This is a genomic window from Nesterenkonia sphaerica, from assembly GCF_005771565.1.
Classification (GTDB): domain Bacteria; phylum Actinomycetota; class Actinomycetes; order Actinomycetales; family Micrococcaceae; genus Nesterenkonia; species Nesterenkonia sphaerica.
Genome location: NZ_VAWA01000001.1, coordinates 1 through 55817, shown reverse-complemented (window position 1 = coordinate 55817; position 55817 = coordinate 1). Strand labels below are relative to the sequence as shown.

Below are 55817 nucleotides of genomic sequence, written 5' to 3'. Positions count from 1 at the left end.
CGGCGAAGCATCTGTGCGGCGCGGCCGAGAAACCTGTGGAGCTCGCCCTGGACCGCGGCGGTCAGAGGCGACGCGCCGTGGTTCTCCCGCTGGCCGATGAGGCCACGCTGCGGTACCAGGATTGGGTGCGCTCGCGCCGGGAGTACGTGGCGGAGAAGACCGAGGGCAGGTTGGGCTACCTCCATGTCCCGGACATGGTGGCCACCGGCTGGGCTCAGCTGCACCGTGACCTGCGGCTGGCCGCCCGTGCGGAGGGACTGATTGCCGATGTGCGGTACAACGGTGGGGGCCACACCTCCCAGCTGGTCATCGCGCGGTTGGCTCAACGGGTGGTGGCCTGGGCTCGGGCACGGCATCAGGATCAGGCCATGGCCTATCCTGACGGCGCCCCACGAGGACCGGTGGTACTGGTCGCCAATGAGAACTCCGGCTCCGACGGCGACATCGTCAATGCGGTCGCCCAGGCCATGGAGCTGGGCCCCGTGGTCGGCACGCGGACCTGGGGCGGAGTTATCGGCATCGACGGGCGGTTCAACCTGATTGACGGCACCGCGGTGACCCAGCCCAAGTACTCCTTCTGGATCGAAGGCAAGGGCTGGGGCGTGGAGAACTACGGTGTGGACCCGGACATCGAGGTGGTGCATCCACCCGGCCAGCTCTTCCGTGAGGAGGATCCGCAGTTGGATCGGGCTATCGAAGAGGCCTTTGCTCTCTTGCAGCACACTCCGGCCGCGGCACCGCCGGAGCTGCCCGCACCGAGGGTGAGAAGCTGAGAGTCACCGCCAGCGCATGGTCATGAAGAACCCGACCATGGCGATGGAGAACCCGATGATGATGTTCCAGCCTCCGGCGGCGCTGATCGGCAGAGCCCCGGAGGTGACGTACCATGTCATCAGCCACAACAGGCCCACAATCATCAGGCCGAACATCGTCACCCGGTACCACGCCGGAAGCGACTCATCCTCGCTGTCGAGACCGTCCACACTGAACTGCTGGGCACCGCTCAGCGGAGATTTCGGATCGTTCGACTGAGAATCGCCGGCATTGCGGTTCTTCCGGCGTCGGGACTCGGGCACGGGTCACTCCTGAATAATTCGGTACTCTGTCAGCGTCTGACTTCCTCCGCGCTATTCTACGCAAAGCGAGCAACTGCCCCCGATGACTCAGTCAGCAACCCGACGCCGGCCGGCGCTGCCGCCGCAGAGCCCACCGCCCGGGACGCGTCGTCGTTCGGTGGGCTCGAAGGTTCTTGGTGGGCTGGGGGAGCTCTTCATCACGCTGGGTGTGGTGGGTCTGCTCTATGTGGCCTGGGAGCTGTGGTGGACCGGACTTGAGGCGGAGTCGGACCGGCAGCAGACCTTGGAAGAGTTCCACTCTGACATGCCCATCCCTGCTGAGACAGCAGCCGCAGCGGGCGACGAGTCGGTTCCGGCCGACTTCGAGGTCTGCTTCACGCTGGCGGACGGCACCGAGATCGGTTGTGCTGCCCACATGCGCAGCCGCACGGGACCGGAGGACATCATGGGCACTGTCTATGCTCCCCGCTTGGGGGATACGTGGGCTGCACCGATTCGCCACGGCACAGGCGCTGAACAGATCGACCGGGGCGGGGTGGGGCACTATACGCAGACTCAGCTGCCGGATGAACCAGGGAACTTCGCCCTGGCCGGACACCGCAATACCAATGCCTCCATGCTGGGCGACCAGGACCGGCTGGAGCCGGGTGACCCCATCTATGTGGTCTCATATGACGGGATGTATGTCTACGAGGTCCGGGAGCGTCACGTGGTGGCGCCCGAGGAAGTGGAAGTGCTCACCCCGGCCCCGCGCTCGCGCGGCGGGGAGACAGAGGCCGCCATCCTGACCCTGACCACCTGCCATCCGCGGTATTCCAACCGGCAGCGACTCATCCATCACGCTGAGCTGGTGGACTTCGTACCTCCTGGTGGTGCAGCGCCCGAGGGGCTGCACCACCATGCACCTGTAGTGGAGATGTTCGACGTCGGCGGAGGAACGGGCTGATGTACGCCTGGCTCTTCCGGCGAGTGCTGCCCGGACCACTCTGGTTCCGAATCCTCACCAGCGTGGTGCTCCTCGCGGCGGCGGTCTACGGTCTGATGCAGTTTGTCTTCCCTGTGCTCAGCGAATACAGCCCATTGGGCGAAGTGACTCTCGATGGCGGATAATTGAGCGTTATGACTCGCATTCTGGTCGTCGACAATTACGACAGCTTTGTCTACACACTCGTGGGGTACCTGCGCGAGCTCGGCGCGGAGACCACGGTCATCCGCAATGACGACCTCACCCTGGAGGAGGTCACCGCACTGGCCGCCGAGCACGACGGCGTGCTCATCTCCCCGGGTCCCGGAACCCCTGCCGATGCAGGGTGGACGGTGGAGCTCATCCGCTGGTGCGGCCAGACGCGGTCACCCATGCTTGGAGTCTGCTTGGGCCACCAAGGCCTCGGTGAGGCGTTCGGCGCGACCGTGACCCACGCGGATCAGCTGATGCACGGCAAGACCTCGCCGGTGACACACACCGGCCACGTGTCCTTCTCCGGCCTGCCCCAGACTTTTGAGGCGACCCGCTATCACTCCCTGGTAGTGCACCCGGACACCGTTCCGGAGGACCTCGAGGTCACCGCCACCACCTCCGACGGCGTCATTATGGCCTTCGCGCACCGCAGCGCCCCGCTGTGGGGGATGCAGTACCACCCGGAGTCAGTGCTGACGGAGGGAGGCTACCGGATGCTGGGCAATTGGCTGGAGTCGCTGGGACTGCACGGTGCCGCGCAGAAAGCCGCTGAGCTGAACCCGATCCGCTGAGCTGAATCCCGCTGACAAGGGAGCCCCCGCGCTGCGGCCTGCGATGCTCAGCGTGGCCGGGACGACGCCGTCTGGCGGGCCAATTCCGTCAGCCTCGGCAGCGACTCCGGCGCTGACTGCGGTGCCTGCAGGGCACCGAGGGTCTGCCCGAACTTCCGCTGCACTGCGGTGCTGATCAGGAAGTCTGCAATAGCCGGGTTCTTCGGCAGCAGCGCACCATGGAGGTAACTGCCGAGCACGTTGCGGTACCTGGCGCCCTCGTGGTTGTCACGCTCATTGTTGCCCTGACCGACCACCACCTCAGCCAGAGCTTTCGCCGTGGGTCCGAGGTACGTCTGTCCGGAATGGTTCTCGTAGCCGATGATCTGGCCGAAGTCCGGTGACTCGGAGACCACATTCCCAATCAGCCGGTTGTCCGTTCCGTAGGTTTCGACGTCCAACACCCCAATGCCGGAGATACGCGAGCCGCCCCGGGTTTCAAAGAAATGCCCGAAGAGCTGATAGAGCCCGCAGACCATCAGCATCGGTGTCCCCGCCTCAGCCAGCCCGCGCAGGCGTTCACCGAGCCCCAGCAGGTCCTGCTGGATGCGGTCCTGCCCTGAGTCCTGTCCGCCTCCGCCGATCACGATGTCCGGCGCCTCGGGGAACGGGTCGCCCGGGTTGTAGGTGAGCATCACCGGGGTGAACCCGTACCACTGGATCCGCCGCATGAGTACCAGAGCATTGCCGTAGTCGCCGTAGATATTCATATCCCGCGGATAGAGCTGCAGCAGGCGGATCTGTTTGTCCTCAGATGAATGTGGTCTCATCAGTTGAAGGCCTCCACCTCGGTGTAGGTGCTCAGGTGTTGGCGCAGGTCGAGCATGGCCGTGTAGGTGCAGAAAATCCGCTTCGGTTTCTGTGGATGCGCAGCGAGGAACGCCTCCAGCGCGGTGCCGAGATCCGGCTCCACGGCGGCGATGTCCACGCGGTCATAACTCAGCCGCAGCGCCATGTCATAGCTGCGGACCCCTGAGACCATTGCCACGCCGCCCTCGGCCAAGGAGTCGAATCCCACGTCCCACAGCCAGCTCATATCGCGGCCGTCGGCATAATTATCATTGATGGCGATCATGGTCGCCACGCCCGCAGCGGAGAAGCTCGACAGCCCCAGACGGAACCCTGCAGGGTTCTTCACCAGCACCAGGTCCAGTGGTTGGCCCCCCACGGTCAGAGACTCCCCGCGGCCGAAGGCGGGGGAGGCTCGGCGCAGCGAGTCCAGCAGGGCCTCCTGGTCGATGGTGTCGCCGAGGACCAGCCTGACCAGGGCCAATGCGGCGGCAGCGTTGTAGGTGTTGTAGGCACCATTGACAGTCAGGTCAGTGGTGATCTCCTCGTCACCGAGACGGAATGTACCCTGCTGCGTGCCCAGGCCGGTCAGCAGCACATCCGCCTCCGGCAGCGCGCCAGCGGCAGCGGGCTCCGCACCGTGGAGCTCGTCATCTGAGGGGAAATGGGTCCGCAGCGCAGGTGCTAATCCGAAGTAGCGCACCTCCTGGGTGGTGAGCGCATCTGCGATCCTCGCGATCCGGGAGTCTTCACGATTAAGCACCACCCCTTGCGAGGTGTGCTCGGCGATCGTGCGCAACAGCGCGGCGGTGGAGTCAATCTCTCCGAAGCGGTCCAGCTGATCGCGCATCACGTTCAGCAGCAGGGAATACTGGGGGTTGACCGCCCGGACAAAGTGCACCGCGTGAGCCTCGTCCAGTTCCAACACCGCAATGTCTGCTTTGAGCCTGCCCATGGGGCTGATCTCCCCGAGCATAGAGGCCACCACGCCGCGGGTGAAGTTGGAGCCGGAGCGGTTGGTGAACACCCGCAGGCCCTGGCCGCGCAGAAGTTCGACCACCATCTTGGTGGTGGTCGTCTTACCGTTGGTGCCAGAGATGACCACGACGCCGCGCGGCAGCTGGGCGAGCACCGCGGCGAGAAAACCCGGATCGATGCGCTCTGTGACCAGTCCGGGAAAGGCAGAGCCCGAGCCGCCGCGCAGCCTGGTCAGGGCGCGTGCGGCCTTGCCGAGGGCGATCGTGAAGGGCCGGGGAAGGCGCATCCGCTTCATCGGCAAAGGTTACTCCTCCTCCTCTTCCTCTTCATCCTCGTCACGGTTATTGCCGTTGCCGTTCCCATTGCCATTGTTTCCACCGTTGCCGTTGCCCGGGGAGTCGTCCTCATCCTCTTCTTCTTCATCGTCGTCCTCCTCTTCCTCCTCCTCTTCCTCGTCGTCCTCCTCGTCATCGTCATCGTCCTCATCGGGCTCCGGTGCTGGTTCCGGCTGAGGCGGAGGGGCCGGCAGGGTTCCGGCGATGATCTGGATGACAGCGTCGTTGGGAATGGAATCCCCTCCGGAGACCTGCTGACCATTGACCTCATAACCCAGCAGCTCACCGCTGCCGCTGATGTCACTGGTTTCGACCCAACGGGGCTCCGGGGTCAGCTGGAATCCTTCGGAGGTGAGGTACTGCTCGCCGAGGCTGCGGTGCTGCCCCCTGTAGTTCTCGACCGCCCCGGGAAGCTCGACCTCGCCCGTGGAGACAGTCAGGTCCACCGTGGAGCCGGTCTCCACTGAGGTGCCAGATTCAGGATCGGTGCTGATCACATCACCTTCGGGTGCCTCTGGGTGGTTCTCCTCCGAGACGGTGCCAACCTCGAGCCCGGCTTCTTCGAGCATGTCGCGGGCGGTCTCTTCGGGCTGGCCGACCAGACCGTCAGGCACTTCGGTCTCCCCGGCGCCTTCGGAGATGTAGAGCATCACGTCACTGCCATTCTCCACCTCGGTCCCCTCCTCGGGGTCCGTCCTGATGGCAAGGTCAGCCTCGATCTCGGAACTGGTCTCGGTGACCGTTTCCGGGCTGAGTCCGGCATCGGTGAGTTCGGCGACAGCTTCGGCCTCCGGCATGCCCTCGACCGCAGGGATGGCGACCAGGTCTTCGTCCGCACCGGCGTTGAGCATCTGGGAGAGCACGAAAGTGACTCCCGCCAGCAGGGCCAGAGCGAGCAGCACGAGCAGCACATAGAATCCGGCGCGGTTGGGTCGGCGCCGGGGTTGGCCGTACTCCTGATAGTCCTCATAGTCAGGATCCTCAGGTGTGCGGGCGGAGAGCGGAACGGCTCCCGCCGGTGAGACGACGTCGTCGAACCCTGCGGCACCCACGGCTGCCATTTGCGTGGTGGCGACCTCGTCCACGGGAATGCCGTGCAGAGCACGGCCCAGTGCCTCATTGAATTCGTCTGCGGTTTGGAAGCGCAGCGCCGGATCCTTGATCAGTGCTTTGGTCACGACTGATTCCATGGCCGGGGAGACGTGGGGGTTGAAGTCAGAGACCGCAGGGGGCTGCTCTCGGACATGCTGATACGCCACCGAGACTGGAGACTCACCGGTGAAGGGGGGCCTGTTGGTCAGCAGTTCGAACAGGACGCAGCCTGCCGAGTAGAGATCACTGCGGTGATCGACGACCTCACCGCGGGCCTGTTCGGGAGACAGGTATTGGGCAGTGCCCACCACCGCGGAGGTCTGGGTCATCGTCTGGGCAGAATCGGCCAGCGCACGGGCGATGCCGAAGTCCATTACTTTGACGTCCCCGTTATGGGAGACCATCACATTGGAGGGCTTGATGTCCCGATGCACGATCCCCTTGGTGTGCGAGTAGCTCAGCGCCTCCAGGATCCCCGACATGTACCGGGCCGCCTCCTGGTCGCTCAGGGGACGGTTCAGAGCAGTGTCGATCTTGTTGATCAGCGGCTCGTTGATGGGGGAGACCACCTGGGTGGCATCCGGATCTGTGACGCCCAGGACATCAGAATCGGTGCGGGTGACTCCGCCTGTGGATTCCGCGGCGCTGGGAGGCGGTGGCGGGCCGTCGGCGTCGTCCTGCGCCGCCGAGTCCCGGCTGCCGTGGAGGATATGCCGCAGGGTGACCCCTTTGACGAACTCCATCACAATGTAGGGGGTCTTGGTGTCGCCGCCGTTCTCGGAAACTTGCGTGGATCCGGTGTCATAGACCCCGACGATGTTCGGATGGTTCAGTGACGCCGAGGACTGGGCCTCACGCTTGAACCGGCTCTGGAACATCGGGTCGCGGGCCAGATCAGGTCGCAGCATCTTCACCGCCACATCCCGCTCCAGGGAGAGGTCGTAGCTGCGGTAGACATCAGCCATCCCGCCGCGGCCGATCAGCCCCTCAATCCGGTAGCGGCCGTTGAGTACTCGCTCGGTCATCGATCGTCTCCTGACGCGAAGTGGGTGAGCTGCGACGACCGGTGCGCACTGGAGGTCGGGTGGGAGGCGGCCGTATGGCTTGTGCGCGCCACGCCGGAGCTGGATTCCGGAGTCGGTGCCTGTCCAGGTTCAGTGGGAGACTCAGTGGGAGACTCCGGTGTCCCGGCGGCGTCGGTGTCAGTCTCTGTGGGTTCCTGCTCAGGCTCTGGGCTGGGAGTGGGTTCCGGCTCGGGAACAGGCTCAGGTTCCGGCTCAGGCGTCGGGGTCTCGCGCGGGGTCTCGGGTGGGGGGGTGGTCGGGCTGGGGGACGGAGGCGGGGACGCCTCGGTGGTCTCCGGCGGCGGCGCCGGCGCCTCAGTGGTGGCCGGCGGCGGAGGTGGACCAGCTGAATAGAACAGCGTGACGGTGGTGCCGAGGGGGAGGCTTCCGGCGGGTGTCACCCCGGTGACAGTGCGTGCGGGCTGGTCTGACATGACCTGTTCGGCGTCCACTTGAAGTCCGCTGTCTTCCAGAAGTGCCTGCACGTCATCCACATGGCGACCGATCAGATCTTCTTCGTCCACCTCGACCATTTCCGCCTGTGCGGTCGCTGTTTCGGTGGCGTTCTCAGTCACGTAGTGGGTAGGGGAGGGTTCGGAGGCGTCTCCTTCCGCATCACTGTTCGACGCCATCATCGGCAGCACCCAGGCGCCGAAGACTGCCAGCAGCACCAGAATGATCAGTGTCAATGTCGGCCAGCGCCAGCGCGAGGCGAGAGTCGAGCGTTTGTCCGAAGTGTCGTTGTGCTTCTCCTGGGGGGAGTGCGGCAGGCCGGCGGCTTGTGCCTGCGCAGTAACCGGGAGGAACGTCCGCGCCTCTGCGGGCTCCTCTGGGGTGGCAGCTGAGAGGACGGCGGTGGACTGTCGCCGGTGGGCCTCGGTGTCTCCGCCGGCGCCAGCGGCAGCGGCGGGCAGCAACTGGGTGTCGTCGTCGTCACCGGCGTGCTGCAGGTGGTTGCCCAGCGCAGGCACAGCGGCCAGGGCTGCGGCAGTGTCGTGGCGCAGAAGTGCCTCGGCGGCGTCGGCCATCTTGCTGGCGTTGGGGGGTCGCTGATCCGTGTCCTTGGACAGCATGCACATGATCAGTGCGCGCACCTGCGCAGGGATGTGATCGGGCAGCGGCGGGGGTGGATCGTTGACCTGTTTCAGCGCGATCGCGATCTGGGACTCCCCGGTGAACGGACGGTGGCCCACCAGAGCTTCGTAGCCGATCACCCCGAGGGCGTAGATGTCCGAAGAGCCGGTGGCGTGTTGGCCTGTGGCCTGTTCGGGGGAGAGGTACTGGACGGTGCCCATCACCTGACCCGTCGCGGTCAGCGGCACCTGGTCTGCCAGGCGGGCAATTCCGAAGTCGGTGATCTTGACCCTACGGGTGGGAGTGACCAGTAGGTTTCCAGGTTTCACATCACGGTGGACCAGGCCTTGGTCATGGGCGACCTGAAGTGCCCGGCCGGTCTGGGCCATGATGGAGAGCACTTTCTCCCAGGGGAGAACCTTCTCCTTCTCCAGGATGACGCTCAGCGGACGTCCGGGCACCAGCTCCATGACCAGGTAACCCGACCCGGCCTGCTCTCCGTAGTCATAGATATCGGCGATGCCGGGGTGGTTCAGCAGTGCGGTATGGCGGGCCTCAGCGCGGAACCTGCGGAGGAACGCCTCATCCCCGGTGTACTCCTCTTTGAGGATTTTGATCGCGACTGTTCGGCCGAGGACAGTGTCATCGGCCTTCCACACCTCTCCCATACCGCCGATGGCAATACGTTCGGTGAGTTTGTAGCGGTCACCCATGGTGAGCCCGACCCCGGGTCTCATTCGTCAATCACCGCCTCCAGCATAGTAAGCATCTGAGGTCCGGTGAGCTCCGGTCCGGCGTTGAAGTCAATCTCCTCGTAGACCACGGTGACCGCGTACTGGGGGTTCTCGGCAGGGGCGAATCCTGTGATCCAGGAATTGTAGGTCTCAGGGCTGGTGCCGCGTTCTGCGGTTCCGGTCTTGGCCGCCACCTGGAAGCGGGACGAATCTGCACGCCAGCCGGTGCCCTCTTCGACCACTGAGACCATCATCTCATTGAGATCATCGGCGATCGCCTCGTCCATGACCTCATTGAGCACCTCGGGCTCGGGGTTGGACAGTATCTGCAGGTCCGAGCCCCGGACGGTCTCCACGAGCTGAGGCTTCATCATCGTGCCGCCGTTGCCTATGGCCGCAGCGGCCATGTTCATCTGGAGCGGGGTGGCGGTGACACTGGCCTGCCCGATCGAGGCGTAGGCCAGCTCGGCGTCGGAGGAGACGTCGGGGAAGCGGGAGGACTGGACGTAGACGGGGATGCGCATCGCCTCATTCCAGCCGTAGGCTTCGGCTGCCTCCAGCAGCGCATCGCCACCGAGCTCCATTGCCGCTTCGGCGAAAGGCGTATTGCAGGACTGAGCGAATATCCAGTTCAACTCCGCCTCATTGCGCTGTGCACAGTTGCCGGCGGCGAAGTTGGGCAGCGTGCGGTCGGACTGCGGCAGGTCCAACCGGGGCGGGTTGTCGAGATCGGTGTCGGTGTCGTAGTCACCAGACTCCAGCATCGCCATGGCGGTGACCAGTTTGAACGCTGAGCCCGGGAAGATCGGCCGGTTCACTGCGACGTTGTAGTTCACGTGCAGTCCGGGCTGCTCATCGAGCCGTTCCATGTTTTCTTGGTACTCGGTTCCGGAGTGGACCGCCAGTTCATTGGTGTCATAGCTGGGTTTGGACATCATCGCTTTGACCTCGCCATTGCGGACGTCGCTGACAATGATGGTCCCGCGCTGATCATCGGGGATGAGGTCGTAGGCCAGGCGCTGCAGCTCTGGGTCCACGGTGAGCTCGACCTGCGCGCCCATGACGGTGTCTCCAGTGAGCAGGGCGGTGATTCGGTCGAAGAACTGCGAGTCTGAATGTCCGGAGATGTAGTCGTTGAGGGCACCCTCGATGCCCGACTGGGATGGACCGCCCTGGACCACGGAGAAGTAGCCTGTCAGGTGACTGTAAAGCTCTGGGTCGTGATAGACCCGCTGGTAGTCATACTGGCTGCTGTCGCTGGGCACCGATTCGGCAATCGGGCTGCCGGCTACCGTAATCGGTCCCCGCGGGGCACCAGCGTCTGCGATGAACTGGCGTGAGTTCCGGTCGTCGGAGCCGAGATCGTCGGCAAAGACCACCTGCACCAGGGACAGGGCGGCAAACAGCGAAATGAAAAGGACCACGGAGACGACCCAGGTGTGACGGATAGCGTTGTTCACCGGCCCTCTCCTTCCTTGAGTGCCGGGCCGCCTGAGGGATGATGGGCGCTGGGAGCCTCGGTGACCGGACGCTGCTCACCAGTGGGCCGCCCCCTGAGTGGATCCTCGGTGCCGGAGGCCCCCTCGCCGGTGGTGTTGAGCATCGGGCCCACCACGATCGGACGGCGCGCGGCGTGGCTGATCAGCAGCACGATCGCCACGATGAGCCAGTTGGCCAACAGCGCAGAGCCTCCTGCGGCGAGGAACGGGCTGACCAGCCCGGACATGGGAATCACACGGGTGATGCCACCGACGACGACGAAGACCTGCAGTACCAGGACCATCGCCAGACCCACAGCCAGCAGCTTCCCGAAGTGGTCGCGGGTGCCGAGTCCAGCGCGCATATAGCGGGAGAAGAGAATCAGGTACAGCACCAGCATGGCGGAGAGCCCCAGGAACCCCAGCTCCTCTCCGAAGGCCACAATAATCATGTCCGAATTCGCCAGCGCGACAATCTGCGGGGACCCGGAGCCGAGGCCGGTGCCGGTGAGGCCTCCGTGGGCCAGCCCGAACAAACCCTGCACGAGTTGGTGGGAGCCGTAGAGCTGGTCGTAGATCTCTTGGTCAAAAGCATTGAGCCAGATGTCGAACCGATTCCTGGCATGCCAAACGAACTGGTAGGCCAGCACCGCACCGACTGCCACAAAGGCCACACCGATAGCCACCCAGGAGATGCGGGAGGTTGCCACATAGATGACCGCGACGAACAGGCCGAAGAACATCAGGGCGTTGCCCAGGTCGTTCTGGACAATGAGCACGCCCATGGCGATCAGCCAGGCCAGGAACAAGGGCCCCAGATCCTGCAGGCGGGGGAAGGTCAAAGGCCCCACTTTGCGCCCAGCCAGCAGGATGAGATCGCGGTTGTTGGCCAGGAAGCCAGCGAAGAAGATCCCCAGGGTGATCTTGGCAAGCTCCCCAGGCTGGAAGCTCATGCCACCAATGGTGATCCACACCTGGGCGCCCTGAATGTCCTGACCCAGACCTGGCACGATCGGCAGGAACAGCAGCAGGACGCTGACCGCCAACGAGATGTAGGTCAGCTGCCGGAGTTTGCGGTGGTCCTTGAGCAGTACCAGCAGTGCAATCGCCGCCACCATGGAGATCGCTGTCCACATTAGCTGCCGGTCAGCGACCCCGTCGTACCGGCTGGTGAAGTCCAGCCGGTGAATCATGGCAATACCCAGCCCGTTGAGGGTGACCACTATCGGCAGGATGAAGGGGTCGGCGTACTTGGCCTTCAGGCGCAGGGCAATGTGGAACGCCAGGGCCAAGCCGACTTGCAGGCCGCCCTCCAACCAATAGCGCTGATCAATTTCGTCTTCCAGGTTCAGCCCGACCAGCACTTGGGCGCCGATACCGATGGTCAGGGCGATCAGCAGCAGCAGGAGTTCGATGGTGCGCCGCGGCTTGGGGTGCCCGTCCGGGTTCTTCGACTTCACTGCTCACCCCCGATGCCCTGTTCCAGGTTGTCCACAATCTGCTCGGCGTGGCCCCGGTTCTCGGCGAAAATCCCGGACTCCACCCGGTTGCGGTCATAGCGGGGGAGGTCTTCGACGCTGATGTCGGTGTGCTCGTCCACTTCGGCCAAGGAGATCGGGCCCAAGGACTGAGAGACACCGGTGAAAATGGCTACTTGACCGTCGTCTTCACCGACGAAGTACTGCGTCTGGGTCCACACGTACCCCAGGAAGGTGACGATGCCGATCAGCACGACCAGCAGGGCCACAAACGTGGGCAGGAACCAGCGGCGTGGCCGCCTCGCGGCGCGGACGGCGGCGAGCTCGTCGTCGTCGAGAACGTACTCGGGGTCCTCTTCCTCCTCAGCGGTGCGCTGGGCCGGCTCCTGTTCCGGTGCAGCTGACTCGGTCTGCCCGGGAGAGTGCTCAGGGGGCCGGTCTGCAGGGGTGTCGCCGAGCATCTCGGAATAGGTGTGGCGCACTGGTTTCAGCGGCTGTCCGGTCAGCAGCGCCGCCATGGGGTGTTCGTCCACATTGCGCGGCACCACAGGGATGGTTCCGGTCTCAGCGGCAGCCACGGCGGCGCCCACCAACGTGTGCGGACGCACCCCCAGGGTGCGTTCCACCATCGCTGCAGACAGGGGAGAAAGCTCCCCCTCCTTCGGGGAAAGACCCTCGAGCGCATCGCGGTTCACCACCGGAATGACATCCAGTTCCATAGTGTGCTGGCCGGCTTCATCACCGAACCGGCCGGCGGATGCCACCGCCTGTTCGCTCAGCGGGACGGCGTCCGAGCTGGCCAGATGCTCCTCCTCGGCCTGGACCACGTCCAGGGCAACCACCGTCACGTTATCCGGTGCGCCCCCTTCCAAGGTCAGGTCCACCAGATCGTCGACGATCTTCTCCAACGAATCGGAGCTGCGCATCTTCTGTTCGATCAGCCGGTCGGAGACCACTGCGTTGAGCCCGTCGGAGCACAGCAGCCAGCGCTCACCTGCCTCCAGCGGGAAACTGGTGATGTCCAGCTCAGGTGAGGCGTCGACGTCGCCGAGCACACGCATCAGCACGTTCTTGTGCGGATGATATTCGGCGGCTTCGGGGTCCAACCGGCCTTCATCGACCAGGCGCTGTACGAAGGTGTGGTCGTGGCTGACCTGGCGGAACCGGCGCTTTTTCAGCCGGTAGGCCCGCGAGTCACCGATATGGGCGAACTGCAGCTTGTCCCCGGTGATCAGGCACGCGGTGATGGTGGTGCCCATCCCGGCGAGCTTCGGGTTCGTCTTCACCAGCTTGTTCAGGAACGCGTTGGCGGTCTGGATTTCATCTGGGAGCACTGTGTCAGGCTCAGCGAAGCCGCGGGTGTCCAGATGGGCGAGGTCCAGCACTGTGGAGGCTGAGGCGACATCTCCGCCGGCGTGTCCGCCCATCCCGTCGGCGACCACGGCGAAGTACCGTCCGGCGTATCCGGAGTCGTCATTCTTGCTGCGGACGACCCCGGCGTCGGAGCGGGCTGCGAAACGGAAGACCAGGCTCATCGCGGTCTCAGGTCCTCAGTTCCAGGACGGTCTTGCCGATGCGGATGCGGTCCCCGGGCTCCACGGTGGTGGCGCGGGTGAGCTGCTCGTCACCGAGCCATGTGCCATTGGTGGACCCGAGGTCTTCCAAAAACCAACGTGAGCCCTGCGGGAACAGCCGGGCGTGCTTGCCGGAGGAGTAGTCGTCGTCGAGCACCACCGTGCATTCCTGGGCCCTGCCAAGCATGATGGGGATGGAGCCGAGCTCGATCTCGGTGCCTACCAACGGGCCTTCGGAGATGACCAGTCGTTTGGGCCGCGGCCGGGGCATTTGACCTGAATGATGGACCGTGGCGGGGGTGCCCTCCCCGTCACCAGCGGTGCTGGGAGCGTCATTGTTGCGCGGCGGGCGGGTGCGCGAACGCTTGGAGACCATCATGTCGCGGCCCTGGGCGGCGATGATGGAAAGAATCAGGATCCAGAGCAGCAGCAGCAGGCCGAACTGGAGGACTGTGATCGCGAGTTCGCTCATATGTGGTGGGGTCCTCAGCCGAGCCGGAAGCGCATGCGGGCATTGCCGAGGGTAATCACTGCCCCGTCGAACAGCTCAGCTTCAGTGCTGCGCAGCTCCTGGCCGTCCACGTACGCCCCGTTGGTGGAACCCAGGTCACGGGCGGTCCAGCGACTGCCGCTCTTGGCAACTTCCAAGTGCTTCCGGGAGACCCCGGTGTCGGAGATGGTGATGTCCGCCGAGGAAGAACGGCCGATCACCGTGGACGGGTCCTCCAGCGTGTAGGTGCGGCCATCGTGCTCCAACGTGGCCAGCCCGCTGCGGGCCTCCATGGTGTTGCGCGCCATTTGAGCGGGAAGCGCGGCGGTGGCTGCCGGGCCAGAGGACGGTGCCTGCGGGGGCCGCGGAACTCCTGCCTGGTGGGAGGGGGTGGATCTGCCGCTGCGCTCAGTCTGGGTCTCGATGCTCATTTGGCCGCGCCGCAGCTCGGTGTTCTTCACGAACGTCGCTTTGACCGGGCCCAGCAGGGTGTACCCCTGAGACTCTGCATAGCGAATGATCTCGTCGCAGAGCTCCTCGGCCAGGGCGGTGCCGTACTTCTTCGCCTCCGCGAAGTCGTGCTCTGCGAGGCGGATCTTATAGAGGTTAGGTACCAACGCGGCGCCGTGCTCAGCGGTCGACGACTCGCGGTCCATGTGGCGGCGTACTGCAGTAGCGATCTCCACGGGGCCGACGCTCCCTCCGCGTCCGGAGAAGGCACTCCGGACGACTTTCTCGATGCTGCGTTCCAACGTGTCGAGCAGTCCCACGGGCACCTCCTTCAGCGTCTTGGTCTTCAGGTGCGTCCAGCACATTGCAGGTGGACACACGATGGGCAGTCTCGCGCAGATTCTACTGTCTCACCCTGGGGAAGCCGCACCCAAACCCTCAAGCCCACAGAGAACGTCGGTCCTCGCGGCACCTTCTGCGGCTCTGCAGCCCTCTGCGGGGCTCGGGGGTCCACGGCGTCGGCGACGCCGCCTTTCCCGCTGCCCCTGATGTCGCCCTCACCTCGGCGTTCCCTGCCCTCGGGGGGACGGCGGCCCCTGGCTGGCCTCGCACCTCTCCGGGGAACACCTTGCGCCCCTCCGGGGAACACAGCGTCTCCGGATGTGGGAAATGGCGGCACATTTGCCCTCATTTCCCACATCTAGAGACGCGCTGCGGGTGGACCGGGGCCGCCGCAGGCAGTCCAGCGCTCTCCTCCCATCGGGAGACCAACATGTGAACACCACTCGAGGTTTTTCAATTTTGAAATAAATCTGAGGTATGGTCCGTTGTGTCTGATCGAACCGCGGGCCAACCTGCGGAGAACTGCACCCCAGCAGTCGACACCCCCATCACCTCTGCAAAAAAGGAGAAACACCCATGGCAACCACTCTGACCCCCGGCACCTGGACTTTGGACGGCTCCCACTCCGAGATCGGCATGAGCGTCCGGCACGCCGGCGTTTCCCGCGTCCGGGCCGTGTTCGAGGACTCCACCGGCACCGTGAAGGTCGGCGAAGACGGCACCGCTGACGTCAACGCCGTGGTGCGGGCGGATTCCTTCAACTCCAAGGCGCAGGACCGTGACGCCCATGTCAAGGGTGAGGACTTCCTCAACGCTGAGAAGTACCCCGAGCTGACGTTCGTCACCAATTCGGTCAAGCCCAACGGAGAAGTCTTCGACCTCACCGGTGAACTGACCATCCGCGGGGTCACCAAGACCGTGACCTTTGAGACGGAGTTCGGTGGCCAGGCGGTGGATCCATTCGGCATGACCCGGGCCGGTTTCTCGGCCACCACCACCATTTCGCGGAAGGATTTCGGTCTGACCTGGAACGCTGCTCTGGAGGCCGGCGGGGTACTGGTCAGCGACAAGGTCAAGATCGACCTGGACGTCGCCTTCGTCCACCAGGGCGAGTAGTCACGTTGGACTCCGCCGCCGGCTCATAGCGAGCTGCGAGCATCACAGAACGCCCCTTGCGCATTGCCACTCGCGCAGGGGGCGTTCCAGTGCTGCGCTGCCGGACCCGGTACAGAACGGAAGGTTTGACCAGTCCGTGCGGGGGTTACTCCTCCGGGGCCTCTTCCTGGGGCGCTGGCTGTTCTTCATGCTGGGGCTCCTCGACTGGGGCCGGGTCCTCTTCCTGCGGGGCCTCGGGCACCGGGGCGTCCTCTTCGATGAGCTCCTGCTCAGCCGGTGGCAGGTCACCGGGGCCGTCATCTTCAACGGCCGGCTCCTCTGCTTCGCCGCCGGGACTGCCTGCCCCACCGAAAAACGTGGTGCCGCTACTGTCCTCATTTCGCACAATGTCAGACAGAGGCTGACCCACGGATAACTCGATCACCGTCACCGTCCCGGCCAAGAGCACGAAGACCAATGCGATCGAGCCGAATATCTTCTTCGGGCCGTAACGATCCATCATCGTCTTCCAGGCCTCGCGCACGCCGCCAGGTGATGCGTGTGCGGGGCTTTCAGGATGGTCAGGTGCGGGTTCGTGGCGCATCGATGCAGCCGCCTCAGAGTCACCGCCCCCGGACCCAAAGGATTCAGTGGTGTCGTCCTCGGTCTCAGCGCGAGCGTCAGAGGTATGTGCTTCCCGGCTCATGCGGGCAGGCAGCACCTCGGGCCGAGGCCCGCGACGCTTGGCCATCGGCTGGGCACGCTTGACCTTCACTCTGGCGCTGTAGATTGCTGAGGAGTACATAAAATTCCCAAGAACGGTGAGGATGCTCACCAAGCCCACGCCGATAACAGTGCCAGCGACCCCAAGGAAAGACATGAAATAGGTGACGCTGATCGCGGTCAACGTCCCCGCCAGAGTCTGCGGCACCGAAGGGCGCGGAGGCTTTTCCGGATCAGACTCAGGGGAGTGGTGACGAACTTCCTCCTCGCCACCGCGGGCACCATTACGGAACGCACTCACAGGTGCCGACTATACGGGCGTTGGGGCGCCGCCGCGAGCCGGATGACCTCCCGGCGACGTACCTGAAATCCTCTGCCTCGGCCCGATGCGGGCAGAGATCGCGCTCAGGGCTCCGCGTGCATACAGTGAGGTTCAAGAACGAGCCGCTCCGGCTCGACGGGCAGAGCAGAGGGAGAGCACCATGAGCGCGGAGTACACCATCCGGCATCCCCGGCTGCATGAGGCGGAACGGCTCGCCGAGGTGCACATCGCCTCGTGGAAGGAAGCCTATGAGGGGATCCTGCCTGACCAGTTCTGGAACGACGACGCCTACCAGCGGCGACTGGACTCCTGGCGACAGATGCTCGCCGATCCAGCCCACCGGGCTCGCACCCGCGTCACCGAAGTCCACGGCACCGTGGTCGGAATGGCCCAGATCGGCCCTCCGCGGGAGGATGACGTGGACGTGGAGCATGAGCTGTACATGATCTATCTCCTGGCCGACCACCAGGGCAATGGGGCCTCCTCCGCCATGCTCGAAGAGCTGCTCCACCACAAGTCCGCCTCGCTGTGGGTGCTGAAGACCAACGCACGGGCGCTCGCGTTCTACCGCAAACATGGATTCACCCCCGACGGGGCCGAAAAAGACCTCGGCGAAGATGCCGGGGCCGAGGCCCTAGCCGGCATCGTGGAAATCCGCATGGTCCGTGAACCCCAATAGGCTGACGCGCACCAGACGCGCCGCCGCGGAGGGTCTGGCAGACTGTGTTGCTATGCCTGAACTGCCGGAGGTCGAGGTGGTCCGCCGCGGAGTGCACCAATGGGCCACCGGCCGCACTGTGCGTAGCGTCACCGTCCACGATGACCGCAGTCTCCGGCGTCACCCCGCTGGCCCGGATGCATTCCGGCGCCACCTGACCGGCCTGCGCTTAGGTGAACCCCAGCGGCGCGGGAAATTCCTCTGGATACCCCTGCTCACCCCCCGCGCGCACGAGCCATCCAGCGCCCTGGTCATCCATCTGGGCATGAGCGGGCAGGTGCTCATGGAGCGCGACGACGCCCCCGCTGAAAAGCACCTCAAGATCACCCTGGATCTGGGCACCGGTCATGGCGTTCAGAACACGGCCGCGCAGTCGAGCACACCGAATCAGCTCCGGTTCGTCGACCAGCGCATTTTCGGAGGCATGCACATAGCGGCCTTAGTCCCGGATGTGACGGTCGCTGGTTCGTCCAGGCTGATCCCGCAGTCGGCCACACATATCGCTCCAGACCCACTGGAGCCGGCGGTCACCGCAGAGTGGTTCTTCCAGGCGCTGAGGCGTCGTCGTACGGGCCTGAAACGGGCGCTGCTGGATCAGACCGTCCTGTCCGGGGTGGGAAACATCTACGCAGATGAAGCGCTCTGGCGGGCCCAGCTGCACTATGCCCGGCGGACCGACACGATCACCCGAGCCGCAGCAGCCCGGCTGCTGACCGGACTCCGGGAGGTGATGGAGGCTGCACTGGAGGCCGGCGGCACCAGCTTCGATGCCCTTTACGTCAACGTCAACGGGGCCTCGGGCTACTTCGACCGATCGCTGGAAGCCTACGGTCAGGCCGGAAGGGAGTGCTCTCGCTGTGCCGCGGTAGCAGTTGAGGGCAGTTCAGGTCCACCAACTGTGATTATGCGAGCCAAGTTCATGGGACGCTCTTCCTACTGGTGCCCGAGCTGTCAGCCCCGCCCTCGAAACGGCCACTGGTGAGCGATGATGCGTGGATGAGCATGGTGGATGCGCCGCGTGGATGAGCATCGTGGATGACCCCGGGTGCGGAACCCAGTCTGGTCGGTGGAGCTCGCCGTGCTCCGCCCGGGCCGCGCTAGGCTGAAGTGATGACAGTGGTTCGGACAGGGTTCAGTGTGCCGAAGCTGCCGGGGGAGTGCGCTGCCATAGCCGTGCTGCGCCAGCGATCGCACCGTTCAGGGGAGGACGAGTGATCAGCGTTGCTGACGCTCAGGAGAAAGTGGGGCGGGCCTATGACCGGCTGTTCCCCGAATGGGCCCTCCGTGGTGCCGAGCCGCCGGTGGTCGACATCCCGCTGTATCCGCCGACCCAGCAAGCGGCTCTCGAGGCCCCCAGGGAAGTGCAGGACTGGATCCAGAATTGGCGGATTCAGGAGCGCAACTTCGGCCCCGGAGCGCGCCTGAACTGGGAGTCTCGGCAGGGGGGAAGCGTCGGCAGCCAGCGCGTGCCCACCGGGCTTGTGCTGCAGACCCCGGACCAGGCTGCGGCTTTCCTTGACCGCAGCGCGCACTGGAAGGCGGCCCAGAACCGGTGCGCTGAACTGCGGAGCCTGCTGGAGGGCCACGCACGAGCCCCGGAGTCGGCCGCGGTGGAAACCGTGCCGGATGTGCTGCGCCGACGGATGAAGAAGCTCACTGATCTCGACCGCACCGAATACCTCCGGCTGTGGGACGCGCTGAGCTGGCTGCTGGAGAACCCCACGTCCGGTGTCTACCCGCGGCAGATGCCCATACGTGGGGTGGACAGCACGTGGTGGGAGCAGCACGCCTCCCTGGTGGAGCCGCTCTACGCCGCCGCCACCGGGTCCACCTCAGTGGGGCTGTTGGTAGCTCCTCGGCTGGTGCGGATCCGAGCACTGGATCCGGTCCTCGCGCCAGGCGGGGTGGGTGACTTCGCCGCACCGGTTGACGAGATCAGCCGATGGAACGTCACCCCGGCGGTGGTGCTGATGGTGGAGAACCTGCAGACCTTCCTGGCGCTGCCGGAGCTGGAGGGAACGCTGGCTGTGCACAGCAGTGCGTACGCCGCACGGAACCTGGCGCGGATCCCGTGGCTGTCTGAGACGCGCATCATCTACTGGGGAGACCTTGATGTGGACGGGTTCCGGATCCTCAGCATGGTCCGCTCCGTGCTGGGTCACACTGAATCCGCCTTGATGGACCGCGCGACGCTCACCGCCCATTGGGATCTTGCCGGGCCGGACCGCAAGGACGCCCCCCGAGGCCTGCCGGAGCATCTCACCGCCGCCGAGCGCGACGCCTTCGCCGCCCTGGGCGAGCACGGCCAACTGCGCCTGGAGCAGGAACGAATCCCGTGGGACTACGCAGTAGGCAGGCTGCACCGAATGCTCAATCGCAGATAGGGCTGCGATCAGTCGAAAGCGCAGCGCACCCGGTGCTGCAGCTGCCGCCACTGCCGGGCGGGATCCAACTCGGCGGCCAGCGTGTGCAGCTCCACCATGACCGGCTCTGCGGTGTGCCTGTCCGCAGTCACCTGCGCGGTGACGCCGTCGCGGTCAGTGGTCCGCTGAATCATGGACCCGGGCATCAGGTTCATCAGCACCATCGCCACCTGCCGAGCGTGACCTTCCGGGAGATCGATGGGCGCGGTCACCACCGCCGGGTCGATGCGCACCGGACGCCGCAGCGCACGCCGCGCCACATCCACGCCGCCGCGCACCGACTGGCCCCCGAACCACAGGCCGAGCACCGCGGAGAACCAGAGCCGCCGCGGCCAACGCCGCACCCGGACCGGTCCGCGCGGGGGCAGGAGCCACAGGCTCAGGGCAGTGCAGCTCGCCACCGAGAACAGCCCGTACACTGCGTAATCCGGCGATGCTGCCGTGAAGCCCAGCCACACACCAGCCAGCACTGCCGCGCGCGACGACGCCGCCACCACCCAGATCATGACCATCCGAACATTCACCTCACACCTCCTCCCCACACCACCACTGCCACGACCGCTGTAGCTGTCAGAACTAGGATGACCACGCCCGAACCCTCCCAGCTGTCCACGGTGCTCTCTGCCCGGGCGATGCCGCGGCGCGATCGGGCGGCAGCCCCGCGTGCTGCCGCCGCGCCCCCCTGCAGCACCGCTGCGGAGCCCCGGTGGGCGAGCTCAACACCTCTCGAGGTGCGCTTCCAAGCGCCGGTGAGCAGCGATTCCTCGGCCACCACGAGGTCACCGGGCTGAACCGTGGTGCCGTCCGCGCGCAGCCACGCCGGCGCCAGCCTGCGCCGGGCAGCCCACCAGGCCACGGCTCCCGCAGCCAGCCCCAGCAGAATCGGCCAGGAGGCATCCCACAGCGCGGTGGCGGTCCAGCTGAATTCACCGGCGGCGGGGAGCCACCACAAGCCTGCCGCCCACGGCACCGTCACTCCGGCGGCGCAGACCGCCAGCCAGGACAGTAGTTCGCCGTCGGGCGGACGGGGAGCTGCTCGATCCGCACGGCTGATCACCCACCCAAAACGCATCAGCAGCAGGGTCGAACCGACAGCCACCAGGGGCAGCAGCTCGGCCAGCCCGAGACCCATCACACTGATGCCTTCCACCGCTTCCTTGGATACGTACTTGCCGTAGGCACCGGAGGTCAGCGGGGCACCGGCCACAGCGAGTGCGGCCCCCACCATCCCGACTGTGACCAACACTCCGGTGCGGCCGCTGCCGTAGTGCTTGACCACCGGCACACCGAGGAAGAGTGCTCCCTTGGCCAGTCCGTGGTGCACCGCATACAACACAGCGGCGGCACTCGCCGCCCCGGCGGCGGAAGGGTTCAGCATTGCCACGGCCACCAGGCAGGTCATGAAACCCATTTGCGAGATCGTCGAATAGGCCAGCACCACTTTGGGGTCCTGCTGCAGCACGCCGATCACGACTGCAGCGAATGCCCCGAGCAGGGCCAGCGCCAGGAGCACGTGTCCTGCAGGTACGTCCCCTGGCCCCTGACCCAGCGGCAGAAACCTGATCCACCCCACCAAGCCAGCTTTGACCATCGCCCCCGAGAGCACCGCGGAGGCGGCCGGCGGTGCCGCCGGGTGCGCCAGGGGTAACCACACGTGCAGAGGCACCGTCCCAGCCTTGACCCCGAAACCGATCAGCAGTAACACCACGATCAGGCCCGTGTGATCGGAGGAGGCGACCGCCGCAGGGGCTTCCGCCACCAGGTAGCCACCGGCACCAGCGGTGAGAAGCAGACCTGCCAGGATCGCGGTTTCGCTGAACACCGACATCACCAGGTAGATCCTGGTGGCCCGGCGCGCACGCTGGTGACGGTAATGGATCACCAAACCGGCGGCGGAGAAGCTCATCACTGCGAACGTCAGGTAGAAGCTCACTACGTCCGCCGCCCAATAGGTGCCGATGTTGCCGGTGAAGCACACCAGAAGGAATCCGCTCAGCGCACCCGAGCCGCGCTCGGCATCCTTGGTCTTGAGCCAGCCGACCGCCACCAGAGCGCCACCGTAGAGCAGCGCGGCGATAAGTGTCAGTGCTCGCGCGGCCGGGTCCAGCGAGAACACTGTGCCGAACAGCAGCCAGGGCGCCTGCCACTCCGCGTCCGGACTCAGCAGCGTCAGCGCCGCAGCGGGCACCACGGTCACCGGTGACAGTACGGTCGCGCCGCGGCGCAGCCGGAGCGCACCCTGCGGGGACAGCAGGCCCGCCAAAGCGATGATCGCGGCGAGCACCACAGGGGCAGCCAGCCCTACAGCCATGAGCATCTCAGCTGAACACCCCCTCGGCAATGAGCCGGGAGATCTCCAGGGGTGAGAACGGCAGCGAGGCCCCCAGCCCGACTATCAGCGTGAACCCTGCGGTGCACAGAGCCGGGACCAGAAGCAGCCGGGGTTCGTGGCCGGAGGTGAAGGCGGCGTCGTGCTGATCACCGAACCAGAGGGTGTAGACCACAGGCAGGAAATAGGCAGCGTTGAGCAGTGAGGAGACCACCAGCACCACCAGGACCCACGGGTGCGGAGATTCGAGGGCGCCAAGCCCCAGCTGCCACTTTGAGATGAAGCCGGCGGTGGGCGGCAGTCCGATCATTCCGAATGCACCGACGGTGAACGCCGCTGAGGTCCACGGCATGCGCTGCCCCGCTCCTCGGAGATCGGAGATCTTGTGCGCACCCATGGACTCGGCGAAGAGCCCTGCGCAGAAGAACAGGGTGATCTTCATGATTCCCTGGTGCACCAGGTGCGCCACTCCGCCTGCGGTGCCAGCCATCGAGAACATGGTCACCCCCAGCACCACATAGCTCACCTGGGAGACCGTGGAGAAGGCCAGTCGCCGCTTGATCTCAGTCTGCCGCAGAGCCTGATAGGACCCATAGATCACCGTCACGCTGGCCACCACCAACAGCGGGGTCAGGACCCCCAGGTCCCAGGCGACCTCAATGCCGTAGACATCATCCACCACGCGCACGATGCCGAATACTCCAGCTTTGACTACGGCCACCGCGTGCAGCAGCGCTGAGACTGGGGCGGGGGCCACCATGGCCGCTGGCAGCCAGGAGTGCAGCGGCACCAGCGCGGATTTCACCCCCAGACCGCCGACCAGCAGCGCGAAGATGATCACTGCCGCGGTGGGGGAGTGGGACGCGAACTCCGCGACATCGGCAGCACCACCCTCCGCGAAGTCAGCTGGCCCGGCCTCCATGGTCAGCCATACCACCCCGACCAGCACCGCGACGCCGCCGCCGAGGGCGTAACGCATATACAGGCGGGCCGCCTTCAGGGACTTCTCATCGCCCCAGTGCGCCACCAGCGGATAGGTGACCAGGGTCAGCAGCTCGTAGAAGACGAGAAAGGTGATGAGGTTCCCCGAGAAGCTGATGCCCACTGTGGCAGCGACGCACAGGCTGAAGAACCCGAAGAACCGGCTCTGGTAGGCGGTGCCCCTCAGATAGCCGATGGCGTACACAGTGGTGAGCAGCCACAGCACCGCGGAAAGCCCGGCGAAGAACAGCGCCAGCGGATCCACCCTGAGCACCAGGGAGATGGGGTCTCCGGTGCCGGTGGGCAGAAAGGGAACGGCGAACTCCGGGCGGGCGCCCTCAGTGACCACCGGAGGCACCAGCAGTACCACCAGTGCCAGTTTGACCACCGCGCCTGCGAGATTCACCGCGCTGCGCAGCCGGTTCAGTCGCTGGGGCAGCGGGAAGATGATGGCCGCCACCGTGACAGACAGCAGCACCACTGCCAGCGGGATTACGTCATTCACCACCATGCGCCGACCTCCAGCAGGTCGCCCAGCCAGGCCCCCAGCAGCCCGGTGCCGATGGTCGCGACCCCGAAGATCAGCACCGCGATCTCACCGAGGCGCTCGCGGCCACGCACCGGTCCTGCTGCCGGGGCGTTCTCCGGCACTTCTGCTTGGAGCAGCAATGGGGCAATGCCGCGCAGCAGATATGCCGCAGACAGCAGCGTACCGGCGGCCACCACCAGGAGCACCCACCACTGTTCGGCGCCGACCGCCGCGGTGGCCAACTGCCATTTGCCGGTGAACCCCAGGCTGATCGGCAGACCCAGCAGACCCACCGCGCACATCCCCATCGCGAGGATCAACACCGGGTGGTGGGCACCCGCCCCCCGCAGCGCAGACATCTTGTCAGTGCCGCAGCGGTCTTTGAGGAAACCTGCGGCAGTAAAAAGCCCTGCTTTGGCGATAGCGTGTCCGGCAGCCAGGGCAACGAGCCCGTTGTAGGCACCCGAGCCCAGCGGGGCGCCGTCGTGCTCACCGTGCAGCAGCAGCGGAAACGCTACGAACCAGTACCCGATCTGCGCCACCGTCGAATATGCCACCAGCGGTTTCAGCCGATCCTGGCGCAGGGCGAGCACGGAGCCCACCAGGACGGCTGCCACACCGAGCCCGCCAAGCAGCCACGCCAGCCACTGCATGCCCGGCACTGCCGGCAGCGCCCACAGCCAGCAGCGCAGCAGAACCACCAGCGCAGCCTTGATCACCACGCCGGAGAGGATGGGGGAGACGGCGCTGGGCGCTGCGGAATGGGCCGGGACCAACCACCGGTGCATCGGCAGCAGTGCCACCTTCATGGCCAGTCCCACCGTGATCAGAGTCAGCGCCAGCAGCGGCAGCGTCGGGTCCTCCAGCTCGTCGAGTTGGCTGCGGGTCTGATGCAGATCCAGTGTCCCGGTCACCGCAGCGAGCAGCCCCACGCCGGCCAGGAACATCAGCGATCCCAGCACCGCGATGAACAGGTAGCGCAGCGCTGGCTCCCAGGCGGACTGTCCGCCCACGGCCACTAATGCCACTGCCGTCAGGCCCACCAGCTCCAGACTGACATAGAGGTTGAACAGGTCCCCGGAGAGGTACACGGCATTGAGCCCTGACCAGCAGCCCAGCCACAGCGGCCAGAACCCCGGGTGGCTGGTCACCCAGGAGGTGGCGCTGAGGTGGGCGCCGGTGGACTTCGGCAGCACTGCGGCATACCCGGTCACCACTACCCCCACCAGCGAGGTCACCCCTAGGAAGACGGCGGCCAGGCCATCGCCGCGCAGGTGAATGCCCAGGGGGGCGTCGAAGCCGCCCAGCACCAGTTCCGTAAGTTCGCCGGAAGTGACGCTGCCCAGCACAGGCGCCGTGAACCCGGCCACCAGAAGCGCGACCAACACCCCCAGCGCTCGCCGGACTGGGTGGGGCAGGAGCATTGTCAGGGCGGCAGCCAGCAGGGGCAATAGCGCTAATGCTCCGAGGCTGAACTGAGTGAAGGTCACGACCGATCGCCTCCGCCGCCGTCCTCACGCAGCCCCTCGATGCGGCGGATCAGCACTGCGCCGAGCCCGGTGAAAGCCACTGCGATGACCAGACCAGTGATGACCAGGGCTTGGAGCACCGGATCAGAGGATTCAGAGCGCGCCGCCAGCGCCACAAGTGCCAGCAGCACCCCGATACCAGTGACGTCGAGTGCGATCAGCCGGGCTAAGAGGTCCCGGACCAGCAGCAGACGGACCGTGCCGAAGATGATCATCACAGTGCTGACCAGCAGGTACCAGCTGATGGTGTCCACACTCACCATCAGCGCACCCCCTCCGGGTTCTCCAGAGCCAAGAACAAGGCGTAGAGTCCCGCGGTGATTCCCGCCGTCAGCAGCACCTCCACCACCAGGACCGCGGCAAAGGCCCATTCCGGCTCCCAGGACAGCCACGGCAGACCCAGCAGCGGGCCCACCAGGCCGGCCAGAACAAACACGACGACGCCGCCCACCAGCAGTGGTCGCAGCCAGCGGGCCTGAAAGACGCGGAGATCCACTTGCGCGCAGTGCAGCAGGATCAGCGCTGCGGCCAGCACCGCGCCGGACTGGAATGCTCCCCCGGAGTCGGTGGACCCGGCGAACAGCAGCCACAGGCCCAGCAGGACCAGGGCAGGGGTGAGCATGCGCGCGGCCCAGCTCAAAGTGGCGGGCACCGGTGGCAAAGCCGCAGATGCTTGGTGGATGCTCAACTGATGCGTGCTCCCGGCGGAGAGGCCGCCACGGCGGGAGAGTGCGAGGACAGCCGCCGCAGTCAGCATCAGGATCCCGGACTCCAGCAGAGTGTCGTAGGCGCGGAAGGCCAGCAACACCCCGGTGATGGGATGTTCCACCCCAGTGTCGGGAAGCTGTGCCTGGGCCGGTTCCCCCCATGCCGGCAGCCGGTGGTCAGCCCGGACCCACACCGCAGCAGTCACGACGGTCAGCACAGTGCCGGCCACCAGACCGACGGCGGGGCGCAGCCACCGCAGCCGATGGCTGGTCTCCATTCTCCCCGCACCTGGGGGAAGGGGACTGCGTACGGCCAGCCAGACCAGCAGCGCTGAGAGCAGTCCGGTGCCGATAGCCGCTTCCGCCAGGGCAACGTCGAGAGAACTGAGGCGAAGCCAGACAATGGCCACCAGGACCCCCAGCACCAAGAAGCTCATACTCATCACCAGTCGGGATCGCGCCAACAGGCTCAGCCCGGTGACAATGAGCACTGCCACTCCTAGCCCGAGATCCAGCACAGTGCTCATGACTCCTGCTCCGGATCCGGCACCTGGGCCGTGGCGGCGTCGTCGGCGGGGGTGGGAGGTTCCCCGGCGTGGTGGACGGGCTCGCGCTGCTCAGCGTGGTCGGTCTCCAGGGCCGCAATCACGTGAGCCGAGGCGGAGGAGCCGGCCAGGGCGAACAGCCAGCACAGCAGCATCAACCCAGCCACGGACCAGTCGCCCAACCACAGCGCTGCGCCGCCCAGAATCAGTCCCAGACCCAAATTGTCGGCCTTGGTCAGCCCGTGCAGCCGGGAACGCACATCGGGGAAACGGATCAGCCCCAACGTTCCTACGGAGAAGAAGAAGGCTCCCCCGAGCATCAGAGCTGCAGCCGCAATATCCAGAATCACGGCCGCTCCTCGCGAGGGGTGATTGATCCGCTGGAGTCGTGCCCGGCGCGCGCATCCTCCGGTGTGCGGGCTCCCGCCGCCGCACGGACAGCCGCAGTCAGTGCAGCGGTACCGGTGAGGATGACCGCTACGTCCACCAGGCGCAACGGCGGCTCCGGCGAGCCGGAGACTAGGGGCACCAGGACAATGACCAGCACGACCACCGCTGCCCCGGTGGTTCCACTGAGCAGCACCACCAGAAGCCAATCCTCATTGAAGCCCCGCCGGAGAAACGCCAACAGTGCGGCGACGATATTCACCACCAGCACAACGAGACACGTGGTGCCGATGAGGATCATCAGCTGGTCCATGAATGCCATCCTCCCCCACGCCATGCCAATTGAGGGCACTCGAGGCCCACGTCCCTATCGACAACTTTCCACCCGCGCCTGCACATTCCCCTGAGGAAAGGCCCATTGCAGGTACGATATGTGCAGTACAAGAGCTGTGCTGCGGGTCACAGGCTGGGTTCACCTGTGGTTCATCCGGAATATACCGGCGAGTCAATGGGGACGCGCACCATGGCGTGCGGGCGCAGCCCGTTGAAGCCATCACGAGGGGGATGAGTGTGACGACCACCGACTCGCGTTCTGCGCAGACCGCGCAGGACCGGCCCGAGGCGTCGCCTCCTCCGGAGCAGGACGCTGGTCAGCTCCAAGCCGCCCGGAAGAGGGCGCACCGACGCAGAAGCTCCAAGAACTGGTCGCTGTTCCTACTGTTTGCCGGGCCCAATATTCTTCTGATTCTGGCCTTCATCTACTACCCCCTCGCCATGAATCTGTACTTCTCGAGTCTGGACTGGCGGCTCGGCGCTCCACGTGCGGAACCGGTGGGGTTTGCGAATTATCAGCGGTTTTTCACCTCGCCCTCCGGGTTGGAAGTGTGGCGGGTCACCGGCATCTTTACTGCCGGGGCTGTCCTGGGGTCCATGATTCTGGGTCTGCTGATCGCTTTGGTGCTGAACAAGAAGATCCCGGGCCGCACCTTTGCCCGCACCGCGATCTTCAGCCCCTACGTCCTTTCCGGAGTAGGCGTGGCACTGGTGTGGATGTTCATCTTTGATCCGCAGCGCGGAGCTCTGATGTTCATTCTGGATCGGTTCGGCATCGACTCCCCGCAGTGGTTCCTGGACCCGGATGCAAACCTGCTGATGGTCATCGTGGTGTATGTGTGGAAGAACCTGGGGTACTGCGCGGTGGTCTTTCTCGCGGGCCTGCAGTCGATTCCCCGAGACCTCATTGAGTCGGCCACCATCGACCGGGCGGGGCCCATCCGCCGCTTCTTCTCCGTGGTGCTGCCCCTGCTGACGCCCACCGTGTTCTTCCTCCTGGTCACCAACATCATCTTCTCCATGACCAACGCGTTCGACATTCTGCGGGTGATGACTCCCACCGGCAACGGCACCAACACCATCATCTTTGAGATCTACCTTCAGTCCTTCGGCCAGTTCAACCGTGCAGGGTACTCGGCGGCGATCGCCGTGGTGCTGTTCTTCACCCTGTTCATCATCACCGCGGTCCAACTCCGCTTCGTGGAGAGGAAGGTGCATTACCAGTGAGCACCACCACGCCCCCAGCACCACGGTCCGCAGTCAAGCGGCGGTCCTCACCTGAGTGGACCAAGGCTTTCAGCCCTCGGAATCTGGCGGACACCATGCTGACCGGCTACCTGCCGATCCTGATCGCGCTGCTGATCATTGTGCTTCCGCTGGTGTGGATGGTCTCCTCCAGCTTCAAACCGGTCAACGAGATCGTTACCCTGACTCCGCAGTTGCTGCCGCAGGAGGTCACGACGGCGAACTACGCCACCGTGGACCGCAGAATCCCGCTGATGACCGTGCTGCAGAACAGCCTCATCGTCACCTCGGTCGGATCCATCATCAAGGTGCTGCTGGCCATCACCACCGCCTACGCGCTGGTGTACATCCGCGTGCCCGGTGCCAACCTGATCTTCTTGGGCATCCTGGTGGCCCTGATGGTTCCGCCGGAAGTGTCCATGTTGCCGAACTTCATGACGATCGAAGCCTTAGGCGGGCGCAATACGCTCTGGGGCATCATCCTGCCCGGCCTCGGCACAGCTTTCGGCACCTTCCTGCTCCGCCAGCACTTCAAATCACTCCCCAAGGAGCTTTTTGAAGCTGCTGAGCTCGACGGCGCCGGTCACTTCCGGAAGCTGTTCCAGATCGCAGTGCCTGTGTCCCTGCCCGCGATTTCCACCGTCTCCCTGGTCACCATCGTCAACGAGTGGAACAGCTTCCTCTGGCCGCTGATCATCACAGACACTCGAGACCGAATGACCCTGCCGGTGGCGCTGAATCAGCTCCGCAGCGTGGAGGACCAGGTCTCAAGCTACGGCATCCTGATGGCCGGAGCCGTTCTGGTCATCGTTCCTATGCTCATCATCTTTGCCATGCTGCAGCGCTATATCGTCTCTGGTCTGACGCAGGGAGCCGTGAAGTGAGTCCCTGAGGAGCCAGGCGACTCGAACCCTTGACTCAAATCGACTGAATCACCGATGAAGGAGCACCATGAAGAAACAACCGCACATCAATCACACCTGGAAGGGCATCGCCGTCTTCAGCGCCGCAGCCCTGGCCATTACGGCATGCGGCCCCGACACCACTGGCGGTGATGCAGAGGAAGAAGCAGCCGACACCGACTGGTCAGAGGTGGAGCCGGCCGATTCCATAGTCTTCGCGACCAACCACCCCGGTGGGTCGGAAGATATCGAAGAGGAGCTCATTGAGAGGTTCACCTCCGAGACCGGAATCGAGGTGGAGGTCATCACCTCCGGGGCCAACTACGAGGAAACCTCGCAGTGGTTCCAAACCGGCGGCGGGTCCAACGCGGATGTCGTGGTGCTCTCCGATGCCACGTGGTTCCCCAATTACCTCAATGACGCACTGATCCCTGTAGACGATCTTCTCGAGGCCGCTGACATCGACGTCAATGGTTACGTGGAGGCCCTCTATGAGGACTACCTCTACGAGGGCAACCACTACGGAGTTCCCTACGCCCGTTCCACCCCATTGTTCTACTACAACGTGGACCACTACGAGGAGGCCGGTATTGACGGCCCTCCGCAGACCTGGGACGAGGTGGCAGAAATCTCGCAGACCCTGGTCGATGAGGAAGTGGCCCAGTTCGGCTACGCATTCCCGCCCTCGGATGAGTACCCTGCCTGGGGCATGGCCAACCTGGTATGGGGCTACGGCGGAGCCTGGTCCGACGAGTGGGACTTCTCCACGGTTTCCTCCGATGAGACGGTCGAAGCCCTGGAGTTCGCTCAGTCGGGGGTGGAGGACGGATGGGCCAATGTCGCCGCCACTTCACAGACTGATGACTTCTCCTCCGGTGTCGCTTCGCAGACTATTCAGTCCACCGGCGCGCTCAACGGCATCCTGGAGACCGCAGACTTCGAGGTGGGAACGGCCTTCCTGCCCGACGGGCCGGCGGCCGAGGGTGAAACTCCCACTGGTGGGGCGGGCCTGATGCTGGCTTCGGCATCCTCTCCGGAGGAGCAGCTGGCCTCCGCCATGTTCATCGGTCACATGTCCTCCGCGGAATCCCAGGCGGACTTCTCGGAGGCAACGGGCTACGTCCCCTCCCACCAGGATGCGGACATGTCCGATGTCTACGCCGAGAACCCACAGTTCGAAACGGCAGTCGACCAGCTGGAACGTGCCCGGGTTCAGGACTACGCCCGCGTCTTCCTGCCCGGAGCTGACCTGGAGTTGGCCACCACACTGCAGAGTCTGCTGACCACCGGCGATGACGTCCGCACGGAGATGGAGCGGGTCGAGTCAGAATTCGAGTCCCTCTACGAGACTGACCTCGCAGACGAAATCGAGGGCTGATCAGTCCACTTTCACCACGTCGGCCCTCTTCAGTAGTCTGAGGAGGGCCGACGTGTCGTATTAGGAGGATTCTATGGCTGAGAAAACCCCGCACCAGAACGTGACTTTCCCCCTTCCGCAGGCAGAGGTGACGGACACCGGACACGGATACCTGGCCACCCCGCCGAGCGGGTCAGGCCCCGGCGTGATCGTGATTCAGGAGTGGTGGGGACTGACCGACCACATCAAGGAGGTCACCGACAGGTTGGCCGCCGCGGGCTTCGTCGCCCTCGCCCCCGACCTCTACGGAGGATGGATCACCCACGACGGTGAGGAGGCTGGTGAGCTGATGTCCAAACTCCCAGCAGAAGAGGGCGCTCGCCAGCTTGCTGGAGCCACCGACTTTCTCCTCGCTCACGACGACGTCACTTCCCGAACTGTTGGTGCCATCGGTTTCTGCATGGGAGGCGGGTTCGTCCTCGCACTGGCAGCCCAGCAGGGAGAGAAAGTCTCCGCAGCGGTGCCGTTCTACGGTGTCGGTCAGGCGGTCCCGGAGACCTACACCGGGGTCACCGCGAGCATTCAGGGCCACTACGCGACTCAGGATGAGATGTACCCAGAGTCCGAGGCCCGCCGGCAGGAAGCCCAGATACGTGAGGAATCCGACGCCGAGGTCGAGTTCTTCTACTACGAGGCCGGCCATGCCTTCCACAATGATGAGAACCTCATCGGCACCTACGACCCGGAGAAGGCAAAGCTCGCCTGGGAGCGCAGCGTAGATTTTCTGCGCAAGAAGGTCCGCTGAGCACATCCATGATCCTGGGCGCGATTCCCGGAGCCACCCCAGACAAATGGGCCGCACGGTGGCGGCAGCGGTTTCCGCAGCACGCCCTGGACATTCAGTATTACGACGCCGCCGGGCAGCTGGAGCGGATCTGCGCAGGCATCGTGGACATCGGATACGTCCGGTGGACAGAGACCCCGGAGGAGTTTGACCCGGGAACCTTCCACCGAGTGCTGCTGTACCGGGAGGATCCGGTGGTCTGTGCGGCGGCCGAGCATTGGATCGCCGCAGCCGAAGACAGCGTCGACGTCGCCGAGCTGAGCGAGGAAACGTTCTGGGAGCCGGCCCAGCTCCTCCCGGACGCTGCGGAGCCAGGAGCAGGCGAGCGGATGGCCCTGGAGGTGGCAGCCAGCGGCGCCGGTCTCGTCGTTCTGCCTCAGTCCGTGGCGCGGATGCTCAGCCGCAAAGACGTGGTGGTGCGCCCGCTCACCGGCGCTGATCAGTATGAGACCAGTCTGGCCTGGTTGCGGGAGCGCGACTCAGAGGTGATACAGGAGTTCATCGGCATTGCCCGGGGGCGGAAGGCTGAGTCCGCGCGCAGCTCTCTCGGCTCACCGAGCTCCCGCTCCGCCCGAAGCCCGAGCGTGAGCAAAAAGGCACCCGCACGCCCGCGCACCTCCGGCCGCGTCAACAGGACCACCAAGCCCGGCAGAGCGCGGAAACACCGCAGGCGCTAGGCGGGCAGCTGCTCCCGCAGTGCCTGGGCGGCAGCGGCGGGGTCTTCGGCTTCTGTCACCGCGCGCACCACGACCACCCGGTCGGCGCCGGCTGCGGTCACTTCGTTGAGGTTCGCCGCGTTGATCCCGCCGATGGCGAAGAACGGCTTCGCCGATTCCAGCGCCGCAGCCCGGGCGGGCAGCTCGAGGCCCACTGCGGCACGCTCGGGCTTGGTGGGGGTCTCCCACACCGGACCGGTGCAGTAGTAGTCAATGCCGATGTCGGCCTCGGCCTCCCTGACCTGTTCGAACGTGCGGCAGGAGCGGCCGATCACGACGTCGTCACCCAGGATGGAGCGCGCCTGCTCCGTGGAGAGATCCTCCTGACCCACGTGGAAGACATCCACCTCGGTGATTGCGGCGACATCTGCCCTGTCGTTGGCAGCGGAGAGCCCCCCGTATTCATCCGCGACCTCTTTGAGCAAAGTCAGGGCCGCGATTTCGGTCTGCACGGTCACGCGCTTATCCCGGACCTGGATGATGTCGGCGCCACCGGCGAAAGCAGCGGCATAGAACTGCCTGAGCGCCTCGAAGCCGAGCTCATTGACTGGCCCGGCGTCGGGGTAGGCGATGAACCGCTGGAGGTCTGTGCAGACATAGAGCCGCGCGGACAGGAGGCGCTCCCGGCGCAGCTGGCCGAGATGGGTCGGTTCCGGGGTGCTGGTGGTCATGTTCTTAGACTATCGGCCATGACTGTCGGCCAGCAGGGTCAGGAACTCCCGGTTGAAGTCATCGAGGTCCTTGGGGTTGCGGGAGGTCACCAGGCCATCGGAGACCACTGCCGCCTCATCCACCCAGGTCGCCCCGGCGTTGATGAGGTCAGTCTTCAGTGAGGGGTAGCTGGTCATCGTGCGGCCTGAGGCGGCGCCGACCTCGGTGAGGATCCACGGGCCGTGACAGATCGCGGCCACCGGTTTGCCGGAGTCGAAGAAGCTCTTGACGAACCGCTGGGCGTCCTCGTCCGTGCGCAGCGTATCGGCATTGAGCGTGCCGCCGGGAAGAACGAGTCCGGCGTAGTCTTCTGGGTTCGCAGAGGGCAGGTGGACATCCACATCAAAATGATCGGCGTGCTCCCAGTCGCCCTGCATAGCCTGGATTTGGGATTCCTGCGGCGACACAATCACCGGGGTGCCGCTGGCCTTTCTGAGGGCCGCGATCGGCTGCTCCAATTCCGCCTGCTCGACGCCGTTGGTGGTCAGCAGTGCAATCTTGGTGCCGGGAATGGACACATCAGCCATAGTCAGTCTTCCTCCAACAGTCAGTTTCAGCTCTCGTCGTCCTTACTCTGGACAAATTAGTCTCGTGAGCTCAACCTCCCAGGGGAGAGACCTCCATATTTGCTTGACACCGCGTACTGAGGCTTTGCCCATCGGGAACATACTCCGTACCCACGAGGTTCCCCCCATTGTGGAGAAGAAGCTGGCCGTCGGGGCGATCATCGCCACCGTGGCAATGTGGGCGTCGTCGTTCGTCATCATTCGCGCCTTCGCCGAAGAGCTCTCGCCCGGTCCTTTGGCAGTGCTCCGGCTCGCCGCCGGAGTGATCACGCTGTCGCTGCTGCTGCTGTGGCTGCGCCGGGGCAGGGTGCGGTTGCCTGGGCGCCGCGGCCTACTGCTGGGATCAGCCTTCGGTGTGGTGTGGTTTGCCGTCTACACTCTCGCCTTCAACTGGGCGGGCCACTTCTTGGATGCTGGCACCATCGCGATGTTGGTCAACTTGGCCCCGCTGTTGATCGCCCTGGGCGGAGGAGTGTTCTTCAGTGAGGGCTTCCCGAGGCAGCTCTTCGCCGGAATGGCCGTTTCATTGGTGGGCATCAGTCTGATCACGTTCGCCGGCAGCACCGGCCGCCTCTCCTTGGCCGGTCTGCTCATCGCATTGGCCGCTGCCGTGCTCTACGCAGTGGGCATGCTGGTCCAGAAGCTCACGCTGCGCCACACCGATCCGCTGACTGCCACGTGGATCGCCTGCGCCGCAGGTGTGATCGCGCTGCTGCCCTTCCTCCCGCAGACCATTGCGGAGGTGGCCGGGGCCTCCACCGGCAGTATCATCGGAGCGGTTTACATGGGCATTGGGCCCACCGCCGTGGCGTTCGTCTTCTGGGGCTACGCCATGATGCAGTTCCCGGCAGGTCGGGTCGCTGCCAGCACGCTCAGCGTCCCAGCCATCGTGGTGGTCATGGCCTGGATCTTCCTCTCTGAAGTCCCGCCGCTGATGGCCATGATCGGAGGCGTCATCTGCCTGGTCGGTGTCGCCATCGTCCAGTGGCGCAAGCCCCGCCGCCGGTCCGGCGCCCACTCCTCGGAGCCGACCTCAGAACCGACGCCGGACCGCGCCCCCGCCCCTGCATAAATGGGGGATCAAGCAATCAGCCGCGGGCCTGTCTCCGACTTACTGTGGGGGGTCCTTCCCGGGAACCGGAAGCAGCCGGTGGGACTTCATGATGTGGTGATCCCGGCAGAGCACCCAGGTGTTCTGCGGCGTCGTTCCTCCCCCTTGGTCATGAGGTGTCTTGTGATCGACGTCGGCACGCCACGCAGGCCGCGTGCACCCGTGCGCCTGACAGGTGCGGTCCCGCGTAAGTATCGCTTCCCGAAGCTGTCCCGAGACGAACCGCGAACGTGAGGAAGTGTCCAGGAGGTTGACTGCTCGTGCCAATGCGGAGGCACCGTCCCACCCTTCGAGCGGGTAGCGCGTCCCCAGCGGCACGATGGAAGTGATCTCGCCGCTGCCCTGGGAGTCTGCTCGGATGCCGGCAGCAAGCCAATCGTGCTCAGCTTGGGGATCGTGTGCGATCTGCCGGACATCAGAAGCGGGCAGAACGAAAGACTTGTCCTCACTGACCGCTGGTGCCTCACTGTTGCCGAGCAGCGTCTCAGCCGGGACCAGAATGCTGATCTTCGCATTCACCGACCCCGGCCGGCTGGCCCCAGAGCCAGAGCCAGAGCCAGAGCCGACCGCGGAATCTGCCCCTTGCGGCACTATCTCCGTGGGCGCTGGCCCATTGACCCCTGAGCCCTGGAGGCGCTGAACAAATTCGTCCGCGACGCGCTGGGTCAGCGTCGCCGCACCCTGCGCTGAGCTCTCAATACGCGCCTGGGCCCGCGTCCACAGGTGCCGTTCCAAGGCCGCCACCGAGACGGTCGGCACCATGGCATCGATCTTCGTCATGCCGTCATCTAAGTGTGCAAACACCACGTACCGTTTGGATCTGGCACGTTCACACCGGGCACTGTAGGCCTCGGCATCCAACTCGGGTACGCGCCTCTTCACCCATTGGTCCACCTCAGCCCGGTTCATTCCCGGTGCTTTGAGCTTGGCGTCCTCATCAAGGACGGGCAACAGATCCTCACGGTGGGCGATGTCTTCAGCGGCCTGAGCAATCCGCTGCGCGCGGGCCCAGTCCACAGCACCCTCAGCGTAGGCACCCCACGTCTGCGGCAGCTTCTCCTGCAGGAACTCGGCGCACTCCAGGAGCCGGCGCACAGCCGATTCCGTGGCCGTGAGGACAAGCGCGGCGTCACGCACAATGGCTTTCTCCACTGCCGCACGAGTGAACGCATGCTGGCCCTGGTGCTCCTGCAGTTTTCGCGCCCGGTAGTCCAGCAGCGCGGTCAATTTTGCCGCCTCCGCCCGGCGGATCCGGACCTCCTGGTTCCGAGCTTCAGCAAGCTCCGGCTCCTGGGCGAGGTGGGCAAAGTCCTTCGGCAGCGCCGCGACCGCGGCCCTCTTCGTTCCCGCACCGAGCTGCTCTGCCTCCATGACTCAACGCTATCGTCAGGCACCTACCTGCAACCGGTCGGGCATCGAAACCGTGGGGCATCCAGAGGACATTCAAACCGCTCACCCGGTGCAGACTGGCGTTCTCCGCCGCAGCACCTCCGAGAGATTCTCTGCCGGTTAGTGGGCGTCGCCGCGGCGCTTCGCCAGGGCGACCACCCTACCGAGGTTGACCGTCCACCCGACGCCGAAGACGTGTGGACTGATGAGGTGGTCGCCCTCGGGGTCCCACATGCGCTCCTTGACCCGCTCCAGCGTCGGCATCCGGAAGTCATAGGGCACGAACCCGGCTACTTGGCCGTTCCACGTGCGCTCATCCGGCTCCTTGCGGAGTTCCTTCGCCACCGCCGCCACCGTCAGGCCGGCCATGAGCAGCCGGAAGACGCCGGGTCTGCCTCGTTTCCTGTTCCCCCGCTGGGCGCTCATCTCACATCTCCGCTCGTCGACGTTCACACCATTCTGCCCCAGGAATGGGTGGTCAGAATACCCTGGACGGACCAAGCACATCGGCCCAGGGAGGGATTGTGGGCGTCTCACCGAAGGGGGCGCGTCCGGCGGTCCACATGCTAAGAAGGGGTGTCCGCAGCGTTGACTGGCCCGTCCTCGCGGCAGAGCATGAGTGCTATGACCGACACTTTCCCCTCGCGCACCTAGCCGGCGACGCCGGCGGACCAATCCCCACGCAGCGCCAAGCTGGCGGTGACCGTTTTCCCGCTGCTGATCATCGCCGGGGCCGCACTGGCGCTGCTGGCCCCAGCAACGTTCGCTCCTCTGGGTGCTGGAATCACCTACGCACTGATGATCATCATGTTCGGGATGGGCCTGACCCTGACGCTGCCCGACTTCCTGCTGGTCATCAAACGACCCCTGCCTGTGCTGGCCGGGGTGGCCTTCCAATTCGGCTTTATGCCACTGCTGGCCTTTGGCATTGCGTGGGCCCTCCAACTGCCTCCTGCACTTGCCGCAGGCCTGATCCTGGTGGGTTCCGTCCCCGGCGGCACCAGCTCGAACGTGGTGACCTACTTGGCGCGGGGCGACGTCGCCCTCTCCGTCACCATGACCTCGCTCTCCACCCTGCTCTCACCGCTGCTGACTCCGCTGCTGGCGCTGTGGCTGGCCGGTCAGTACCTCCCCGTCCCCGCAGGCGATATGGCATGGGACATTGTGCGAATCGTGCTGATTCCGGTGATCGGCGGGGTGCTGCTGCGCCTGCTGCTGCCCCGGATTGTGCAGGGCCTCCAGCCTGCGCTGCCGTGGATCTCGGTCATGGGCATCACCTACGTGGTGCTGGCGGTGGTCGCAGGCTCCTCTGAAGTCCTGGCTTCTGCGGGGGCGCTGCTGCTCATCGGAGTGGTGCTGCACAATCTGCTCGGGTACACCATCGGCTATGGGGCCGCGATGCTGACCAAGGCCCCAGTGCCCACCCGCCGAGCGGTCTCGGTGGAAGTCGGCATGCAGAACTCCGGACTTGCCGCCGGTCTGGCCGGGGCGCACTTCTCACCTGAGGCAGCGCTGCCGGGCGCGATATTCTCGGTATGGCACAACATCTCCGGGGGTCTGCTGGCCTCCTTCTGGGGCGCGCGTCGGCCGAAGACACCGCAGCCGCAGTCCCAGCCCGACGACGCCAGCGCCACCCCGGTTGCCACCTGACCGGCGAGACACAGGAGCGGTTCATGACCAAGCATTCCATCTACACCATGGCCGTGGCGCAGGTCTATCCGCATTATGTGACCAAGGCTGAGCGCAAGGGCCGGACCAAAGATGAGGTGGATCAGATCATCCGCTGGCTGACCGGGTACTCACAGGACCAGTTGGAATCCCAGCTTCAAGCGGAAAAGGACTTTGAAACGTTCTTCGCCGAGGCCCCCGAGCTCAATCCCCGCCGCGTGCAGATCACTGGGGTCATCTGCGGCATCCGGGTGGAAGAGATTCAGGAGCCGCTGATGCAGGAGATCCGCTACCTGGACAAACTGATCGACGAGCTGGCGCGCGGAAAAGCAATGGAGAAGATCCTGCGCAGCTGAGCGCCGGCGCTCAGACCGCGAGGTCCTCCCACTGGAATGTGGTGGTCTGCCCGGACACCCAGTCCTGACGCAGGATCGCATACGCCACCGAGGCCACCGACTCCTGACCTTCCACCGGCCAGCCACGGCGGTAGTGCGCCTCCTTGATGAACCCGGCCCGCAGGAATACCTTGCGCATGGCGATGTTGTCCTCGCGCGTCTGGCCCTCGAGCCGGTCCACCTCGGGATAGGTCTCAAACACCACACGGGTCAGGCCCTGCAGCACCGCAGGCCCCCAGCCGCGGCCTCGGTGCGCCTCCGCCAGCCGCAGATCAAACAGCGGCGCGCCCTCGGTCAGGTCTTCCAGCACGACGACGCCCAGGCGAATGGAATCTGCCCACACCCACCATCCCCGGTGGTCGGTCTCGGCAGCTGCATCGGTGGCGTAATGGCCGGGGTTGCGCCCGTAGCGTCCCTCACGAAGACCGGACCTGACGTGTTCAGGCCTCAGCTCTGGACTGACGTGGAAGGGATACCGCTGAGCGGTGAGGAAATCACTCAGGGCAGCGGCGTCGTCGTCATCCTCAGGGCGCAGGGGAACGAAGCTGATCTCGGTGGCGGGTGATGGTGCGGTCATATGCGCAGAGTTTATCCGTACCCGGGGTACACTTGAGCACTACGCCGCCACGGTGGAACAACTGGCCCTCTTGGCGGCGCTCCAGCGGCTGTAGCTTAATGGCAAAGCTTCTGCTTCCCAAGCAGACGACGCGGGTTCGATTCCCGTCAGCCGCTCTCAGTTCGTCGACTGCGGGTTGCGAGTCCGCAAGAGTACCGAAACTCAGAGAAACCCCAGATCAGAGCCCTCTCCCATAGAGGAGAGTCGCTCTCCTGATCTCCGGGAGTACGTGGGCGGGGTATCGTTTCAGGCGTGATCTCCTCTCACTCTCCGCAGAACCCTGACGACGAGACGACACCTGACCGTGTCAAGAAAGTTGTCCACCAAGCACCTGCGGAGGCGAGGGAACTCAGTGCTGCTGCTGTAGGCAATTCCGACGAAAAGCGGGTCGAAAAGGTCCGAGAACGGTGGGAAAACTGGTTGGCATGGCCGGTGATGATCGCTGCCATCGCCTCGGTTCCGGCCGTATTCCTCACCCTGCTGGATGAACCCTTTGAGATGATCGGGCATGTAGGACTGTGGCTGGCTACCGCTGTGCTGGTCTTCGAGACTGTGGTCTTCTTTCTCCTTTCGCCGAAGAAGATTGACTGGGTGCGGCGCAACTGGTGGCTTATTGGTCTCACACTTGCAGCGGTTCTGGCGGTCATCTTCAGCATCGGCCCCATGCAGCTGTTCCGCGTCCTGCGCAGTGTGGGCGCCTTACGAGTTCTGCGCGCTAAGCAGGTAGCTAAAGCCGGTGAGTCTCTGGCTAATAAAGGGAGAACTCGGTGGCGCCAGCGGCTGGGGGAGACCCTGGCCACTGTCGTCGTGGCGACGTTCGTGGTCCTGGCTCTGGCGGTTCCGGAATCCGATGCACGGACGTTCCTTGAGGATCTCGTTGGTGAAGAGGGTGTTGTGCCGGCTGCGATAGTTGCTGGTCTGATCACCATGACAGCGATGTATTTCTTGGTTCGCAACCCCCGGAACCAGGATTCCAACGAGAGCGGTGACCGCAGCTCGGGTTCCCCCGATACGGGTGAACGGCAAGACACCGCAGACAAGTAGCCACGAGGTGGCGCCCTAGCCGGCGTGCCGTTGGATGGGTTCAGCCAGCCGAAGTCGATACGTCTGAGCTTGCCGTGACCTAAGCCCGGGATGCTCACTGAGAAGGTCGCTCGGCCAGCGCTCGCCGGAGGAAGGCGTCCCGCACGGAGGCCGAGGTCCGTGACATCTGTGCCTGCGGGACAGCGGAATCGAAACAGTGGAAACCCCCTCCCCACATATGCAGGTCAACACTGACCCCGGCGGCTGAGAGTCGCTGCGCGTAGTCCAGGACCTCGTCGCGGAAGGTTTCGGAGGAGCCGCAGTCCAGGTAGGTGCGCGGAAGGCCGGAGAGGTCTTCGGCGCGTGCGGCAGCGGCGTAGGGTGACACATCCGGCCCGCCGCGCTGGTTGCCCAGCAGGGCAGTCCAGCCCTTGCGGTTCTCTTCTCTGTCCCAGGACCCCGCGCCGTCGAGCATCTGACTGCTGGGGGTCTGGATCCGGTCATCGAGCATTGGAGCGACGAGCACCTGGTGCGACAACGCCGGATAGCTGAGGTCCCGGGCCATCAGGGCAGTGCCGGCCGCGAGACCACCGCCGGCGCTGGTGCCGGCGATGAGCAGCCGTGCCGGCTCGATTCCCAGAGCTGAGGCGTTCTGTGCAGTCCACACCAGACCCGCGTAGCAGTCCTGCACCGGTGCAGGATGCGGGTGCTCTGGCGCGAGACGGTACTCCACCGACACCACGGTGGCCAGCCCTTCTGCGGCATAACTGACAAGGGACTCCACGCCGTTCCGGCGAGTGCCCATCACCATACCGCCGCCGTGAATGTAATAGATGCCCGCTGTAGTTCCGGCCGCCTCGGCGGGCGTGAGGATCAGCACCGTGATGTCCGGGGCCCCATAGGGACCGGGGATCTGCCGTTCTTCGACCTTGACCCTCCCGCCAGCGCTCAAGTCTGGCGGGGGCTCACCGGGAGTTCCGTCGGCCAGTTCACGCCGCAGCTGATCCAGCGTCGCTGGGGAGAACGCGGGTCTGGTGGCGCGAGTCTCTGCCAGCGCCTCAACCAGTTCCGGATCCCAGGGTGGGATGGGGTGGGCGCTCACCGCGGCCTCCTTACTGACGTCACAGGTCAGTTCACTCTATGTGATGCACGCCATTGCAGAGTCGCACGTGGGCGGCTCAATGCGGCTGTTGCTTCCATCAGCAGATAACCCTGCCCTATCCGTTCTACCCCGCGCTATAGCGTCAGGTGGCACCGGAACGGCGGGGTCAACTGAGTCGGGGGCCTGCCCCGGAAGGCACAGCGCCAGCAGGATGGGCGTGCTGGCACACCCGCCCGGTGGGTACCGGAGAACGTAGGCTGGTGAGCTATGGCCGAATCTGCTGCACCGCAAACGACTGGAGCCCGCACTGCAGTGGTGGGCGGCGGCGTCGTCGGGCTCCTGACCGCCTGGCAGCTGCGGGTGACCGGACACCACGTGACCATCATCGACCCGGCCCCGGGCGCGGAAGCTTCCTATGCAGCAGCGGGAATGCTCGCGCCGATCAGCGAAGTCCAGTTCGGCCAGCAGCAGCTATGGCGCCTGATGACCGCCTCCCGCGCAGAGTACCCGGAGTTCATTAAGGTCTTGGAACGCGCTGCCGGAGTGCCCTCGGGTTACCGCGAGAACGGAACCCTCTTGGTTGCCGCCGACCCAGGCGACCGGGCCGCAGTGGCTGAGCTGGTCAACATCCAGCAGGCGCACGGCATGGAAGTCAGCCCGCTTACCAGCTCCGCGCTGCGCCGGCGGGAGCCAGCCCTGCAGCCGGGTCTGGCTAAGGCCTGGGACGTCCCCGGCGATCACCAGGTCAACCCCCGTCAGCTCCTCCGGTGCGTCACTCAAGCACTGAACGCGCCGCTCAGCGAACGCCACTTCCCCGGCGCCGGTGCTCAGGCGCAGTGGCTCCCCCGCCGAGTGGTCAGCGCGGAGACGTACGGCCACTCCGGGATGCGTCTGTATTTCGACGACGCCGCAGCTGAGGACTTCAGCGCAGCGGTGTTGGCGCCCGGGCTCGGGTACGCGCAGATCAGCGGGCTGCCGGAGCGCAACCGCCTGGAGTTGCGGCCTGTTTACGGGGACGTGATCCGGCTCCGCCTACGACCGGAACAGCTGGCAGGAGAGACTGGGCTGATCTCGGCGACCGTTCGCGCCCGAGTGGGTGGACGTGCCGTCTACCTGGTCCCACGAGACGCTCACGACCCCTTGGAGCCCCTCGGGCTGCTGGTGGGCGCCTCCTCCCGGGAGGACGGTATGGCGGGAACTCATGCCGGGAGCGTAGCTGAGCTGCTCGAGGACGCGGCGGCTGTGCTGCCAGCGGTGCGGGAGTCTGAACTGGTTGAAATCACCACCCGGGCTCGTCCTGGCACTCCTGATGATCGCCCGTACCTGGGACTGTCCTCGGGCGGCGCTCCACTGGTCATCAGCACCGGCTACCACCGGCACGGCATTCTGCTGGCGCCGCTGGCTGCCCGGCTCGCTGCCGCGCTGCTGAACCATACGCAGCTCACTGCCGACGACGCCGCCCACCTTGAGGCCTGCGCGCTCACCCGAGGTCAGTGAGCGTCTGCTCCGCCGGCTAACTTCACCCGGCGGTAACGATTCACCGCAGCATGGATCTCATGCGCACGGGGCCGGGCCAGGTGCCCGGGATGTCCGCGGTGCGGTGAGAGCACGTCCAACCCCCGCTGGTGAATCTGGTCCATGATCTCGGCCACCAGTGTGCTGAGTTCCTGGGTGCCGTCGGCGGCCTCGGCGATCCGGTCCATGGCTTTGGCGATGGCTTCTGTCTGCGCAGGGTCCACTACTTGGGCCAGCGCGGCCAGATCGATCAGCTCCTTGCCGAACTGGACGGTATCCCGTCCCTTGGCCCGTGCCGGCTTGGTCTTACCGTCCGGCCGCAGCGCGTCCTGGCTCAGCCTCCGGCCTCGGGAGGAGCCGAAGATTCGGCCTGAGCTGCCAGCGCTGGGGGCCGCATTCGGCGCCGTCGCGGAGACCGTACCGGACGATGAGTGCTCAGCCGCAATCCGGCGGGCGTGCCCTGTGACGTCCTGCAGCCGGTAGTCCTGGAGGGCGATCACATGGTCGGCCACCTCAAAAAACGCCCCGGAGCCGCCGGCGACGAGCACCGTGGAGACCCCGCGTTCGGTCAACAGGGGGCGCACGCGCTCGACAAAGGGGGTGATCGGTTCACGTTCAGCCGGGATCAGTTGACGCATGCGCTCATCGCGGATCATGAAGTTGGTGGCCGAGGTGTCCTCGTCGATCAGCAGCGCAGTGGCCCCAGCCTCGACCGCTTCCACCAGATTCGCCGCCTGCGAGGTGGACCCAGAGGCGTTGGTGGTGCTGAACGCCGCGGTGTCTGTGCCGGAGGGCAGCCCGGCGATAAAGGGCGAAATGTCGACCCCGGTCACCGCGCGCCCGTCTTCGGCCCGGATGGAGACAGCCTCCTCCCGAGTGAGGACCCATTCCCGTCCATCTCCGGCGATATGCGAATAGACCCCACGTTCCATCGCCCGCAGCAGCGTTGACTTTCCGTGGTAGCCGCCACCGACAATAACGGTGACTCCGGCCGGGACGCCCATCCCGGAGACCTCCCGCCCGCTGGGCAGGGTGAATCGGGTGCGCAGCGACTCCGGGCTGGAGAACGCCACCACACCCTGTTCCAGCGGGCGGTCCGAGTCGCCGGAGCGGCGGGCGAGAGTGGCGCCGTCGCCCACAAAGCTCACTAAGTGATGTTCGGCCAACTGCCTCCGCAGGTACTCCTGATCGCGGTAAAGGCGCACGTGGTCCTCCAGGGCCTGGGCGTCCAGCGAGCGGTGCAGGAGCGCGGCAGCTGCGATCTCCGGAAGCTGCTGGGTGAGCAGGCGTACTGCCTTCTTGCCCAGGGCTTTGCGCCCAGCAGCGGGTAGCTCCACCGCTATCCGGGCCTCGACGGTCTCTGGTGAAATCTGCACACTTGAGCGTTCCAGCACCTGCTGTCCTGGGGTGCCGATGCTCACCGGGCTTCTGGGGCCGGTGTCCCCGGATGCGTTACGGGAGTGTGCCGCCTCCGCGAAGGCGCGGGTGAGGAAGTCGCCGACGGCGATGCGGCCCAGACGGTCGTCCACCAGCTGCTCCGGGAGCCCGGCTTCCACCCGGGGAACACTGAGGCGCATCAGCGACGGCGGAGCGAACGGATCCACCTGCACCTTGTCCACGTACAGGGTGAAGGCCCCGAGGCGGTGGCTCCCAGCGATCTTCTTATACCCGCCGTATCCGCGACCGTCGACTGAGAGCAGGGTGCGTTCCAAAGGAGAGCGGTCTGTCATCTGCCTAGTCTCCCTCATCACCAGCAGGCCGTCACGGCGGAACTCCTCTGTGGCGGCCAGTGAGAGACTGGCCCCATGATCGGAGCAGCGGCGCGGACAGTCAGCGGTCTGTGGAGATCCTCACACCCTGGGCCCACCCTGGTGGTGACCGCGCTAGCGGCCGGTTTGGCACTGGCCAGTGGCGTCAGCCCCGTCAGTGCCGTGCTGATGGTGGTCTCCGTCTTCGCCGGTCAGCTCTCGGTGGGGATATCGAACGACGCGCTGGACGCCGGACGGGACCGGACGGTGGGCCGCCGCGACAAACCTCTGGCCCGGGGTGAGATCACGGTGCGGGCTGCGTGGTTCGCGGCCGCAGGATCGTTCGCTGCCGCACTGGCCTTCTCCGCACTTGTGGGGCTGGGACTCCTGGTGGCCCACGCCGCCTTCCTCTGCTCCGCCTGGAGTTACAACCTGGGTCTGAAAGCCACCCGGTTCTCGATTCTGCCCTACATTTTCAGCTTCGGACTCTTCCCCTCCCTGGCCACCCTCTCCTCCGCGGAACCGCAACTCGCCGCCCCCTGGGCATGGCTGACCGGGGCTGCCTTAGGCGCTGCCCTGCACCTGACCAATGTGCTGCCGGACCTCGACGACGACGCTCGCACCGGCATACGGGGGCTGCCGCATCGGATGGGCGGGCGCCGCTCTGCCCGCATCGCTGCAGCGACCGTCTTCCTCGGAGGACTCTCCGCCACCCTGGGCCCTGCGCACGGCCGGCCGGACGAAGTTCCGGCTCTGGCATGGCTGCTCTTCGGCGTGGTGGTGCTGGTGGCCGTGGCCACGGTGAGACTGGTCCACACCGGCCATTCCGGGCGAGTGCTGTTCCGGCTGGTGATGTGTGCGGCGTTGGTCCTTGCTGTGCAGCTGGTGGCCTCCGGCGGCTCACTCACCGGATGAGCGCCACCGAGTCAGAATCGCTCAGGCGTGGAGGTCGAAACCCATGCCGTAGGCGCGAGTCAACAGTCCGCCGGTCCCGGGACCGAGCATCAGCTGCACCAGACTGCTGCGCAGGGCGTTTGTTCTCCCCGGTGCGGGGCGGCCCAACCGTGTGTTGAGCTCAGCCAGGCCGGCGGCGCGGCGGGCTGAACGCAGCCGTGCCCTCTCCCAGCGCCGCAGCGCGGCTTCGGGAGGATGTCCGCTGCGGGTCCAGTCGGTGAGCAGCGGTGCCAGACTCGCGGCATCCAGCAGGCCTAAGTTCATTCCCTGGCCGCCGATCGGGCTGACCTCGTGGGCGGCATCTCCGATCACGATCACACGTCCGTGACGCATGCGCGGAGCCACGAACCGCCGCACCCCGAAACTGGTCACGGTGCCTGCCAGCGAGTGTTCCCGCAGCGCCAGCGCCTCCTGCATGCGTGCGTGCTGGGCGGCCGGGCTCTGCTGGGCGGCGGCCCGGTCCCATGCCACAAAACGGCGGTGGGCGCCGGGAAGCGGGAAGGACTCCAGGACTCCGGGTGCGTCCAGGTGGATCACGGCGGAGGGAAAGTCGGCCGTGGCGTCGACTGCTGAGTCGGCCATGAGGTACCGATCCGGGTAGCGCCGCGCTGCGGCGCTGCGGTAGACCAGCGACCGCGACCGCGCCCCGCCGGCCACCACCACAATCGGTGCCTCCAGCTCACCGGTGGAGGTCTGCATCTGCACCTGATGCGGCAGGGGAGTGATCCTGGTGACGTGGACTCCGCGCTGGGGGGCTGGCGCGGCGGCCGCGAGAATCTGCTCCGTCACAGCCTGGGGGAGGGTGGCCACGAACGGGAACCGGGTCTTCAGCTGGTCGAACTGCACACTGCCTAGCGTGCGGCCATGGGAGCGAGCCTCACCACGCCGGACGCGCACAGCGCGCGCCAGGATCTGCTCGGAGATGCCGGAGGGCTCCCACGCCGCCAGGGTAGGCGGATGCACCCCGATGGCCCGGCTGCCGTGTCCGGGGCGGCTGCGGCCCTCCAGCACTGCGACGTCGGTGCCGCGGCGGTGCAGCTCAGCGGCCAGTGCCAGCCCCACCGGGCCCGCCCCGATGATCATCACCTCAGGCACGGCCCGGTCCCTCGGCCAACAGACGGAAAGCCACCGGGGAACTCACGCTCCAGTCCGGCCCCAGAGCGGAGCTGAGCTCAGCGGTCCGGTAGCTGCGTCGGATGGACCGCAGCCCGTCGACGCGGAGGAAGGTCCCCGGCGCGAAAGGGCTGATCCCGACGCTGTACAGAGCGTAGGCGAGCCGGCTGCGGCAGATGTCGTTGTGCAGCACCGCGATTCGCGCCAGCCGCTGCGAGGTGGCGGCGAAATCCTTCAATTCGGAGGCTTCCAGGTGGTGCAGCAGATGGTTGGAGATCACCAGGTCGTACCGTTGCCCCTCCGCGAGGAGGGTCTCGGCGTCAGCGCAGCGGAAGGTGGCGTGGGGCACCGCGGCGCGGGAGGCGACGTCGTGCGCTCTGCGGTCCGGATCCGCGCCGGTCCACTCCACGGTGAATCCGTCACGGGCGGCCAGCCGCGCCAGCTGGGCGATCACGTCACCCCCGCCGGAGCCGATATCCAGTACGCGGGCGGGGCGAGGCAGCTCGCTCAGGAGGTCTCGGATGCGCAGGCGGTAGATGGTGCCCCACCCGGAGACCATCCTGTTGACCAGGGCAAACCGGCGCAGCGTGGCGTGCAGGCGCTGTGGGTTGCAGTGCGGGTCGTCCATCAGTTCGCGCAGCTGCTCGTCGCGCCGGGAGAGGTCCATAGGCGGTACCGCTCACACGGCCTTGCGCAGCAGCGCTGATTCCACAGTCAGGCCGGGGCCGAAGGCCAGGGCGGCGATGCTGCCTCTCACCGTTGGGTCGGCCATCATATGGCGCAGGATGAAGAGGATGGTGGCGCTGGACATGTTGCCAAAGTCGCGCAGCACCGTGCGGGAGGTCGCCAATGCCTCAGCCGGTACCGAGAGTCCCTTCTCCACGCGGTCGAGCACACTTCGTCCGCCCGGGTGTACGGCCCAGCTGGCGGGGGGCTGTTCCGTACCGAGAAATCGGTCAACCGCTTGCCTGATCTCTCGTCCAATAATGCGCGGCACCTCGGCGGAGAGCCGCATTTCGAATCCGTGGTCTCCGATCGTCCAGACCATGTCTGACTCGCCCTCATCGGTCAGTGCGGAGGCGAAACGCTCCAGCAGCAGCCCTCCGGGGCGCCCTTCGTGCTCATCCGCTGTGACCACTGCTGCGGCGGCACCGTCGGCGAAGACCGAGGACGCCACGATCTGCTCAGGATCCGAGCTGTCCCGGACATGGATGGAACACAACTCCACACTGACCACAAGGACCACAGCCTGCGGGTCCGCCTGAGTGATCTGGGACGCCAGGCGCAGGGCAGGAAGAGCAGCTGCACAGCCGATGAATCCCAGGTGGCTGCGCTCCACATGCGAGGCCAGACCAAGATCACGGATCAAGTGGTAGTCCAGGCCGGGGGCAAAGAACCCCGTGCAGGAGACGGTGAGCAGGTGCGTGACGCGCTCGGGGCTGACCTCGGCCTCTCCCACCGCGGAGCGGGCCGCCGATGCTGCCAGCTCCGGGGCGACCTCGCGGTAGAACGCATTGCGCACCCCGGTGGTGGGGGCGAGCAGGGTCGCATCCTCGGCGACGAACAGGCCGTCCGGGGTGCCACCCAATCCGGTGATCGCTGTGTTTCTGCGCTGGATTCCGGCGGCGTCGAACGCGGCAGAGATGTAGCGGCGGGCCAGCCGGTCCCTTCCGGGCTGGGCGGCGAAGAAATCGCGCAATGCCTCTTGAGACAGGGAGGTCGCAGGAACGGAGGTGCCGATGGAGACGATGCGCGTGGGCATGAGTCCACTAAACCATGACCCGGGGTGAGAGGTCGCTGTGCCGGCTGGAGCGAACCCGGCCGTGAATTCCAGTACGCTCACACTGTGGGAGGACCTGAGCACACCAGCAGCACCTCAGCGGACCCAGCGGACGCGGAAACAAAGAGATCCCGGAATAGGGTGCTCCTGAAGGGTGCTGCGCTGCTGGTGGTCATCGCTGCCTTCACTGCGATCGCACTGTGGTCAGGGACCCCGTCAGTAGACCAGCTGCGACAGCTGGTGGACCGGGCCGGCTGGTGGGGCCCGGCGGGATTCAGTCTCGGATACGCCGCCCTGACATTAGCGCCGGTGCCGAAGAATATGCTCTCCATTGCTGCCGGTGTGCTCTTCGGCTTCGGCCCAGGACTGCTTATGGTCTACCTCGGCGCTCTGCTCGGCGCGGCCGGAGCGTTTTGGCTGGGCCGCTGGCTGGGACGCTCAGCAGTCGAGCGCTTCACCGGCACCCGGGTCGCCCGTGTCGATGAGATCCTGCAAGGCCACGGCTTCGCGACCATGGCAGGCGTCCGGCTCATCCCGGTGCTGCCGTTCACTGTGATCAACTACTCCGCGGGTCTGACCTCCGTGGGGTGGTGGCCATTTGCCGCCGGAACTGCGGTCGGGATGATCCCGGGCACGGCGAGTGTCGTGGCGCTGGGTGCCTACGGATTCGAAGCGGGCATTGAGGCCCAGTTGGCGCTGGCGGTGCTGGGCCTGCTGACCATCGCGGCCGCCGTCTTCGCCTATCGTCGAAGAAAGCGCTCCGAGCCCGCGAGTGCATGACGCCCGTCTGCGTTCCGCGCTCGCCCCCACCTTCGACGCCGCGGCTCGCCTGATAGACATTCCACTGGTGTCACCGAGTGGACAAGTGCAGGTCAGGGTGGGCTCCAAGCCACGCACGCCCAGTTGAGAGCATGGGCTCCGGCGTATGCTGGAGCCATGACCACAGTCCGCATCAACGACCGTGACGTAGACCTCCCCGAACCAGCCACAGTGGTCGACGCCGTGGCCCACACCACGGGCCGGGAGCTCACCGCTGCCGGGGTGCCCGCCGATGGTGGGCGGCTGGGTGTGGCCGTGGCGCTTGAGGGGGAGGTGGTCCCCCGCAGCCGCTGGGCCGCCACTGAGCTTGTCGCCGGACATCAGCTCGAGATCGTCACTGCAGTGCAAGGAGGCTGACAATGGACATCGCTGCACTGCGGATAGGCAGCTATGAGCTGCACTCCCGCCTCATCATGGGCACCGGTGGTATCACCGATCTCAGCGCTCTGGAGCGGGCTCTGGTGCAGTCCGGGACCACGCTGACCACGGTGGCCATGCGCCGCTACAGCCCTGAGACCAAGACCTCCGTGTTCTCCATGTTGGAGCGGCTGGGCATCGACGTTCTTCCCAACACGGCTGGCTGCTACACCGTCAAGGACACTGTGCTGACTGCGGAGTTGGCCCGCGAGGCGCTGGAGACCGACCTCATCAAGGTGGAAGTGATCGCAGATGAGAAGACACTGCTGCCGGATGTCATCGAGACGCTGGAGGCCACCGAGCAGCTCGCCGACAGAGGTTTCATTCCCATGGTGTACACCAGCGACGACCCGGCAGTCGCGCTGCGCCTGGAGCAAGCTGGGGCTGCAGCGGTGATGCCCCTGGGCGCACCGATCGGGACAGGTCTGGGCATCTTGAATCCGCACAACATTGAACTCATCTGCTCCCGGGCATCTGTGCCGGTGGTGCTCGACGCCGGCATCGGCGCTGCCTCCCAGGCCGCACTGGCTGTTGAGCTGGGCTGTTCGGCGGTGCTGGTGGCATCGGCGGTCACCCGGGCCCAGGACCCCACCGCGATGGCCGAGGCCATGCGCCTAGCCGTCGAAGCCGGGGTGCACTCCGCTCGGGCCGGACGTATCCCCAAGCGCGAGCACGCACTGGCCTCATCCCCTGCCGCCGGGTTGATCAATCCGCTGGAGGATCTGACGTGAGCGGGCTCAGCAACTACTCCCGCAGCCAGGCGGAGCGCTTTCAGCGGCATTTCGCCCTGGCGGGGTTCGGCATCGGGGCCCAGTCCAAACTTCTGGGATCCCGGGCCGTGGTGATCGGCGCCGGGGGTCTCGGGGCCCCCATCCTCACCTACCTGACGGCCGCAGGAGTAGGCGCCATCGACATCATCGACCACGATGTGGTGGACCGGACCAACCTGCACCGCCAGGTCATCCACTCAGAGGAGACCATCGGACAGCCGAAGACCAGCTCCGCTGCTGCGGTGATGCGGGGTCTGCACCCTGAGGTGGAGATCACCGAACACCAGGAGGCCATCGATGAGACCAATGCGCTGCGCCTGATTGAGCCGGCGGACATCGTCGTCGACGGTTCGGACAATTTCGCCGCCCGCTATGTCGTCTCCGATGCCTGCGAGATCGCCGGTAAGCCGTTAGTGTCCGGATCAATCCTGCGCTACTCGGGGCAGGTGAGCCTTTTCTGGTCCCGGCTGCCTTCCGGGGAGCGCGGTCCCACTTATCGCGACCTCTACCCAGAGGCTCCGGACCCAGGGGAGGTGCCCACCTGCGCAGAAGCCGGTGTGCTCGGAGTCTTGCCCGGGGTCGTCGGCTCCCTGATGGCCACCGAGGCCATCAAGTTCCTGGCCGGGATCGGAGAGCCGCTGATCGGTCGGGTCATCACCTACGATGCGCTGAACTCCCATTTCGGCGAATTCCGGCTCCGACCCGATCCCGCGCGTGAACCGGTGACGCGGATGGGCTCCGGTGAAGCGCCCGAGGCTCGTGCCGCCGAGCTGCTCGATGCTGCTCTCCCGGCGGACACCACCCCCAGTGCTGCCGATACGGAGAACTCCGCTGATATCGACTTCAACCCCTTTACCGGAGAGCCTAAGCAGGCGGATGACCTCACTCCAGGTGAGTTCCGCAGAGCCGCCGCTGACGGCAAGGTGGGTCTGATTTTGGATGTCCGCGAACCGCACGAGCACCAGGCGGGGAGCATCGAATCAGCCGTGAACCTCCCCCTGATGCAGTTGTGGCACTCCGAGGACCCACCGGCGGGTATGGAGGGCGCCACGGAGGAGGCACCCGTCGTGGTCTACTGCGAACACGGCATCCGGTCCCGGCAAGCCCTTGCCGTGCTGAAGCAGAGATTCCCTCAGCACCCGGTGAAGAACCTGCTGGGTGGATACGCGCTGTGGCAGCAGCAGTGAGAGCTCGTGCGATCCCCTCCTCCCAGCCGCCACAATCTGCCCAAGGCCGTAGCGGTGGGGTAGCTTAGAGGGGTGGATCAGTACCTGGCAGTCATTGGCGAATGCTTGGTAGACGTTGTCGAATCGGAGACGTCTGCCCCGAAGGCGCACGTGGGCGGAAGCCCCTTCAACGTCGCGGTGGGCCTGGCCCAGTTGGAGCATAAGGTGGTCTTCGCCGGCCGGCGAGGTAATGATGACTACGGGCGCATGATCGCCCGGGCACTTCGGGCACATGGAATCGTGTCTGTGCTGGAGGCCGATCAGCACCCCACCTCCGTGGCCACCGCGACCCTGGACCCGACCGGACAGGCCAGTTACGAGTTCTCCCTCGACTGGGCGCTGCCACCTGCTGCGGAGCTCACCGCCGAGCTGCGCCGGGCTGCGGCATCGATCACGCACCTGCACACCGGGTCCTTAGCGGCCATGATCGAACCGGGAGCCTCAGTCGTCAAGACGGTGCTGTGCCAGCTGCGGGAAACCTCCACCATCTCCTATGACCCCAACTACCGGCCCACTTTGGTGCCGAACCGGGAATGGGCTCGCCAGCAGACCGAGGAGTTCGTGGCGTTGGCCGACGTCGTTCAGGCCTCCACTGATGACCTCGAGCTGCTCTACCCGGAACGCAGCTTCGCCGACACCATGGAGGCGTGGCTTGAGCTGGGTCCTGCGCTGGTCACGGTGACTCGCGGCGCCTCAGGCGCCATGGCGCTGGCCCGGTCAGGATTTGCCGAACAGCCGGCTTTTCCCATCGACGTCGCTGACACCGTCGGCGCCGGTGACTCATTCATGGCTGCGACCTTGTCCAGCCTGCGTCAGCGCGGGCTCCTCGGCTCGGCAAACCGGGGGGATCTGGAGGGTATTTCAGCGCACGACGTCGCCCAGGTGCTGAACACCGCCGCGCAGGCGGCTGCCATCACCTCTTCGCGCTTCGGGGCCCAGCCGCCGACCGCCGAGGAGCTTAACGCAGCATTGGCCGATTCCGCCGGTTAGGCGTGCTCTGCGACGCGGCGGCGCCGCAGCGTCAGGCGCAGGCTCAAGGCCGCGTAGTACAGGAGATAGCCGCAGGAGAGCGCCACGAGCCACACGCTCGGTGAGGGAAACTGCACCAGGATCATTGCGTAGAGCCCCAGCCAGAGGGTGGTCAGTGTCATTGTCGGCCACCACGCAGTCTCAGTGCGCGAGGGATACACATACTTGATGGGTACGAAGACCAGCACCGTCAGCGCCAGCAGCGTGATGGTGGTGACGGTTGGGTTTGCGCCGAGGACAATGAGGTAAAAGGCCGCAATGTTCCAGTAACTGGGGAAGCCGAGGAAGAAGTGGTCCTCGGTCTTCGCATCGCTGCGGCAGAACTGATAGCAGGAGGCCAGAAGCGGCACCGAGGCGATTGCCGCGCCGAGCCACCCGCCCGGCAGGTAACCGGCGCTCCACAGCAGGACCATGGGAGCGAACGCGTAGGTGATGAAGTCAATAATGTTGTCCAACAGGGCGCCGTCGAACCCGGGCAGCACCTCTTTGACCCGGAACCGGCGGGCGAGGAAGCCATCGGTTCCGTCAATAATCATGGCGGCGAGAAACAGCCACAGCACGATTTCGACTTCGCCAGCGTAGGAAAAGTGGACCATCAGCAGTGCCAGGACCACCCCCAGCGCGGTGTAGGCGTGGACTGCCATCGCGGCCACGCGGTGGGGGCTGTCGGTCCCAGGTGAAGACATAGTCTCACCCTAGTCTGCGCTGCACCCCAGGTGCCGACCAATCAGCGGTGTGGTTCGAAGCTCAGCGCGGCCCCTTCGGGCGGCACGCTGGTTCCATCAGCGTTCATCGATCAGGGGTGCCGTCCGCTTCCCCGGCTTCGTACTCCTCGGGGACCATCGTCTCCGCGCGCCCCTTGACGGGTCGGCCGCCGTGCCGGCGGGAGACCACAGTTTGGGCGATGAAGTACGTCAGCGCACCGGCAATGGGCACGAACGCGACGATCAGCACCCACAGCACGTTCCAGGGCCACCGATGCTTAGTTTGAGCGTAAATCATGAAAGCCGCAACCAACAGCGCGCCGTAGACCAGCACACCCATTCGCAACCACCAGGGCACCACTTCTGAACCCGGCGGAGTCTGCTGGGCCAGGGCCATCAGAAGCTCTGCGGACATATTTCCAGACTACTCACTGGGCCTGACCGCCAGCTTAGTTCGCGCTTCCGGGCCGGGCGCCTACGCCCGTCGAATGTCGGTCTGGGGCCACACTGAGCGCTGCCGCATGACCTCGGCCAAGGCCTCGGCGTCGTCGGTGACAATCCCGTCAACGCCCATCTGCAGTAGGCGGTGCATCTCTTGGAGGTTGTTGACCACCCAGACATGTACCTGAAGTCCGGCCCTGTGGCACCGTTTGATGAACTTGGGCCGCACAATCTGGATCCCGGCGTGGCGAGGAGGGACTTGAACGCAGTCGATCCCGGTGAGTTTTCTGGAGATGCTCCCGACGCCGCCCAACGGGCCCAGCAGCAACAGCATTGCCACGGCGGCCGACCCGCCGGAGGACGCCACGTCCCGATCCAGAAGACGCTGCACCCGGCGTCGGCGGGAATCACTGAAACTGGCAGCCAACACGCGGCGGTGAGCACCCAAGCGGGTAACGACCTCAGCGAAATGCACCGCGGCTTCTGCATCCTTGAGGTCCACATTGAAGTGCGTCTCGGGCAGGGCCCGCAGGGCATCCTCGAACCGCACCAGCCGTTCCCCTGACTCAGCCGGGCCCTCGCGACCAGCGGCGCCTACGCGTAACTGGCTCAGCTGCGCCCAGGTGTGGTCCGAGAGCCGTCCGGCGCCGTTGGTGACCCGGTCCAGCATTTCATCGTGGAAGAGGACCAGCTGACCGTCTGCTGAGGTTCGTACGTCTACCTCCAAGTACCGGAATCCCAGCGCCACCGCATGGCGGAACGCCCCCATAGTGTTCTCCCGGCTCGGGTCGGCGCCGCGGTGGGCAAAGGCCAGGGGAGCGCGGTACAACCTGCCCGGGGCGGTGTTGAGCAGGTAGGGAACCGACCGATACTGCTCCTGGCGCCCACCGGAAGCCTCCGCTCTGGTCACCGCAGGAGTTTTCCACGCAGCAGTAGCTCGAGCACTTCGGCGACGCCGTCGTCATCGCATGTCCCGGCGACCCGGTCGGCTGCAGAGCGAGCCATCGGGTGCGCCGAGCCCACCGCCCACGAAGTCCCTGCCCACTGGAGCATCTCAATGTCATTGGGCATATCTCCGAAGGCGATGGTGTGCTCGGGGCCGATTCCCAAGGAGTTGGCGTACCGGCGGAGCGCCTGGGCTTTGTTGACGCCTTTGGCGGAGATCTCCAACAGGCTGATGCCCGGCGCTGAGTGTGTCACGGTGACCATGTGTCCGATCCGCTCCTGCGCAGCGGCGATGAATTCATCGGCTGTCATGGCGCGGGTCTTCGCCAACAGCTTCAGCACCGGCACGTGGGATCGCAGTGGCTGCTGCGGCTTCCGGGAGGCTGCCCGCTCCAGCGTGTCGTCCAATGGGCCGAGCATGAGCTCCTCGTCACGAATCCCCACGGCTCGTCGTCGCTGCTCGTCAAACCACAGGGAGCCCCGAGCGAACGACTCCTCCATGTGAACCATCTTCGGGGTTTCCGCGGCGAAGGCCACAGAGGGATCCAGATCCAGAATAAGGTCCTTGACGGCGAAGACCGCCTCGGCATCCAGTGGCTGATGGTCCAGAGGAGCATCAGCTGCCAGGTCGTAGGTCATCGCACCGTTGGAGGCGATCACCGGACCCAGCAGGCCCAGGGCGCTGCTGATCCCGCGCAGTCCGCGCACCGGCCGTCCGGTGACCAGCACCACCGCGATGCCCGCCGCCTGCGCGGCCTGGAACGCCTCCACGGTGCGGGCTGACAACTGGCCGGTCATGGCCTCGTCGTAAGAGAGGATCGTGCCGTCGACGTCGGTGGCGACGAGTTTGACAGGAACATCGCCAACAGCGGGTGCCCTGTACGCATCCGGCGCGACCGGCGAAGAAGTCATGGACCTAAAGTACCGAAGAAACTGGCGCACCAGCACACAGGTGGGTGGAGCGAGTCGCTTGCGAAGTTCCGTTAACGGCAGGAAGCCTGTGTGAGTCGTTCACACAGGCTTCCTGGACTGGTGTGGTTCAGCTCAGNTCGCCGATTCCGTCCCGGACTGGTTCCAGGGTGGTGAGGATTTTGTTGATGCTGGCCCCACTGCGATTCTGGAGGTCGCGAGCGATGGCCAGAGCGCAGAAGACTATGGTGAGGTGCCCTTCGATGCTGTCTCGGGTGTGGTGGAAGATCGGCCGGGCAGCCAGGTCTGATTTCGCCATCCGGAAGCTTGCCTCAACTTCGAACAGCGAATGATAGGCCGCGATAACTTCCGCGCCGGTGAGGATCTCTTCGCTGGCGGAGGTGACATAGCCTTTGAGCCCGAAGTAGTACTGGGCCCG

The 55817-nt window shown here is 65.6% G+C and carries 57 protein-coding genes, 1 tRNA gene and 1 pseudogene (1 of these 59 running past the window's edge); 25 read left to right on the top strand and 34 right to left on the bottom strand.

Annotated features, from left to right (window positions below; all coding sequences use genetic code 11):
• Window positions 1-773: the 3' end of a S41 family peptidase gene (locus FEF27_RS00295; RefSeq protein ID WP_138168830.1), read on the top strand. Its footprint begins 2497 nt before the window's first position; 773 of the gene's 3270 nt are visible here — the last part of the coding sequence; its start codon lies beyond the left edge, outside the window; its stop codon occupies window positions 771-773.
• Between the two features lie 3 nt (window positions 774-776).
• Here the strand turns inward: FEF27_RS00295 and FEF27_RS00290 are convergent, their stop codons facing one another.
• A complete protein-coding gene (locus FEF27_RS00290; protein WP_138168829.1) occupies window positions 777-1076 on the bottom strand; it encodes a cell division protein CrgA in 300 nt (99 codons plus the stop codon).
• Between the two features lie 82 nt (window positions 1077-1158).
• Here FEF27_RS00290 and FEF27_RS00285 point away from each other — a divergent pair, with 82 nt between their 5' ends.
• Genes FEF27_RS00285 through FEF27_RS00280 form a run of 3 tightly spaced genes read left to right on the top strand, consistent with a single transcriptional unit; the run spans window position 1159 to window position 2825 of the window.
• A complete protein-coding gene (locus tag FEF27_RS00285; RefSeq protein ID WP_138168828.1) occupies window positions 1159-2022 on the top strand; it encodes a class E sortase in 864 nt (287 codons plus the stop codon).
• Window positions 2022-2186, top strand: coding sequence for a hypothetical protein (locus FEF27_RS13260; protein WP_166429860.1), 165 nt, complete (start codon window positions 2022-2024; stop codon window positions 2184-2186). The genes FEF27_RS00285 and FEF27_RS13260 overlap by 1 nt, the downstream gene beginning before the upstream one ends.
• Before the next feature lie 9 nt (window positions 2187-2195).
• Entirely contained in the window at window positions 2196-2825 is a 630-nt protein-coding gene (locus FEF27_RS00280) for an anthranilate synthase component II (RefSeq protein ID WP_138168827.1), read from the top strand.
• A gap of 47 nt (window positions 2826-2872) precedes the next feature.
• Here the strand turns inward: FEF27_RS00280 and FEF27_RS00275 are convergent, their stop codons facing one another.
• The 9 genes from FEF27_RS00275 to FEF27_RS00225 are packed head-to-tail and all read right to left on the bottom strand — an operon-like array spanning window position 2873 to window position 14720.
• Window positions 2873-3634, bottom strand: coding sequence for a type 1 glutamine amidotransferase (locus tag FEF27_RS00275; protein ID WP_138168826.1), 762 nt, complete (start codon window positions 3632-3634; stop codon window positions 2873-2875).
• Window positions 3634-4926, bottom strand: a complete 1293-nt coding sequence (locus tag FEF27_RS00270) for a Mur ligase family protein (protein ID WP_138168825.1) — start codon at window positions 4924-4926, stop codon at window positions 3634-3636. The genes FEF27_RS00275 and FEF27_RS00270 overlap by 1 nt, the downstream gene beginning before the upstream one ends.
• 9 nt (window positions 4927-4935) lie before the next feature.
• Complete coding sequence (locus FEF27_RS13440; protein WP_208009538.1) at window positions 4936-7083, bottom strand: protein kinase domain-containing protein; 2148 nt, start codon at window positions 7081-7083, stop codon at window positions 4936-4938.
• Window positions 7080-8933, bottom strand: coding sequence for a protein kinase domain-containing protein (locus FEF27_RS00250; protein WP_138168824.1), 1854 nt, complete (start codon window positions 8931-8933; stop codon window positions 7080-7082). The genes FEF27_RS13440 and FEF27_RS00250 overlap by 4 nt, the downstream gene beginning before the upstream one ends.
• The gene (locus tag FEF27_RS00245) at window positions 8930-10390 is read right to left on the bottom strand and encodes a penicillin-binding transpeptidase domain-containing protein (RefSeq protein ID WP_138168823.1); all 1461 of its coding nucleotides are present in this window, start codon (window positions 10388-10390) and stop codon (window positions 8930-8932) included. Before FEF27_RS00245 ends, FEF27_RS00250 begins: the two co-directional genes overlap by 4 nt.
• Window positions 10387-11868 carry an FtsW/RodA/SpoVE family cell cycle protein gene (locus FEF27_RS00240; RefSeq protein WP_243728877.1) on the bottom strand — a complete coding sequence of 494 codons (1482 nt, stop codon included), beginning with the start codon at window positions 11866-11868 and terminating at the stop codon, window positions 10387-10389. Before FEF27_RS00240 ends, FEF27_RS00245 begins: the two co-directional genes overlap by 4 nt.
• A complete protein-coding gene (locus tag FEF27_RS00235) occupies window positions 11865-13421 on the bottom strand; it encodes a PP2C family protein-serine/threonine phosphatase (protein ID WP_138168822.1) in 1557 nt (518 codons plus the stop codon). The genes FEF27_RS00240 and FEF27_RS00235 overlap by 4 nt, the downstream gene beginning before the upstream one ends.
• Before the next feature lie 7 nt (window positions 13422-13428).
• Window positions 13429-13932 (bottom strand): FHA domain-containing protein FhaB/FipA, encoded by a 504-nt coding sequence (locus FEF27_RS00230; RefSeq protein ID WP_138168821.1) that lies wholly within the window; start codon window positions 13930-13932, stop codon window positions 13429-13431.
• Window positions 13933-13946: 14 nt separating this feature from the next.
• Complete coding sequence (locus FEF27_RS00225) at window positions 13947-14720, bottom strand: FhaA domain-containing protein (RefSeq protein WP_138169043.1); 774 nt, start codon at window positions 14718-14720, stop codon at window positions 13947-13949.
• Between the two features lie 598 nt (window positions 14721-15318).
• On the opposite strand from FEF27_RS00225, the gene FEF27_RS00220 reads away from it, so the two are divergent.
• Window positions 15319-15858, top strand: a complete 540-nt coding sequence (locus tag FEF27_RS00220) for a YceI family protein (RefSeq protein ID WP_138168820.1) — start codon at window positions 15319-15321, stop codon at window positions 15856-15858.
• 145 nt (window positions 15859-16003) lie between these two features.
• Here the strand turns inward: FEF27_RS00220 and FEF27_RS00215 are convergent, their stop codons facing one another.
• Complete coding sequence (locus tag FEF27_RS00215; RefSeq protein ID WP_138168819.1) at window positions 16004-16861, bottom strand: hypothetical protein; 858 nt, start codon at window positions 16859-16861, stop codon at window positions 16004-16006.
• 181 nt (window positions 16862-17042) lie between these two features.
• On the opposite strand from FEF27_RS00215, the gene FEF27_RS00210 reads away from it, so the two are divergent.
• From FEF27_RS00210 to FEF27_RS00200, 3 genes are all read left to right on the top strand, one after another.
• Window positions 17043-17561 carry a GNAT family N-acetyltransferase gene (locus FEF27_RS00210; RefSeq protein ID WP_166429859.1) on the top strand — a complete coding sequence of 173 codons (519 nt, stop codon included), beginning with the start codon at window positions 17043-17045 and terminating at the stop codon, window positions 17559-17561.
• 52 nt (window positions 17562-17613) lie between these two features.
• Complete coding sequence (mutM, locus tag FEF27_RS00205; RefSeq protein ID WP_138168817.1) at window positions 17614-18582, top strand: bifunctional DNA-formamidopyrimidine glycosylase/DNA-(apurinic or apyrimidinic site) lyase; 969 nt, start codon at window positions 17614-17616, stop codon at window positions 18580-18582.
• Between the two features lie 229 nt (window positions 18583-18811).
• Entirely contained in the window at window positions 18812-19984 is a 1173-nt protein-coding gene (locus FEF27_RS00200) for a Wadjet anti-phage system protein JetD domain-containing protein (RefSeq protein ID WP_166429858.1), read from the top strand.
• Between the two features lie 8 nt (window positions 19985-19992).
• Here FEF27_RS00200 and FEF27_RS00195 read toward each other — a convergent pair whose 3' ends face one another.
• The 8 genes from FEF27_RS00195 to FEF27_RS00160 are packed head-to-tail and all read right to left on the bottom strand — an operon-like array spanning window position 19993 to window position 27343.
• Entirely contained in the window at window positions 19993-20547 is a 555-nt protein-coding gene (locus tag FEF27_RS00195; RefSeq protein ID WP_138168815.1) for a Na+/H+ antiporter subunit E, read from the bottom strand.
• On the bottom strand, window positions 20544-22334 hold the full coding sequence (locus FEF27_RS00190) for a complex I subunit 5 family protein (RefSeq protein ID WP_138168814.1): 1791 nt from the start codon (window positions 22332-22334) through the stop codon (window positions 20544-20546). The genes FEF27_RS00195 and FEF27_RS00190 overlap by 4 nt, the downstream gene beginning before the upstream one ends.
• Window positions 22335-22341: 7 nt before the next feature.
• Window positions 22342-23844: a complex I subunit 5 family protein gene (locus FEF27_RS00185; RefSeq protein ID WP_138168813.1), complete on the bottom strand. Its 1503-nt coding sequence runs from the start codon at window positions 23842-23844 to the stop codon at window positions 22342-22344.
• The gene (locus tag FEF27_RS00180; protein ID WP_138168812.1) at window positions 23835-25352 is read right to left on the bottom strand and encodes a complex I subunit 5 family protein; all 1518 of its coding nucleotides are present in this window, start codon (window positions 25350-25352) and stop codon (window positions 23835-23837) included. Before FEF27_RS00180 ends, FEF27_RS00185 begins: the two co-directional genes overlap by 10 nt.
• A complete protein-coding gene (locus FEF27_RS00175) occupies window positions 25349-25654 on the bottom strand; it encodes an NADH-quinone oxidoreductase subunit K (protein ID WP_138168811.1) in 306 nt (101 codons plus the stop codon). The genes FEF27_RS00180 and FEF27_RS00175 overlap by 4 nt, the downstream gene beginning before the upstream one ends.
• Window positions 25654-26625, bottom strand: coding sequence for an MnhB domain-containing protein (locus FEF27_RS00170; protein WP_138168810.1), 972 nt, complete (start codon window positions 26623-26625; stop codon window positions 25654-25656). The genes FEF27_RS00175 and FEF27_RS00170 overlap by 1 nt, the downstream gene beginning before the upstream one ends.
• Entirely contained in the window at window positions 26622-26993 is a 372-nt protein-coding gene (locus tag FEF27_RS00165; RefSeq protein WP_208009536.1) for a cation:proton antiporter, read from the bottom strand. The genes FEF27_RS00170 and FEF27_RS00165 overlap by 4 nt, the downstream gene beginning before the upstream one ends.
• Window positions 26990-27343 carry a hypothetical protein gene (locus tag FEF27_RS00160; protein ID WP_138168809.1) on the bottom strand — a complete coding sequence of 118 codons (354 nt, stop codon included), beginning with the start codon at window positions 27341-27343 and terminating at the stop codon, window positions 26990-26992. Before FEF27_RS00160 ends, FEF27_RS00165 begins: the two co-directional genes overlap by 4 nt.
• A 257-nt stretch (window positions 27344-27600) precedes the next feature.
• On the opposite strand from FEF27_RS00160, the gene FEF27_RS00155 reads away from it, so the two are divergent.
• The 5 genes from FEF27_RS00155 (at window position 27601) to FEF27_RS00135 (ending at window position 32388) form a co-directional block, all read left to right on the top strand.
• Window positions 27601-28590: a carbohydrate ABC transporter permease gene (locus tag FEF27_RS00155; protein WP_424991656.1), complete on the top strand. Its 990-nt coding sequence runs from the start codon at window positions 27601-27603 to the stop codon at window positions 28588-28590.
• Complete coding sequence (locus FEF27_RS00150) at window positions 28587-29492, top strand: carbohydrate ABC transporter permease (protein ID WP_424991655.1); 906 nt, start codon at window positions 28587-28589, stop codon at window positions 29490-29492. The genes FEF27_RS00155 and FEF27_RS00150 overlap by 4 nt, the downstream gene beginning before the upstream one ends.
• 67 nt (window positions 29493-29559) lie before the next feature.
• Window positions 29560-30888 (top strand): ABC transporter substrate-binding protein, encoded by a 1329-nt coding sequence (locus tag FEF27_RS00145; protein ID WP_138168807.1) that lies wholly within the window; start codon window positions 29560-29562, stop codon window positions 30886-30888.
• 73 nt (window positions 30889-30961) lie between these two features.
• Window positions 30962-31672 carry a dienelactone hydrolase family protein gene (locus FEF27_RS00140; RefSeq protein ID WP_138168806.1) on the top strand — a complete coding sequence of 237 codons (711 nt, stop codon included), beginning with the start codon at window positions 30962-30964 and terminating at the stop codon, window positions 31670-31672.
• A gap of 8 nt (window positions 31673-31680) precedes the next feature.
• Window positions 31681-32388: a LysR substrate-binding domain-containing protein gene (locus FEF27_RS00135; protein ID WP_138168805.1), complete on the top strand. Its 708-nt coding sequence runs from the start codon at window positions 31681-31683 to the stop codon at window positions 32386-32388.
• Here FEF27_RS00135 and thiE read toward each other — a convergent pair.
• Both thiE and FEF27_RS00125 read right to left on the bottom strand, forming a co-directional pair.
• Window positions 32385-33098, bottom strand: coding sequence for a thiamine phosphate synthase (thiE, locus tag FEF27_RS00130; RefSeq protein WP_138168804.1), 714 nt, complete (start codon window positions 33096-33098; stop codon window positions 32385-32387). The genes FEF27_RS00135 and thiE overlap by 4 nt on opposite strands.
• Before the next feature lie 9 nt (window positions 33099-33107).
• Window positions 33108-33665, bottom strand: a complete 558-nt coding sequence (locus tag FEF27_RS00125; protein ID WP_138168803.1) for a type 1 glutamine amidotransferase domain-containing protein — start codon at window positions 33663-33665, stop codon at window positions 33108-33110.
• Window positions 33666-33834: 169 nt separating this feature from the next.
• Here FEF27_RS00125 and FEF27_RS00120 point away from each other — a divergent pair, with 169 nt between their 5' ends.
• Window positions 33835-34776 (top strand): DMT family transporter, encoded by a 942-nt coding sequence (locus FEF27_RS00120; protein ID WP_166429857.1) that lies wholly within the window; start codon window positions 33835-33837, stop codon window positions 34774-34776.
• A gap of 39 nt (window positions 34777-34815) precedes the next feature.
• Here FEF27_RS00120 and FEF27_RS00115 read toward each other — a convergent pair whose 3' ends face one another.
• On the bottom strand, window positions 34816-36186 hold the full coding sequence (locus FEF27_RS00115; RefSeq protein ID WP_138168801.1) for an HNH endonuclease signature motif containing protein: 1371 nt from the start codon (window positions 36184-36186) through the stop codon (window positions 34816-34818).
• Window positions 36187-36324: 138 nt separating this feature from the next.
• The gene (locus tag FEF27_RS00110; RefSeq protein WP_166429856.1) at window positions 36325-36630 is read right to left on the bottom strand and encodes a DUF5808 domain-containing protein; all 306 of its coding nucleotides are present in this window, start codon (window positions 36628-36630) and stop codon (window positions 36325-36327) included.
• Window positions 36631-36903: 273 nt separating this feature from the next.
• Between FEF27_RS00110 and FEF27_RS00105 the strand changes: the two genes are divergently transcribed.
• Both FEF27_RS00105 and FEF27_RS00100 read left to right on the top strand, forming a co-directional pair.
• Entirely contained in the window at window positions 36904-37854 is a 951-nt protein-coding gene (locus FEF27_RS00105; RefSeq protein WP_424991654.1) for a bile acid:sodium symporter family protein, read from the top strand.
• 23 nt (window positions 37855-37877) lie between these two features.
• Window positions 37878-38228, top strand: coding sequence for a DUF2200 domain-containing protein (locus tag FEF27_RS00100; protein ID WP_138168799.1), 351 nt, complete (start codon window positions 37878-37880; stop codon window positions 38226-38228).
• A gap of 10 nt (window positions 38229-38238) precedes the next feature.
• Here the strand turns inward: FEF27_RS00100 and FEF27_RS00095 are convergent, their stop codons facing one another.
• Window positions 38239-38844 carry a GNAT family N-acetyltransferase gene (locus FEF27_RS00095; RefSeq protein WP_138168798.1) on the bottom strand — a complete coding sequence of 202 codons (606 nt, stop codon included), beginning with the start codon at window positions 38842-38844 and terminating at the stop codon, window positions 38239-38241.
• Between the two features lie 84 nt (window positions 38845-38928).
• Between FEF27_RS00095 and FEF27_RS00090 the strand changes: the two genes are divergently transcribed.
• Both FEF27_RS00090 and FEF27_RS00085 read left to right on the top strand, forming a co-directional pair.
• Window positions 38929-38999, top strand: a tRNA-Gly gene (locus FEF27_RS00090).
• A gap of 136 nt (window positions 39000-39135) precedes the next feature.
• Window positions 39136-39927: a hypothetical protein gene (locus tag FEF27_RS00085; protein ID WP_138168797.1), complete on the top strand. Its 792-nt coding sequence runs from the start codon at window positions 39136-39138 to the stop codon at window positions 39925-39927.
• 94 nt (window positions 39928-40021) lie between these two features.
• On the opposite strand, the gene FEF27_RS00080 is transcribed toward FEF27_RS00085, so the two are convergent.
• Complete coding sequence (locus FEF27_RS00080; protein ID WP_208009528.1) at window positions 40022-41008, bottom strand: alpha/beta hydrolase fold domain-containing protein; 987 nt, start codon at window positions 41006-41008, stop codon at window positions 40022-40024.
• A gap of 267 nt (window positions 41009-41275) precedes the next feature.
• Between FEF27_RS00080 and thiO the strand changes: the two genes are divergently transcribed.
• Window positions 41276-42505, top strand: a complete 1230-nt coding sequence (gene thiO, locus FEF27_RS00075; protein WP_138168796.1) for a glycine oxidase ThiO — start codon at window positions 41276-41278, stop codon at window positions 42503-42505.
• Here thiO and FEF27_RS00070 read toward each other — a convergent pair.
• Complete coding sequence (locus FEF27_RS00070) at window positions 42499-44253, bottom strand: ABC-ATPase domain-containing protein (RefSeq protein ID WP_138168795.1); 1755 nt, start codon at window positions 44251-44253, stop codon at window positions 42499-42501. The genes thiO and FEF27_RS00070 overlap by 7 nt on opposite strands.
• 75 nt (window positions 44254-44328) lie before the next feature.
• Between FEF27_RS00070 and FEF27_RS00065 the strand changes: the two genes are divergently transcribed.
• The gene (locus FEF27_RS00065; protein ID WP_138168794.1) at window positions 44329-45186 is read left to right on the top strand and encodes a UbiA family prenyltransferase; all 858 of its coding nucleotides are present in this window, start codon (window positions 44329-44331) and stop codon (window positions 45184-45186) included.
• 21 nt (window positions 45187-45207) lie between these two features.
• Here the strand turns inward: FEF27_RS00065 and FEF27_RS00060 are convergent, their stop codons facing one another.
• Genes FEF27_RS00060 through FEF27_RS00050 form a run of 3 tightly spaced genes read right to left on the bottom strand, consistent with a single transcriptional unit; the run spans window position 45208 to window position 48100 of the window.
• A complete protein-coding gene (locus FEF27_RS00060) occupies window positions 45208-46320 on the bottom strand; it encodes an FAD-dependent oxidoreductase (protein WP_166429855.1) in 1113 nt (370 codons plus the stop codon).
• Window positions 46313-47005, bottom strand: coding sequence for a methyltransferase domain-containing protein (locus FEF27_RS00055; RefSeq protein WP_138168793.1), 693 nt, complete (start codon window positions 47003-47005; stop codon window positions 46313-46315). Before FEF27_RS00055 ends, FEF27_RS00060 begins: the two co-directional genes overlap by 8 nt.
• A 12-nt stretch (window positions 47006-47017) precedes the next feature.
• The gene (locus tag FEF27_RS00050) at window positions 47018-48100 is read right to left on the bottom strand and encodes a type III polyketide synthase (protein ID WP_138168792.1); all 1083 of its coding nucleotides are present in this window, start codon (window positions 48098-48100) and stop codon (window positions 47018-47020) included.
• Between the two features lie 159 nt (window positions 48101-48259).
• Between FEF27_RS00050 and FEF27_RS00045 the strand changes: the two genes are divergently transcribed.
• The 5 genes from FEF27_RS00045 (at window position 48260) to FEF27_RS00025 (ending at window position 52340) form a co-directional block, all read left to right on the top strand.
• Window positions 48260-48898 (top strand): TVP38/TMEM64 family protein, encoded by a 639-nt coding sequence (locus FEF27_RS00045; protein WP_138168791.1) that lies wholly within the window; start codon window positions 48260-48262, stop codon window positions 48896-48898.
• 156 nt (window positions 48899-49054) lie between these two features.
• Window positions 49055-49294: a sulfur carrier protein ThiS gene (thiS, locus tag FEF27_RS00040; RefSeq protein ID WP_138168790.1), complete on the top strand. Its 240-nt coding sequence runs from the start codon at window positions 49055-49057 to the stop codon at window positions 49292-49294.
• A 2-nt stretch (window positions 49295-49296) separates the two neighbouring features.
• Window positions 49297-50085, top strand: a complete 789-nt coding sequence (locus FEF27_RS00035; protein ID WP_138168789.1) for a thiazole synthase — start codon at window positions 49297-49299, stop codon at window positions 50083-50085.
• Window positions 50082-51311 carry a ThiF family adenylyltransferase gene (locus FEF27_RS00030; RefSeq protein ID WP_138168788.1) on the top strand — a complete coding sequence of 410 codons (1230 nt, stop codon included), beginning with the start codon at window positions 50082-50084 and terminating at the stop codon, window positions 51309-51311. Before FEF27_RS00035 ends, FEF27_RS00030 begins: the two co-directional genes overlap by 4 nt.
• Window positions 51312-51383: 72 nt before the next feature.
• Entirely contained in the window at window positions 51384-52340 is a 957-nt protein-coding gene (locus tag FEF27_RS00025) for a carbohydrate kinase family protein (protein WP_138168787.1), read from the top strand.
• On the opposite strand, the gene FEF27_RS00020 is transcribed toward FEF27_RS00025, so the two are convergent.
• The 5 genes and pseudogenes from FEF27_RS00020 to FEF27_RS13565 all read right to left on the bottom strand — a co-directional run.
• Window positions 52337-53065 carry a CDP-alcohol phosphatidyltransferase family protein gene (locus FEF27_RS00020; protein WP_138168786.1) on the bottom strand — a complete coding sequence of 243 codons (729 nt, stop codon included), beginning with the start codon at window positions 53063-53065 and terminating at the stop codon, window positions 52337-52339. The two genes, FEF27_RS00025 and FEF27_RS00020, sit on opposite strands and share 4 nt — an antisense overlap.
• Window positions 53066-53168: 103 nt before the next feature.
• A complete protein-coding gene (locus tag FEF27_RS00015) occupies window positions 53169-53498 on the bottom strand; it encodes a PLD nuclease N-terminal domain-containing protein (protein ID WP_138168785.1) in 330 nt (109 codons plus the stop codon).
• Window positions 53499-53558: 60 nt separating this feature from the next.
• Window positions 53559-54434 carry a glycerophosphodiester phosphodiesterase family protein gene (locus tag FEF27_RS00010; protein ID WP_138168784.1) on the bottom strand — a complete coding sequence of 292 codons (876 nt, stop codon included), beginning with the start codon at window positions 54432-54434 and terminating at the stop codon, window positions 53559-53561.
• Window positions 54431-55381, bottom strand: coding sequence for an HAD family hydrolase (locus FEF27_RS00005; protein WP_138168783.1), 951 nt, complete (start codon window positions 55379-55381; stop codon window positions 54431-54433). The genes FEF27_RS00010 and FEF27_RS00005 overlap by 4 nt, the downstream gene beginning before the upstream one ends.
• 148 nt (window positions 55382-55529) lie before the next feature.
• Window positions 55530-55817, bottom strand: a pseudogene (locus FEF27_RS13565) (IS1634 family transposase); the annotation flags it as partial.

What these genes read in the sequence shown, in the direction of transcription:
- FEF27_RS00175 (WP_138168811.1), bottom strand. Translation starts at nt 25,654, where the DNA reads ATGGTGAGTGTGGACACCATCAGCTGGTACCTGCTGGTCAGCACTGTG.
- FEF27_RS00055 (WP_138168793.1), bottom strand. Translation starts at nt 47,005, where the DNA reads ATGGACCTCTCCCGGCGCGACGAGCAGCTGCGCGAACTGATGGACGAC.
- FEF27_RS00235 (WP_138168822.1), bottom strand. Translation starts at nt 13,421, where the DNA reads ATGAGCCTGGTCTTCCGTTTCGCAGCCCGCTCCGACGCCGGGGTCGTC.
- FEF27_RS00005 (WP_138168783.1), bottom strand. Translation starts at nt 55,381, where the DNA reads ATGACTTCTTCGCCGGTCGCGCCGGATGCGTACAGGGCACCCGCTGTT.
- FEF27_RS00250 (WP_138168824.1), bottom strand. Translation starts at nt 8,933, where the DNA reads ATGAGACCCGGGGTCGGGCTCACCATGGGTGACCGCTACAAACTCACC.
- FEF27_RS00190 (WP_138168814.1), bottom strand. Translation starts at nt 22,334, where the DNA reads ATGGCTGTAGGGCTGGCTGCCCCTGTGGTGCTCGCCGCGATCATCGCT.
- FEF27_RS00100 (WP_138168799.1), top strand. Translation starts at nt 37,878, where the DNA reads ATGACCAAGCATTCCATCTACACCATGGCCGTGGCGCAGGTCTATCCG.
- FEF27_RS00095 (WP_138168798.1), bottom strand. Translation starts at nt 38,844, where the DNA reads ATGACCGCACCATCACCCGCCACCGAGATCAGCTTCGTTCCCCTGCGC.
- thiE (WP_138168804.1), bottom strand. Translation starts at nt 33,098, where the DNA reads ATGACCACCAGCACCCCGGAACCGACCCATCTCGGCCAGCTGCGCCGG.
- FEF27_RS00020 (WP_138168786.1), bottom strand. Translation starts at nt 53,065, where the DNA reads ATGTCTTCACCTGGGACCGACAGCCCCCACCGCGTGGCCGCGATGGCA.
- FEF27_RS00145 (WP_138168807.1), top strand. Translation starts at nt 29,560, where the DNA reads ATGAAGAAACAACCGCACATCAATCACACCTGGAAGGGCATCGCCGTC.
- FEF27_RS00015 (WP_138168785.1), bottom strand. Translation starts at nt 53,498, where the DNA reads ATGTCCGCAGAGCTTCTGATGGCCCTGGCCCAGCAGACTCCGCCGGGT.
- FEF27_RS00050 (WP_138168792.1), bottom strand. Translation starts at nt 48,100, where the DNA reads ATGCCCACGCGCATCGTCTCCATCGGCACCTCCGTTCCTGCGACCTCC.
- FEF27_RS13260 (WP_166429860.1), top strand. Translation starts at nt 2,022, where the DNA reads ATGTACGCCTGGCTCTTCCGGCGAGTGCTGCCCGGACCACTCTGGTTC.
- FEF27_RS00275 (WP_138168826.1), bottom strand. Translation starts at nt 3,634, where the DNA reads ATGAGACCACATTCATCTGAGGACAAACAGATCCGCCTGCTGCAGCTC.
- mutM (WP_138168817.1), top strand. Translation starts at nt 17,614, where the DNA reads ATGCCTGAACTGCCGGAGGTCGAGGTGGTCCGCCGCGGAGTGCACCAA.
- FEF27_RS00135 (WP_138168805.1), top strand. Translation starts at nt 31,681, where the DNA reads ATGATCCTGGGCGCGATTCCCGGAGCCACCCCAGACAAATGGGCCGCA.
- FEF27_RS00160 (WP_138168809.1), bottom strand. Translation starts at nt 27,343, where the DNA reads ATGGACCAGCTGATGATCCTCATCGGCACCACGTGTCTCGTTGTGCTG.
- FEF27_RS00110 (WP_166429856.1), bottom strand. Translation starts at nt 36,630, where the DNA reads ATGAGCGCCCAGCGGGGGAACAGGAAACGAGGCAGACCCGGCGTCTTC.
- FEF27_RS00140 (WP_138168806.1), top strand. Translation starts at nt 30,962, where the DNA reads ATGGCTGAGAAAACCCCGCACCAGAACGTGACTTTCCCCCTTCCGCAG.
- FEF27_RS00115 (WP_138168801.1), bottom strand. Translation starts at nt 36,186, where the DNA reads ATGGAGGCAGAGCAGCTCGGTGCGGGAACGAAGAGGGCCGCGGTCGCG.
- FEF27_RS00185 (WP_138168813.1), bottom strand. Translation starts at nt 23,844, where the DNA reads ATGGTGGTGAATGACGTAATCCCGCTGGCAGTGGTGCTGCTGTCTGTC.
- FEF27_RS00070 (WP_138168795.1), bottom strand. Translation starts at nt 44,253, where the DNA reads ATGACAGACCGCTCTCCTTTGGAACGCACCCTGCTCTCAGTCGACGGT.
- FEF27_RS00220 (WP_138168820.1), top strand. Translation starts at nt 15,319, where the DNA reads ATGGCAACCACTCTGACCCCCGGCACCTGGACTTTGGACGGCTCCCAC.
- FEF27_RS00065 (WP_138168794.1), top strand. Translation starts at nt 44,329, where the DNA reads ATGATCGGAGCAGCGGCGCGGACAGTCAGCGGTCTGTGGAGATCCTCA.
- FEF27_RS00035 (WP_138168789.1), top strand. Translation starts at nt 49,297, where the DNA reads ATGGACATCGCTGCACTGCGGATAGGCAGCTATGAGCTGCACTCCCGC.
- FEF27_RS00170 (WP_138168810.1), bottom strand. Translation starts at nt 26,625, where the DNA reads ATGAGCACTGTGCTGGATCTCGGGCTAGGAGTGGCAGTGCTCATTGTC.
- FEF27_RS00125 (WP_138168803.1), bottom strand. Translation starts at nt 33,665, where the DNA reads ATGGCTGATGTGTCCATTCCCGGCACCAAGATTGCACTGCTGACCACC.
- FEF27_RS00285 (WP_138168828.1), top strand. Translation starts at nt 1,159, where the DNA reads ATGACTCAGTCAGCAACCCGACGCCGGCCGGCGCTGCCGCCGCAGAGC.
- thiS (WP_138168790.1), top strand. Translation starts at nt 49,055, where the DNA reads ATGACCACAGTCCGCATCAACGACCGTGACGTAGACCTCCCCGAACCA.
- FEF27_RS00280 (WP_138168827.1), top strand. Translation starts at nt 2,196, where the DNA reads ATGACTCGCATTCTGGTCGTCGACAATTACGACAGCTTTGTCTACACA.
- thiO (WP_138168796.1), top strand. Translation starts at nt 41,276, where the DNA reads ATGGCCGAATCTGCTGCACCGCAAACGACTGGAGCCCGCACTGCAGTG.
- FEF27_RS00210 (WP_166429859.1), top strand. Translation starts at nt 17,043, where the DNA reads ATGAGCGCGGAGTACACCATCCGGCATCCCCGGCTGCATGAGGCGGAA.
- FEF27_RS13440 (WP_208009538.1), bottom strand. Translation starts at nt 7,083, where the DNA reads ATGACCGAGCGAGTACTCAACGGCCGCTACCGGATTGAGGGGCTGATC.
- FEF27_RS00270 (WP_138168825.1), bottom strand. Translation starts at nt 4,926, where the DNA reads ATGAAGCGGATGCGCCTTCCCCGGCCCTTCACGATCGCCCTCGGCAAG.
- FEF27_RS00230 (WP_138168821.1), bottom strand. Translation starts at nt 13,932, where the DNA reads ATGAGCGAACTCGCGATCACAGTCCTCCAGTTCGGCCTGCTGCTGCTG.